General features: G+C 67.8%; 51 protein-coding genes (1 of these 51 running past the window's edge). 18 read left to right on the forward strand and 33 right to left on the reverse strand.

Translation table 11 applies throughout. From position 1 onward, the window contains the following. The first annotated feature begins 135 nt into the window (after nt 1-135). Entirely contained in the window at nt 136-699 is a 564-nt protein-coding gene (gene ahpC / locus GD429_RS33625; RefSeq protein ID WP_152863664.1) for an alkyl hydroperoxide reductase subunit C, read from the forward strand. Between the two features lie 119 nt (nt 700-818). Beyond that, a complete protein-coding gene (ahpF, locus tag GD429_RS33630) occupies nt 819-2,417 on the forward strand; it encodes an alkyl hydroperoxide reductase subunit F (protein WP_152863666.1) in 1,599 nt (532 codons plus the stop codon). A 126-nt stretch (nt 2,418-2,543) separates the two neighbouring features. On the opposite strand, the gene GD429_RS33635 is transcribed toward ahpF, so the two are convergent. Further along, the gene (locus GD429_RS33635) at nt 2,544-3,530 is read right to left on the reverse strand and encodes a LysR family transcriptional regulator (protein WP_415748969.1); all 987 of its coding nucleotides are present in this window, start codon (nt 3,528-3,530) and stop codon (nt 2,544-2,546) included. A 94-nt stretch (nt 3,531-3,624) separates the two neighbouring features. Between GD429_RS33635 and GD429_RS33640 the strand changes: the two genes are divergently transcribed. The 3 genes from GD429_RS33640 to GD429_RS33650 all read left to right on the forward strand — a co-directional run bounded on the left by GD429_RS33640 (nt 3,625) and on the right by GD429_RS33650 (nt 7,634). Then, the gene (locus GD429_RS33640; protein ID WP_152863668.1) at nt 3,625-5,061 is read left to right on the forward strand and encodes a YfcC family protein; all 1,437 of its coding nucleotides are present in this window, start codon (nt 3,625-3,627) and stop codon (nt 5,059-5,061) included. Between the two features lie 25 nt (nt 5,062-5,086). Next, the gene (locus tag GD429_RS33645; RefSeq protein WP_152863763.1) at nt 5,087-6,277 is read left to right on the forward strand and encodes a M20 aminoacylase family protein; all 1,191 of its coding nucleotides are present in this window, start codon (nt 5,087-5,089) and stop codon (nt 6,275-6,277) included. A gap of 124 nt (nt 6,278-6,401) precedes the next feature. Continuing rightward, nucleotides 6,402-7,634, forward strand: coding sequence for a lipase family protein (locus GD429_RS33650; protein ID WP_193727272.1), 1,233 nt, complete (start codon nt 6,402-6,404; stop codon nt 7,632-7,634). Between the two features lie 119 nt (nt 7,635-7,753). Here the strand turns inward: GD429_RS33650 and GD429_RS33655 are convergent, their stop codons facing one another. From GD429_RS33655 to GD429_RS33690, 8 genes are all read right to left on the reverse strand, one after another. Further along, nucleotides 7,754-8,584: an extensin gene (locus GD429_RS33655; RefSeq protein WP_152863670.1), complete on the reverse strand. Its 831-nt coding sequence runs from the start codon at nt 8,582-8,584 to the stop codon at nt 7,754-7,756. Nucleotides 8,585-8,746: 162 nt separating this feature from the next. Beyond that, nucleotides 8,747-9,301 (reverse strand): carboxymuconolactone decarboxylase family protein, encoded by a 555-nt coding sequence (locus tag GD429_RS33660; protein WP_152863672.1) that lies wholly within the window; start codon nt 9,299-9,301, stop codon nt 8,747-8,749. 35 nt (nt 9,302-9,336) lie between these two features. Continuing rightward, the gene (locus GD429_RS33665) at nt 9,337-10,671 is read right to left on the reverse strand and encodes an aspartate aminotransferase family protein (protein WP_152863674.1); all 1,335 of its coding nucleotides are present in this window, start codon (nt 10,669-10,671) and stop codon (nt 9,337-9,339) included. 15 nt (nt 10,672-10,686) lie between these two features. Further along, nucleotides 10,687-11,736 carry a C45 family autoproteolytic acyltransferase/hydolase gene (locus tag GD429_RS33670; RefSeq protein WP_152863676.1) on the reverse strand — a complete coding sequence of 350 codons (1,050 nt, stop codon included), beginning with the start codon at nt 11,734-11,736 and terminating at the stop codon, nt 10,687-10,689. 20 nt (nt 11,737-11,756) lie between these two features. Further along, nucleotides 11,757-12,485, reverse strand: coding sequence for a glutamine ABC transporter ATP-binding protein GlnQ (gene glnQ / locus GD429_RS33675; protein WP_193727273.1), 729 nt, complete (start codon nt 12,483-12,485; stop codon nt 11,757-11,759). Continuing rightward, on the reverse strand, nt 12,482-13,138 hold the full coding sequence (gene glnP, locus GD429_RS33680) for a glutamine ABC transporter permease GlnP (protein WP_089427778.1): 657 nt from the start codon (nt 13,136-13,138) through the stop codon (nt 12,482-12,484). The genes glnQ and glnP overlap by 4 nt, the downstream gene beginning before the upstream one ends. A gap of 66 nt (nt 13,139-13,204) precedes the next feature. Continuing rightward, a complete protein-coding gene (glnH, locus tag GD429_RS33685; protein WP_152863678.1) occupies nt 13,205-13,957 on the reverse strand; it encodes a glutamine ABC transporter substrate-binding protein GlnH in 753 nt (250 codons plus the stop codon). A 647-nt stretch (nt 13,958-14,604) separates the two neighbouring features. Further along, on the reverse strand, nt 14,605-18,144 hold the full coding sequence (locus GD429_RS33690) for an ATP-binding cassette domain-containing protein (protein ID WP_152863680.1): 3,540 nt from the start codon (nt 18,142-18,144) through the stop codon (nt 14,605-14,607). 119 nt (nt 18,145-18,263) lie between these two features. Between GD429_RS33690 and GD429_RS33695 the strand changes: the two genes are divergently transcribed. Continuing rightward, nucleotides 18,264-19,211 (forward strand): LysR family transcriptional regulator, encoded by a 948-nt coding sequence (locus GD429_RS33695; protein WP_152863682.1) that lies wholly within the window; start codon nt 18,264-18,266, stop codon nt 19,209-19,211. 30 nt (nt 19,212-19,241) lie between these two features. Here GD429_RS33695 and GD429_RS33700 read toward each other — a convergent pair whose 3' ends face one another. Further along, nucleotides 19,242-19,613 carry an MAPEG family protein gene (locus GD429_RS33700; protein WP_105392154.1) on the reverse strand — a complete coding sequence of 124 codons (372 nt, stop codon included), beginning with the start codon at nt 19,611-19,613 and terminating at the stop codon, nt 19,242-19,244. 303 nt (nt 19,614-19,916) lie between these two features. Between GD429_RS33700 and alr the strand changes: the two genes are divergently transcribed. Then, nucleotides 19,917-21,038 (forward strand): alanine racemase, encoded by a 1,122-nt coding sequence (gene alr, locus GD429_RS33710; protein ID WP_152863686.1) that lies wholly within the window; start codon nt 19,917-19,919, stop codon nt 21,036-21,038. A 165-nt stretch (nt 21,039-21,203) separates the two neighbouring features. Here the strand turns inward: alr and GD429_RS33715 are convergent, their stop codons facing one another. The 8 genes from GD429_RS33715 to GD429_RS33750 form a co-directional block, all read right to left on the reverse strand. Next, nucleotides 21,204-21,998, reverse strand: a complete 795-nt coding sequence (locus GD429_RS33715) for an enoyl-CoA hydratase (protein WP_152863688.1) — start codon at nt 21,996-21,998, stop codon at nt 21,204-21,206. 159 nt (nt 21,999-22,157) lie between these two features. Then, a complete protein-coding gene (locus tag GD429_RS33720; RefSeq protein ID WP_152863690.1) occupies nt 22,158-22,610 on the reverse strand; it encodes a DUF3592 domain-containing protein in 453 nt (150 codons plus the stop codon). A gap of 10 nt (nt 22,611-22,620) precedes the next feature. Beyond that, on the reverse strand, nt 22,621-23,205 hold the full coding sequence (locus tag GD429_RS33725) for a hypothetical protein (protein ID WP_152863692.1): 585 nt from the start codon (nt 23,203-23,205) through the stop codon (nt 22,621-22,623). 257 nt (nt 23,206-23,462) lie between these two features. Continuing rightward, on the reverse strand, nt 23,463-23,828 hold the full coding sequence (locus GD429_RS33730; RefSeq protein ID WP_006486240.1) for a response regulator: 366 nt from the start codon (nt 23,826-23,828) through the stop codon (nt 23,463-23,465). A 36-nt stretch (nt 23,829-23,864) separates the two neighbouring features. Then, complete coding sequence (locus tag GD429_RS33735) at nt 23,865-24,824, reverse strand: chemotaxis protein CheX (protein WP_152863694.1); 960 nt, start codon at nt 24,822-24,824, stop codon at nt 23,865-23,867. Between the two features lie 22 nt (nt 24,825-24,846). Further along, complete coding sequence (locus tag GD429_RS33740) at nt 24,847-25,419, reverse strand: hypothetical protein (protein WP_321575077.1); 573 nt, start codon at nt 25,417-25,419, stop codon at nt 24,847-24,849. Beyond that, nucleotides 25,416-26,144: a methyl-accepting chemotaxis protein gene (locus tag GD429_RS41700; RefSeq protein ID WP_152863771.1), complete on the reverse strand. Its 729-nt coding sequence runs from the start codon at nt 26,142-26,144 to the stop codon at nt 25,416-25,418. Before GD429_RS41700 ends, GD429_RS33740 begins: the two co-directional genes overlap by 4 nt. Before the next feature lie 22 nt (nt 26,145-26,166). Further along, a complete protein-coding gene (locus GD429_RS33750; RefSeq protein ID WP_152863696.1) occupies nt 26,167-28,551 on the reverse strand; it encodes an MCP four helix bundle domain-containing protein in 2,385 nt (794 codons plus the stop codon). A gap of 679 nt (nt 28,552-29,230) precedes the next feature. Between GD429_RS33750 and GD429_RS33760 the strand changes: the two genes are divergently transcribed. Next, nucleotides 29,231-29,914, forward strand: a complete 684-nt coding sequence (locus GD429_RS33760) for an alpha/beta hydrolase (protein WP_152863700.1) — start codon at nt 29,231-29,233, stop codon at nt 29,912-29,914. Nucleotides 29,915-29,966: 52 nt separating this feature from the next. Here the strand turns inward: GD429_RS33760 and GD429_RS33765 are convergent, their stop codons facing one another. Both GD429_RS33765 and aspA read right to left on the reverse strand, forming a co-directional pair. Next, nucleotides 29,967-31,472 (reverse strand): amino acid permease, encoded by a 1,506-nt coding sequence (locus GD429_RS33765; protein ID WP_152863702.1) that lies wholly within the window; start codon nt 31,470-31,472, stop codon nt 29,967-29,969. A gap of 103 nt (nt 31,473-31,575) precedes the next feature. After that, entirely contained in the window at nt 31,576-32,982 is a 1,407-nt protein-coding gene (gene aspA / locus GD429_RS33770) for an aspartate ammonia-lyase (RefSeq protein WP_152863704.1), read from the reverse strand. A 154-nt stretch (nt 32,983-33,136) separates the two neighbouring features. On the opposite strand from aspA, the gene GD429_RS33775 reads away from it, so the two are divergent. Beyond that, entirely contained in the window at nt 33,137-34,111 is a 975-nt protein-coding gene (locus GD429_RS33775; RefSeq protein ID WP_152863706.1) for a LysR family transcriptional regulator, read from the forward strand. 113 nt (nt 34,112-34,224) lie between these two features. Here the strand turns inward: GD429_RS33775 and GD429_RS33780 are convergent, their stop codons facing one another. The 6 genes from GD429_RS33780 to GD429_RS33800 all read right to left on the reverse strand — a co-directional run bounded on the left by GD429_RS33780 (nt 34,225) and on the right by GD429_RS33800 (nt 38,757). Next, a complete protein-coding gene (locus GD429_RS33780) occupies nt 34,225-35,289 on the reverse strand; it encodes an asparaginase (RefSeq protein WP_152863708.1) in 1,065 nt (354 codons plus the stop codon). 169 nt (nt 35,290-35,458) lie between these two features. Continuing rightward, on the reverse strand, nt 35,459-35,635 hold the full coding sequence (locus tag GD429_RS40760; RefSeq protein ID WP_193727274.1) for a hypothetical protein: 177 nt from the start codon (nt 35,633-35,635) through the stop codon (nt 35,459-35,461). An 8-nt stretch (nt 35,636-35,643) separates the two neighbouring features. Next, nucleotides 35,644-35,955, reverse strand: a complete 312-nt coding sequence (locus GD429_RS33785) for a hypothetical protein (RefSeq protein ID WP_152863710.1) — start codon at nt 35,953-35,955, stop codon at nt 35,644-35,646. A 123-nt stretch (nt 35,956-36,078) separates the two neighbouring features. Further along, nucleotides 36,079-37,101, reverse strand: coding sequence for a DUF2891 domain-containing protein (locus GD429_RS33790; RefSeq protein ID WP_152863712.1), 1,023 nt, complete (start codon nt 37,099-37,101; stop codon nt 36,079-36,081). 19 nt (nt 37,102-37,120) lie between these two features. Continuing rightward, on the reverse strand, nt 37,121-38,071 hold the full coding sequence (locus tag GD429_RS33795) for a DUF979 domain-containing protein (protein ID WP_152863714.1): 951 nt from the start codon (nt 38,069-38,071) through the stop codon (nt 37,121-37,123). Continuing rightward, the gene (locus tag GD429_RS33800) at nt 38,068-38,757 is read right to left on the reverse strand and encodes a DUF969 domain-containing protein (RefSeq protein ID WP_152863716.1); all 690 of its coding nucleotides are present in this window, start codon (nt 38,755-38,757) and stop codon (nt 38,068-38,070) included. Before GD429_RS33800 ends, GD429_RS33795 begins: the two co-directional genes overlap by 4 nt. A 344-nt stretch (nt 38,758-39,101) precedes the next feature. Here GD429_RS33800 and GD429_RS33805 point away from each other — a divergent pair, with 344 nt between their 5' ends. Then, a complete protein-coding gene (locus tag GD429_RS33805) occupies nt 39,102-39,326 on the forward strand; it encodes a hypothetical protein (protein WP_047901264.1) in 225 nt (74 codons plus the stop codon). Nucleotides 39,327-39,374: 48 nt separating this feature from the next. On the opposite strand, the gene GD429_RS33810 is transcribed toward GD429_RS33805, so the two are convergent. After that, a complete protein-coding gene (locus GD429_RS33810; protein ID WP_152863718.1) occupies nt 39,375-39,803 on the reverse strand; it encodes a hypothetical protein in 429 nt (142 codons plus the stop codon). A gap of 345 nt (nt 39,804-40,148) precedes the next feature. On the opposite strand from GD429_RS33810, the gene GD429_RS33815 reads away from it, so the two are divergent. Together GD429_RS33815 and GD429_RS33820 are read left to right on the forward strand one after the other, a co-directional pair. After that, nucleotides 40,149-41,153, forward strand: coding sequence for a chemotaxis response regulator protein-glutamate methylesterase (locus GD429_RS33815; RefSeq protein WP_321575082.1), 1,005 nt, complete (start codon nt 40,149-40,151; stop codon nt 41,151-41,153). Between the two features lie 58 nt (nt 41,154-41,211). Then, a complete protein-coding gene (locus GD429_RS33820) occupies nt 41,212-42,276 on the forward strand; it encodes a diguanylate cyclase (RefSeq protein WP_152863720.1) in 1,065 nt (354 codons plus the stop codon). 35 nt (nt 42,277-42,311) lie between these two features. Here GD429_RS33820 and GD429_RS33825 read toward each other — a convergent pair whose 3' ends face one another. Beyond that, nucleotides 42,312-44,561: a putative bifunctional diguanylate cyclase/phosphodiesterase gene (locus tag GD429_RS33825; protein WP_152863722.1), complete on the reverse strand. Its 2,250-nt coding sequence runs from the start codon at nt 44,559-44,561 to the stop codon at nt 42,312-42,314. Between the two features lie 740 nt (nt 44,562-45,301). Between GD429_RS33825 and GD429_RS33835 the strand changes: the two genes are divergently transcribed. Further along, complete coding sequence (locus tag GD429_RS33835) at nt 45,302-46,024, forward strand: haloacid dehalogenase type II (protein WP_152863725.1); 723 nt, start codon at nt 45,302-45,304, stop codon at nt 46,022-46,024. A gap of 67 nt (nt 46,025-46,091) precedes the next feature. Here GD429_RS33835 and GD429_RS33840 read toward each other — a convergent pair whose 3' ends face one another. After that, a complete protein-coding gene (locus GD429_RS33840) occupies nt 46,092-47,051 on the reverse strand; it encodes a LysR family transcriptional regulator (protein WP_152863727.1) in 960 nt (319 codons plus the stop codon). Nucleotides 47,052-47,208: 157 nt separating this feature from the next. On the opposite strand from GD429_RS33840, the gene GD429_RS33845 reads away from it, so the two are divergent. The 3 genes from GD429_RS33845 (at nt 47,209) to mmsB (ending at nt 51,225) form a co-directional block, all read left to right on the forward strand. Then, the gene (locus tag GD429_RS33845) at nt 47,209-48,528 is read left to right on the forward strand and encodes an MFS transporter (protein WP_152863729.1); all 1,320 of its coding nucleotides are present in this window, start codon (nt 47,209-47,211) and stop codon (nt 48,526-48,528) included. Nucleotides 48,529-48,643: 115 nt separating this feature from the next. Beyond that, nucleotides 48,644-50,170, forward strand: coding sequence for a CoA-acylating methylmalonate-semialdehyde dehydrogenase (locus tag GD429_RS33850; RefSeq protein ID WP_152863731.1), 1,527 nt, complete (start codon nt 48,644-48,646; stop codon nt 50,168-50,170). A gap of 164 nt (nt 50,171-50,334) precedes the next feature. Then, entirely contained in the window at nt 50,335-51,225 is an 891-nt protein-coding gene (gene mmsB / locus GD429_RS33855) for a 3-hydroxyisobutyrate dehydrogenase (RefSeq protein ID WP_152863733.1), read from the forward strand. A 132-nt stretch (nt 51,226-51,357) separates the two neighbouring features. Here the strand turns inward: mmsB and GD429_RS33860 are convergent, their stop codons facing one another. The 4 genes from GD429_RS33860 to GD429_RS33875 form a co-directional block, all read right to left on the reverse strand. Beyond that, the gene (locus GD429_RS33860; RefSeq protein WP_152863735.1) at nt 51,358-51,690 is read right to left on the reverse strand and encodes a hypothetical protein; all 333 of its coding nucleotides are present in this window, start codon (nt 51,688-51,690) and stop codon (nt 51,358-51,360) included. 224 nt (nt 51,691-51,914) lie between these two features. After that, nucleotides 51,915-54,341, reverse strand: coding sequence for a c-type cytochrome (locus GD429_RS33865; protein WP_152863737.1), 2,427 nt, complete (start codon nt 54,339-54,341; stop codon nt 51,915-51,917). Further along, nucleotides 54,331-54,834, reverse strand: a complete 504-nt coding sequence (locus tag GD429_RS33870) for a (2Fe-2S)-binding protein (protein WP_105392134.1) — start codon at nt 54,832-54,834, stop codon at nt 54,331-54,333. The genes GD429_RS33865 and GD429_RS33870 overlap by 11 nt, the downstream gene beginning before the upstream one ends. 171 nt (nt 54,835-55,005) lie before the next feature. Continuing rightward, nucleotides 55,006-56,163: an FAD-dependent monooxygenase gene (locus tag GD429_RS33875; RefSeq protein ID WP_152863739.1), complete on the reverse strand. Its 1,158-nt coding sequence runs from the start codon at nt 56,161-56,163 to the stop codon at nt 55,006-55,008. Nucleotides 56,164-56,461: 298 nt separating this feature from the next. Between GD429_RS33875 and GD429_RS33880 the strand changes: the two genes are divergently transcribed. Beyond that, complete coding sequence (locus GD429_RS33880; RefSeq protein ID WP_152863741.1) at nt 56,462-57,214, forward strand: Asp/Glu racemase; 753 nt, start codon at nt 56,462-56,464, stop codon at nt 57,212-57,214. A gap of 27 nt (nt 57,215-57,241) precedes the next feature. Further along, nucleotides 57,242-57,671, forward strand: partial view of an alpha/beta fold hydrolase gene (locus GD429_RS33885; protein WP_152863743.1) — the 5' portion only. Its footprint extends 401 nt past the window's final position; only the first 430 of its 831 coding nucleotides appear in the window; its start codon is at nt 57,242-57,244; its stop codon lies beyond the right edge, outside the window.

The raw sequence follows: 57,671 nt of genomic DNA on the forward strand, positions 1-57,671 counted from the left end.
ACCCCACCCAATCAAGGGCCGGAAGCAGATAGAAATTCCCGATGCCCTGGATTGAAACAAGCAATTTCCCAAAGTCAGGGTGAACCCGGATACTGGCAACACTCCACTCACCACTGAAGCAAAGGAAACCACCCCATGCCGATCATCAACACCCAAATCAAGCCGTTCAAGGCAACCGCATACCACAACGGCGATTTCGTGTCCGTGTCGGAAGAAAACCTGAAGGGCAAGTGGTCCGTCGTCGTGTTCTACCCGGCCGACTTCACGTTCGTCTGCCCGACCGAGCTGGGCGACCTCGCCGACCGCTACGCGGAATTCCAGAAGCTGGGTGTCGAAATCTACGGCGTGTCGACCGACACGCACTTCACGCACAAGGCATGGCACGACACGTCGGACACGATCGGCAAGATCAAGTACCCGATGATCGGCGACCCGACGCTCACACTGTCGCGCAACTTCGACGTGCTGATCGAGGAAGAAGGGATGGCGCTGCGCGGCACGTTCGTGATCAACCCGGAAGGCGAGATCAAGCTGTGCGAAATCCACGACAACGGCATCGGCCGCGACGCAGGCGAACTGCTGCGCAAGGTGCAGGCTGCGCAATACATCGCGGCGCACCCGGGTGAAGTGTGCCCGGCCAAGTGGACGCCGGGTGCGGAAACGCTGACCCCGTCGCTCGACCTGATCGGCAAGATCTGACGATCGCGCCGCGCGCCTCGCACGAGGCGTGCGACGGCGGGCCGCCGCATCGCGCGGCCCGCGCCCTCCTCCGGCACGACGTGCCCGACCATAATCATTAATACGGAATCCGAAACGCCATGCTCGACGCCAATCTCAAGAACCAACTGAAAGCGTACCTCGAAAAAATCACGCGCCCGATCGAACTCGTCGCCTCGCTCGACGACAGCGCGAAATCGCAGGAACTGCTGGCGCTGCTGAACGAGATTGCGTCGCTGACGGATCGCGTGACCGTGACCGAACGCCGCGACGACGCCGAGCGCAAGCCGTCGTTCTCGATCGGCGAGCCCGGCAAGCCGGCCGGCATCCGCTTCGCCGGCATCCCGATGGGCCATGAATTCACGTCGCTCGTGCTCGCGCTGCTGCAGACTGGCGGCCACCCGATCAAGCTCGACGACGACGTGATCGAACAGATCCGCGCGCTCGACGGCGACTACGCGTTCGAGACGTATTTCTCGCTGTCGTGCCAGAACTGCCCGGAAGTCGTGCAGGCGCTGAACGTGATGTCGCTGATCAACCCGCGCATCCGTCACGTCGCGATCGACGGCGCGCTGTTCCAGAATGAAGTCGAGTCGCGCCAGATCATGGCCGTGCCGACGATGTTCCTGAACGGCGCATCGTTCGGCCAGGGCCGCAGCAGCGTGAAGGAAATCCTCGCGAAGCTCGATACGGGTGCGAGCGAGCGTGCCGCGAAGTCGCTCGAGAACAAGCCGGTGTTCGATACGCTGATCGTCGGCGGCGGCCCGGCGGGCGCGGCCGCGGCAATCTACTCGGCGCGCAAGGGCATCGCGACGGGCGTCGTCGCCGAGCGTTTCGGCGGCCAGGTGCTCGACACGATGGCGATCGAGAACTTCGTGTCGGTGCAGGAAACCGAAGGGCCCAAGTTCGCGACCGCGCTCGAGCAGCACGTGAAGCAATACGACGTCGACATCATGGACGTGCAGCGCGCCGACGCGCTGATCCCGGGCGACGTGCACCAGATCCGCCTCGCGAACGGCGCGGTGCTGAAGGCGAAGACGATCGTTCTCGCCACCGGCGCGCGCTGGCGCGAAATCAACGTGCCGGGCGAGCGCGAATACCGCAATCGCGGTGTCGCGTACTGCCCGCACTGCGACGGCCCGCTGTTCAAGGGCAAGCGCGTCGCGGTGGTCGGCGGCGGCAACTCGGGCGTCGAGGCCGCGATCGACCTCGCCGGCATCGTGAAGGCAGTCACGTTGATCGAATACGGCGCGCAACTGCGCGCGGACGAAGTGCTGCAGCGCAAGCTGCGCAGCCTGCCGAACGTGACGATCGTCACGCAGGCGCAGACGACCGAGCTGACCGGCGACGGCAGCAAGCTGAACGGGCTCGTCTACAAGGATCTGCGCTCGGGCGAAACGCAGCGCATCGATCTCGAAGGCGTGTTCGTGCAGATCGGCCTCGTGCCGAACACCGAATGGCTGAAAGGCACGGTCGAACTGTCGAAGCACGGCGAGATCGTCGTCGATGCGCGCGGCGCGACGTCGGTGCCGGGCGTGTTCGCGGCCGGCGACGTGACGACGGTGCCGTTCAAGCAGATCGTGATCGCGGTCGGCGAAGGCGCGAAGGCATCGCTCGGCGCGTTCGACCACCTGATCCGGCAGGACGTGACGCCGGCGGCAGCCGCTCAGCCGCAGGCCGAAGAAGCGGTCGCCGCGTAACGCACCTCAGCACATCGTCACAACGGTTTGTCTCTCTTGGCCCCGCATGCCTTGGTCGGCGTGCGGGGTCCTTTTTTTAATCTTTGTCGATTTACGGCGGAACGCAGGTTAAAGCCGCCCCCCTCTTTACACGGTCGACATCAACCTGACGATTTCCCGCCGGAGATAGTTCGCGGCCGGACCGAGCCGCCGCCCGGCGCGAGTGACCACGTAGCGATCGAACGACCGCGCGATCGGATGATCGAGCGGGACCGCGACAACCTGCCCCGCCGCGATCCGCTCCTGGGCGGCCCCGCGCGTCATGAACGCAACGGCGAGATTCTGTGCCGCGATCACGACCGCCGTCGAGAACCTGTCGCAGCGGAACGCGGGCACGTACGTGCGTCCGATATCGGCGAGGATCGCATCGACATGGGCCTGCAGCCCGAACTCGGCGGGCATGAAGACCAGACGCTCGTCGGCAAGCGCTTCCATCTTCACCGATCTGAGCGACGCCATCGGATGATCGACCGAAAAGATCGCGCAGATGGGTTCACTCTGGAACAGCCGGGCGTTCAGTGTCGGATCCGTCGTCGCGCCGATCGATACGCAGATATCGACCTGATCCTCGCGGGTCATCGCAAGGAGTTGCGGCAGCGAGCCGGTGCGCAACTCCACGGTGATGCCCGGATACTTGTCCAGGAAAGGTTTCAGGACCATCGCGACCAGGCTCGCAACCGCTCCTTCGCCGGCCGCGATCGTGACCTGCCCCCGCTTGAGGCCGCGATACTCGTCGAGCTGCGCGCGAAACCGGCGGGCGTTGCGTTCGCAGTCGCGAAAGTAATCGACCGCCATCTGCCCTGCTTCCGTCAACTCCATTTTTCGGCCGCGACGCGTCACGAGTGACAGCCGAAGCTCACGCTCGGCAATGGCCACTTGCCGGCTGATCGTCGACACGTTCACGTCCAGGCCAAGCGCCGCCTGGCGCATCCCGCCGTACGTCGCGATCGCGACCAGGTACTGCAGCGTGCGCTCCGAAAGACTCCGTTCGACCGTATCCAATGCGGACTCCCGTGTTGCGTTCAATGCAACATTTTCGCAGCATCGGACGCAACTTTCCAGGCCGGTTTTCACCGATACTCCGCCCCGGAGCCGTGCAGCGCACACAGTCCGCGCCGGACCGAAAACAGGGTGGCTTACCACTCGACGACATCCACGGAGGAGCAACATGAACGACGTCAGCCGGCCGATCGACCGCGCGGAACAGCCGCGCCAGCCCGCCCGCGCACGCAACGCCAAGGAGCCGGTCAACCCCTATGTGCTGCTGTTCGTCATGTTGATGGCGGCCGCCCTCGCGACCTGGATCGTGCCGTCCGGCGAGTTTTCGCGAACGCTCAGCAACGGCATCAGCTTTGTCGTGCCGGGCAGCCTGAAACCGGTTGCGCAGCACGGCGTGACGCCGGGCGCGATGTTCGTCGCGCTGGCCAGCGGGATGACCACGTCCGCGCCGATCATCTTTCTGATCCTGTTCACCGGCGGCGCACTGGCCGTGCTCGAATCGACGGGCGCCGTTCGCGGCGCGCTCGCGTTGGTCGAACAGGGCGACCGCGCACGCGCGCACATCACCGTCGTCGTCATTTGCATCGTGTTTTCACTGCTCGGCACACTGGGCGTCGTGACGAATTCGGTCGTGGCGTTCGTCCCGCTCGGGTTGCTGCTCGCCGAATCGATGCAGCTACCGAAGGAAATCGGCGCCGGCGTGGTGTATCTGGGCACCTATGCCGGCTTCAACACGGGCATCCTCAATCCGGTGACGACCGGACTGTCGCAGCGCCTGGCCGGCCTGCCGATGTTTTCCGGCATGACGTTCCGCGTGTGCATCTATGTCGCGTTTCTGGCGGCCACCGTCATTTTTCTCGTCGTACGAATCCGCGCCTGTCGAATGAACGGCGCAACGATTTCCGACTCGACGACCCGGGCAGCCGACACGCTGCCGCCCTCGTCAGCGCGACGACTCGACACCCCGCAACTCACTGTCTTCGGCATCGTGTTCGCCTGTCTGGCGGTCTTCGTCTACGGTTCGTCGACGCGGCACTGGGCCGAGACCGAGATGATCGCGATGTTTCTCGTCATGGCGATTGCCGCCGGGATCGTGAGCGGCATGCGCGCGGGGGCGATCGCCGACACGTTCCTGCACGGATGCGGCGGGCTCGTGAAGGGCGCGCTCGTGGTGGGCATGGCACGGGCCATCTCGATCGTGCTCGCCGACGGCAGGATCCTGGACCCTATCGTCAACACGCTCGCCGGCATGCTGGCGCCGCTCGATGCCACGATGGCCGCGATCTGCATGTTCCTGAGCGCCGCGCTCATGCATGTCGGCATCTCGTCCGGGTCGGGCGAATCGGCGGTACTCGTCCCGATCTTCGCGCCGCTCGGCGACACGCTGCACCTGACCCGACAGGTCACGGTACAGGCCGTGCTGCTCGGCGAAGGCTTCATCAACTGCTTCAACCCGACTTCCGGTGTCCTGATGGCTGTCCTCGCAACGTCCGGCATTCCCTACTTCAAGTGGGTGCGCTTCGTCATGCCGCTGCTGCTTGCGTGGTTCGTCATCTGCGTCGTCGCAATTGCGACAGGCGTCGCCATGCATTGGGGCCCCTTCTAGTCAGCCGCTTCTTCCTGGATCGCACATGCTCTTACCCGACCTGAGTTCCGTCTCCGACCTGCAGCCGCTTGCCGACGACATGCGCAAGCTCCGATATACGCTGCATTGCTGCCCCGAGCTGGCGTTCGAGGAGGTGCAGACCGCCGAGATCGTCGCCACGTGCCTGAAGGAATACGGCTACACGGTCGCCACGGGCATCGCCGGCACCGGCGTGGTCGGCACGCTGCGACTCGGTTCGAGCGAACGCCGCATCGGGATCCGCGCCGACATGGACGCGCTGCCGATCGACGAACGCAATACGTTCGGTCACAAGAGCCTCCACCCGGGACGGATGCATGCGTGCGGCCATGACGGCCATACCGCGATGTTGCTCGGCGCGGCCCGACACCTCGCACAACGCGGGCGATTCGACGGCACCGTGCATCTGATCTTCCAGCCCGCCGAGGAGCGCGGCTTCGACAGCGGCGCCAAGCGCATGGTCGAGCAAGGGCTGTTCACGCGCTTTCCGTGCGACGCGGTGTTCGCGATACACAACCACCCGGGCGCACCGGCCGGCACGTTCATGTTCCGCAAGGGGCATTTCATGGCGGCGGGCGACCGTGTCTTCGTGAAGGTCATCGGCAAGGGCGGACACGCCGCGCGCCCGCATCTTGCCAACGACCCGATCGTCGCGGCAGGCAGCATCGTCATGGCCTTGCAGACCGTCGTGTCGCGCAACGTCGATCCGACGCAGTCGGCGGTGGTGACGATCGGCAAGATCGCCGGCGGATCGGCCCCGAACGTGATTCCGGGCGAAGTCGAGTTGAACATCAGCGTGCGATCGTTCGACGCGGATGTCCGCCGGATGCTGAAGGAAAGAATCACCGCGCTCGTGCACGCACAGGCCGACAGTTATGGCCTCCGCGCGGTCGTCGATTATGTGGAAGGCTACCCGGTGGTGACGAACTCCGATGCAGAAACCGCGCTCGCGATCGAAGTCGCGAAAGAGCTGGTTGGCGATGCGCGCGTGACCGAACAGATGGCGCCGTTGATGGGCAGCGAAGACTTTGCCTACATGCTGCAGGCCTGCCCCGGCGCGTTCCTGCGGATCGGCAATGGCCCGACCGAAGGCGGGAATACGCTGCATAGTGCGACCTACGACTTCAACGATGAGAACCTGGTCGTCGGTTCCGCATTCTGGGCCAGGCTGGTGGAACGTTATCTGCCCGTCGCCTGAGCGGCCGATGGCCGCCGTGCCGCATCGCTCGCACGGCGGCCCTTCGTCGACACGCCGTTTGCTCTGCTAACCGGATCGGGCGTAGGCTTCGTCGAAGCTGCCCGGAAACCAAGGAACACCGAACATGCTCGGCACGCCAATCAAACCGTTCGTCATGCTGGCCTTCGGCGCCGCCGTCTGCACGTGGGCACTTGCCGCCGAACCGCTCCCTGTCGGGCGGGACGCCGGCGTTCCGGCCTTCTATACGTGGACCGACACCGTTCCGGCAACGCCCGGACAATTGCTGCGCACCGAGCCGCTGACGCCGGAGCAGAGCCTCGCCGAAGCCGGCAAGAACATCCGGATGCTCTACACATCGACCGACGGCGTCGACGGCCACACGCCGATCGTCGTGTCCGGCGCCCTGTTTCTGCCGAAAGGGCCGCCGCCGCAAGGCGGCTGGCCGATGATGGCGTGGGCACACGGCACCGTCGGCAGTGCCAACGTGTGCGCGCCGTCGCTGGCGCGCCGCAGCGAACGCGACACGCGCTATCTGAACGAATGGCTCGCCCACGGCTACGCGATCGTCGCGACCGACTATCAGGGCCTCGGTGCGCCCGGCGTGCATCCCTATGGACTGACACGCCCGCTCGCGTACAACGTTCTCGACAGCATCCGCGCGGTGCAGCACGGCGGCTTCGACCTGACGTCCCGCGCCGTCGTGTTCGGGCAGTCGCAAGGCGCGCGCGCCGCATTCGCAACGGCCGTCTATGCGAAGTCCTATGCGCCCGAACTGGCTATCGCCGGCGTGGTGACAACCGGCACGCCCTATGCGGCCGTTCGCAACCGCGCGGCCGATGCCGAGCGGGCACACGCGCACAAGTCGGTCGTCCCGACCTTCGCGTACGACATGCTGCGCATCGGAACCGCTGCGTTGCTCGACCCCGCGTTCGTTCCCGCCGACTACCTGAACGACAACGCGATGCCGGCGTTCGAACTGAGCCGGCGCGAATGCCTGCATGCACTCGAAAGCAGGATCGTCGCGGACGGGCTCACGTACGACAGCAGCTTCAAGCGCTCGCCGAAACCGGCGTTCGAGGCGATCCAGCGTGAAGCCGCCTATCCGGCGCTGAAGTCGGACATTCCGATCTTCATCGGAACGGGCGGCAAGGATCGCGACGTGTTCGTGCCGGACCAGGTCGCCCTCGCCACCGACGCCTGCCGGGCCGGCGACCGGATCGAGTGGCATTTTTATCCGGCACTCGACCACTCCGGAACCGTCAACGGCTCGCTTCCCGATTCGACTCGATTTGTCGCACGAGCGTTTGCGGGCGAACACCTCGATGGAAATTGCGCGTCGTTACCGTCGAAACCTTGAACAGGTGCTGAAGCGCATGCGCTGATACGTTTAGCGAACGGCTCGTCGCACACCCCGCCCACCCCCGACGACTCGATCGCGACGCGCATCCGTCATTCGACAGACGCCCGCCGCCGACATCACTTCGCGGTCGCGGGCGGGCTGCCGGTCGACGAATTGAAACTGCTCGACTGCCTGACCAGTTGCTCGGTCATCGCCGCGGCAACCGGATTCGCGCCCGACGACGAACCGCCCTGCCGAGACGAACCGGCGCTTGCCTGCGTCGACGACATCGGCGGCGGCAGCGACGGATCGAGCTTCGCCGATTCCCTGACGAGCGCGGCCGTCTCCGGCGTTTCGGTTTTCGTTTCGGTTTTCGTTGCGGATTTCGGTGCGGCAGGCGTAGCGGCTGCATGGCGTTCGAGGCCGTCGCGCTTGCGCGGCGCGCGTTGCGTGACCTGCGCCGGCGCAGCCGGCTGAGCCGGTTGCGCCTGCTGTGCGGCCGGCGGGGTCGAATCCTGCGCATCGACCGTCACGACGTTCACCTTCGGCGGCGGTGCGCTCGGCTTCGCCACCGGCTGCGCTTTCTCGCTGACAACCGGAACGGCGGGGACAGATGCAGGTGCGGCGCTGACTCGCGCGGGTGCTGCCGGCGCGGGTGCAGGTGCAGGTGGTGGCGAAACAGCCACTTGTTTCTGCGCCGGTGTGGGTGGAGGCGACGGAACAGCCGCCTGTTTCTGCGCCGTATCGGCGTGGGCTGCCGTCGCGGCAGCCGGTGCCGGCGGCGCGATGGCGCCCTGCACCGCGTGATCGTTGTTCGCGGGCGCCGCAGCAACCGGCGCGGCCGAATCGCCGATGCCGGCGTCTTCGATCGCACGGTGGTCCGCGCGCAGCAGCATCACGTATGCAGTGCCGGCAGCGGCTACCAGGAGCCCTCCGGCGATCATCAAGGTCTTGCGGGTACTCGTCATGCTTGCTCACCGATCATATCGACGTGAACAAGCCATCATACGCGGCCATCGGCCGTTGATCCCGCATGAATACATTTGGTTGCATTGATGCCGGCGGCGCGATCGTCAGACGTATCGCGCCGCTGTTCCGGCACGATCAATGCACGGCCATTTGCACGGCGATTACTCCGGAAACGGCAAATCGGTTTGCCCGTCCGCACGCATGCCGAACGTGTTCAGCGTCATCGCGACGAGCGCGTAATAGCCGAGCAGCGCAACGAGATTCACGACGGTTTCGTGGCCGAAGCGCGCTTGCGCGCGCGCGAACGTCGCGTCGCTGATGCGCCGCGTGTCGTACAGCTCGCTGGCGAACGCATGGATCAGCGCATCGTCGTCCGACTCGAATGCAGGTTCGACGCCGCACTGGATCGCCTCTGCCGTTGCGGCAGGAACGCCCGCGTCGAGCGCGATCGGATGGTGGATGTGCCACTCGGCCTGCGAGCGCCAGCGCGCGGCCGTCACGAGAATCGCGAGCTCCGACAGCCGCAGCGGCAGGCCCGTGCGGTAGCGGCAGAACGCGCCGAGCTTCTGCGCGTGCTGGGCCAGCTCGGGGCTTGCGATCCAGCCGAGAAACGGCCCGTTCAGGTTGCCGCGCAGGCCGCTGAGTATGTCGGCCAGCACGGCCTTCTGTGCGTCGGTGGCCGATGCGGGATCGAACGGCGGCAGTCTGTCTGTCATGGTGATTCCGGTATGGGTTCAGTACATCGATGCCGTCACGCGCCGGCCGCGGCGAGCGCCGCGCCGATCGCGCCCGACAGCCGCTCGACGATCGCATCGATCTGCTGCGCGGTGCAAACGAACGGCGGTGCGATCAGGATGTGATCGCCGTGGATGCCGTCGATCGTCCCGCCCATCGGATACACCATCAAGCCGCGCTGCATCGCCTCGCGCTTAACCGCCGCGTGCAGCTTCAGCGCGGGATCGAACGTCGCCTTGCTGTCGCGATCGCGCACGAGCTCGACGCCGACGAACAGCCCGCGGCCGCGCACGTCGCCGACATGCGGATGCGCGCCGTAGTGCTCGCGCAGCGACGCACGCAACTGCTCGCCGCGCGCCTTCACATTGTCTAGCAGATTCTCTTCGGCAATCACGCGCTGCACTTCGAGCGCTGCTGCGCATGCGGTCGCGTGGCCGAGATACGTGTGGCCGTGCTGGAAGAAGCCCGACCCGTCGACGATCGTCCGGTAGATGCGGTCGCTGACGAGCGTCGCGCCGATCGGCTGGTAGCCCGCGCCGAGCCCTTTCGCGATCGTCAGCAGGTCGGGCGCGACGCCGTCTTCATCGCACGCGTACAGGTAGCCCGTGCGCCCCATCCCCGACATGATCTCGTCGAGAATCAGCAGGACACCGTACTTGTCGCACACCGCGCGTATCTTCTTCAGGTACGTGCGCACCGGCGGCACCGCGCCGGCCGTTGCGCCCACCACCGTTTCCGCAACGAACGCCGCGACGTTTTCCGCGCCGAGTTCAACGATCTTCTGCTCGAGCTCGTCCGCGAGGCGCTGCGCATACGCTTCGTCGGTTTCTCCCGCCTGCTGGTCGCGATACGCGTAGCACGGGCTCACGTGATGCGCTTCGATCAGCAACGGCAGGAACGGCTCGCGCCGCCACGCGTTGCCGCCGATCGCGAGCGCGCCGAGCGTGTTGCCGTGATAGCTCTGGCGCCGCGCGATGAAATGGCGGCGCTGCGGCTCGCCCTTCTCGACGAAATACTGGCGCGCGAGCTTCAGCGCGGCCTCGATCGCCTCGGAGCCGCCCGATACGAAATACACGTGTTCGAGGCCGGCCGGCGCGCCGTCGACGAGCCGGTCGGCCAGTTCCTCGGCCACGTCGGTCGTGAAGAACGACGTATGCGCGTACGGCAGTTGCTGCACCTGGCGCTTGATCGCGTCGATCACGCGCTGGTTGCTGTGGCCGAGACACGAGACGGCCGCGCCGCCGCATGCGTCGATATAGCGTTTGCCGGTCGAGTCGATGATCTCGATGCCGTCGCCTGCGACGGCGACGGGCAAGGTCGCGCGCGGAGCGCGATGAAAAACGGTCGTCATGCGTTGCCTCATGGATCAGGACGCGCCGTGCGCGCGCCCGGACGGCACGATGCGCGTCGCGAAGCGCTGCGTGCCGTGCTGGTGAATGGTGAAATCGATCGCTGCCGCGCCGATCGCGAACACCGCGGTTGCGAGCGTGTTCTCGTCGTCGGGGTCGGCCGGGTCGTCGCGGTAGATCGGCAGCCCTTCCGGCGCGCGATCGCCGAGCACGCGCAGCAGCGCGGCTTCGTCGATCGCGTCGATGCCGGGTGTCAGCGCGTCGACGCGCCGCTGGCGGTCGGCCGACGATTGCGTGACGATCTGTGCTTCCGCTTCGCAACCGGGATGCACGAGATGGTTCGCATGGCCCGCGAGCCGCGCGACGTCGATCGCCGAACAACGCGCGGCGCTCGCTTCGATGCTCAGCAGCCGCGCATCGCCGGTCGCGCCGAGCGTGTGATGAAAGCCGCTCGCGCGTGCATGCAGGCGCAGCACGTCGGCCGCCGCGTCGAGCGACGTCGCGTCGAGCACGGCGCGCGCGAGGATCATCCGCGGCACGCCCGGTGCCGGCGTGCGGATTCGCAGGTTGTTGATCGCCTGCGCGATGCCCGCGCGGTTCGCGGCAAACGTATGGCCCGGCAGCGAACCGGGGTAGTAGAAACTGATGAAGCCCGGCTTGCCTGCCGGCTGCACGTCGACGAGCAGGCAGCGCTCGCGCAGGAACGGGTCGCCGTCCTCGTTGTGCGCGATCCAGCGCGTGCCGTCCGCGCCGCGCGCGGCGAGCGTCGTGCAGCCGTCCGGCGCGTTGTGGATCAGCTCGCCGCGGCAGTTCCACAGAAAGATGTCCTCGGCCGGCCAGCCGATGCCCGCCGCGATCCCGTCCAGTTCCGCGACGAGATCGGGATATGCGGCCAGCGCGGCCTGCCGCAGCGTATCGACGAACGGATGGCCGCGCCAGCGGCGCACGGCCTGCCACGCGCTGCTCTGCTTCATGTACGCATCGAACACGGGACGGGCGAGTTCGCCGAGGCGCACGCCGATGTCGAACGGCGCGCCGGCGATGACGGGGGTAAGGGAAAGCGGCATGTCGAATGTTTCGGTTTCGTTCAGGACACGTGTTTCAGGAACTCCTTCAGGCGCGGCGTCGGCGGCCGGTCGATCAGGTCGACCGGATGGCCGTCCTCGGCGATGCCGCCCTGATCCATGAACAGCAGCCGCGTGCCGACCCGCTTCGCGAAGCCGATCTCGTGCGTGACGACGATCATCGTCATCCCTTCGGTAGCGAGATCCTGCATCACTTTCAGCACTTCGTGGCGCAATTCCGGATCGAGCGCCGACGTCGGCTCGTCGAACAGCATCAGCCGCGGCCGGATCGCGAGCGCGCGCGCGATCGCGACACGCTGCTGCTGGCCGCCCGACAGCTCGGACGGGTAATGATTCGCGCGCGATTCGAGGCCGACCTTGTCGAGCAGCGCCATCGCCTGGTCGCGTGCCTCGGCGCGCGATGCGCCGCGCACCTGGGTCGGCCCGAACATCACGTTTTCGAGCGCCGTCATTTGCGGAAACAGGTTGAACTGCTGGAACACCATGCCGGCTTCGAGCCGGATGTTGCGGATCGTCGTCGCGTTGCCGCGCACGCTCTGGCCGTCGACGAGCAGTTCGCCGCCGGTGATTTTCTCGAGCGCGTTGATACAGCGCAGCATCGTCGATTTTCCCGAGCCCGACGGGCCGATCACGACAACCACTTCGCCCGCGTCGATCTTCAGGTCGATACGCTTCAGCACCGGCACGTGGCCGAAGCGCTTCGACACGTTCTGGAATTCGATCATGCTCATAGAATGCGCATCCTCTTTTCGACGAGCCGCAGCGTCAGCGTCATCGCGCCGGTCAGCAGCAGGTAGATGACAGCCACCGCGCTCCAGATCTCGACCGCCTGGAAATTGCCCGCGATGATTTCCTGGCCCTTGCGCGTCAGTTCGCCGACGCCGATCACGATGAACAGCGACGTGTCCTTCAGGCTCACGATGCACTGGTTGCCGAGCGGCGGAATCAGCCGCCGGAACGCCAGCGGCCCGACCACCTTCAGCAGCACGCGCGGCATCGACAAGCCCATCGCGAGCCCCGCTTCCGTCAGCCCCTTCGGGATCGACAGCAGCGCGCCGCGCACCACTTCCGCGAGATACGCGCCGGAGTTCACCGTGATCGCGATGATCGCGGCCGTCAGGCCGTCGATGCGAATGTGCGCGAGCAACGGCAGCGCGAAATACAGGAACATCACCTGCACGACGATCGGCGTGCCGCGGATCAATTCAATGTAGACCTGTGCGAGCACGTTCATCGCCTTCGGTCCGTATGCGCGGAACATGCCCGCGACCATCCCGACGATGAAACCGCCCACCAGCCCGAAAAATGCGATGAACACCGTCAACCGGACCCCGTCCATCAGGTCCGGCAACGCCGCCCAGATCGCCGACCAATCGAAATTCACTTGTCGCTCCCCGTTCGAATCAAGACCGGCGCGGCCACACGGCCGCGCGCTGTTGCGGCGTCACGCTCACATCTTCGGCGGCTCGGCGCCGAACCACTTCTTGTAGATCTGCGCGTAACGACCATCGGCCTTGATCTTCACGAGCGACGCGTTGACCTGCGGCACGAGCGGGCTGCCCTTCGGGAAACCGATCCCGTACTTGTCGCCGCTGACCGGCTGGCCCGCGACCTTCACCTTGCCCTTGCCTTCGTTGTTCACGAAGAACAGCACGTTCGGCGTGTCGTGCATCGCCGCGTCGACACGGCCGGCTTCAAGCGCGAGGTAGGCCTGGTCGATGTTCGGGAACTGGCGGATCTCCTTCGGCTTCAGGTGCGCCTTGATCCAGTCGATCGTCGCGGTGCCCGTCTTCGCGGCGATCACCTTGCCGTTCAGGTCGTCGATCGACTTGATCGTCGTGTTGCCGGTCTGCACCATCGCCGCGAGGCCGCTGTCGTAGTACGGCGCGGAGAAGTCGATCGCCTTCTTGCGCTCCTCCTTGATCGTCATCCCCGACAGCGCGACATCGATGTTCTGCGTCTGCAGCGCCGGGATCAGGCCCGCGAAATCCATCGGCTGGATCGTGTATTTCCAGCCCTGGTCCTTCGCGATCTCGGCCCACAGGTCGAGATCGAAGCCGACGTACTTGTCGCCCTGCTTGAACTCGAACGGCATGAACGACGTATCGGTGCCGACGACGAGCGTCTTGGTATCCGCGTGAGCGAGGCTTGCGCCGAGCGCGGCAACGACCGCGACGGCTTTCAGGAAGGAACGGCGACTCATGGTTTCTCTCCGCATGATTGAGCGATGTAGCCGGCCAGCCGGCCGGCGGGAACGACGACATCAAGCAGCACCGCAACATGCGATGTCGAATTAGACATTAGTGCAACATGTGTTGTCAACGGCGATACTACGACAACAAAAAAGTGCGCAACGGGGAATTTCATCGAGACAAACCCGGGCCGCGCGGGCCGGATAGATCGGAGGAATGGGGAGATGGCCGGGCGGAGCGCACGGGCCGGGTCGCGCCGCGCGGGCGGATGGCGGAACGTGGAGAGAGGGATGGCCCGTGCCTGGTGCGGGCCGGCAGGCTTGCCGCCCCGAGCAACAAGTGCGGCGAGATGACGACAGAGCTACCGCGAGCGCGTTCGCCACGGCCCGCCCGCTCGTTCGTTCGTTCGTTCGTTCGTTCGTGCGTTCGTGCGTTCGTGCGTTCGTGCGTTCGTGCGTTCGTGCGTTCGTGCGTTCGTGCGTTCGTGCGTTCGTGCGTTCGTGCGTTCGTGCGTTCGTGCGGCGTGTCAGCAGCGATTCAACGCGGCGGCATGCCGGGGCGGCCGTGCCCGCGAAGCCGGCAACCGCCGGCGCGGCTCAACGAACGTTGCGAGATTCGCATGGAAACGCCGTCCGGCGGCACACCGATACAGCATCGATCACGCCGCCACCCCGCTCGCCTGATGCGACACGAGCCGTGCATACGCGCCCTGCCGCGCCAACAGTTCCGCATGACGCCCGGCCTCGATGACGCGGCCCTGCTCGATCACGAGGATCGTGTCGGCATTGCGCACGGTCGACAGCCGGTGCGCAATGATGATCGACGTCCGCTGCGTCATCAGGTCTTCCAGCGCCGTGCGGATCTGCTGCTCGCTGATCGTGTCCAGGTGGGACGTCGCCTCGTCGAGGATCAGCACCGGCGCATCCTTCAGGAACGCGCGCGCGATCGCGACGCGCTGGCGCTGGCCGCCCGACAGCTGCACGCCGCGCTCGCCGACGCGTGTCGCGAGCCCGTCCGGCAGCCGCGCGACGAAATCGCCGAGCGCCGCATGATCGATCGCACGCTGCACGTCCGCGTCGGACGCATCGCTCGCGGCGAGCCGGATGTTTGCTTCGAGCGTGTCGTTGAACAGGTAGGTATCCTGCGCAACCAGCGCGATGTGCTGCCGCAGGTCGTCGAGCCGCAAGTCGCGCAGGTCGATGCCGCCGAGCGTCACGCGGCCCTGCTGCGGATCCCAGAAGCGCAGCAGCAGGCTTGCGACGGTCGACTTGCCGGCGCCCGACGCGCCGACCAGCGCGACCGTGCTGCCGGGCGGCACCTCGAAGCTCACGCGGTCGATCGCGGGCACGCCGCGGCCCGGATACGTGAAGCAGGTTTCCTCGAAACGCACCGCCGGATTGCCGGGCATCGGCCGCGTGCCGTCCGTCACGGTCACGGGCTCCTTCTCGAGCGCACGCAACCGTCGCGTCGACGCGATCGTGTCGGCTAGCTGGCGCGCGACCTGGCCGATTTCGGCAACCGGCATGAACGCGGCCACCGCAACCAGCACCAGCAGCGGCAACGACTCGCGCGGAAACCATCCGCGCGCGCACAGCAGCGCACCGAGCGCGGCAACGGCCAGCCCGCCGAGCCCGCTCGCGATTTCCAGCGCGGCGCTTTGCGTCGACAGATCATCGAGCAGCTTCGCGCGCTGCTTCCGGTACGCATCGACCTCGGCCACGAATGCTTCGCGCCGGCGCGCGATCGCCTGGAACGCGGTCAGCTCCGCGAGCCCCTGGATCGTTTCGGTCAGGTGCGCGCCGAGCTGGCCGAGCGCTTCGCGCGCACCGGTGCCGAGCCGGTCGACGTCGCGGCGGGCCAGCACGGGCGCCAGCCCCGCCCACAGCAGGAACGGCAGCAGCACGAGCGCGAGCGGCCACGCGACCGACGCGAGCAGCACCAGCACGCCGGCCGGCACGAGCACCGCGACGAACGCGGGCGCCAGCGTATGCGCATAGAAATACTCGACCGTCTCCACGTCCTGCGTCGCGAGCGCGACGAGATCGCCGGAGCGGCGGCGCAACAGCCCGGCCGGCGCGAGGCGTTCGAGCGTCGCGAACAGCGCGATGCGCATTTCCGCAAGCAGCCGGTATGCCATGTCGTGCGCGAGCCACGATTCGAGCCAGTGCAGCACGGCCGCCACCGGCGCGATCACGAGCAGCGCCGCGACGAGCGACGTGCTCGCGTAACCGGCCGACACGGCGCCGACCACCAGCGCGCCGATCACGCCGACGCCGATGAACGCGAGCACGCGGCCGATCCCGAACAGCACGGTCAGCGCGACCTTGCCCTTCCACGGCCGCACGAAGCGCAGCAGCGTCCGCAACGTTTCCGGCCAGCCGATCGTCGCCGCGTCGTCGTTCAGCGGCCTTACCTGCGGGCCCGACGACGCACGCGCGGTGGCGACGGCTGTCGTCGTCGCGCCGATCGATTCGGCAACCGCTTCGAGTTGCGGCCCCATCAGCCGGCGATACGGGCCGTCGCGCGCGATCAGCGCCGCGTGCGTCCCCTCGTCGACCACCTGCCCCTGGTCGAGCACCAGGATGCGGTCGGCGCCGATCACGCTGGACAGCCGGTGCGCGAGCACGAGCGTCGTCCGTCCGCGCGTGAGCCGGTCGAGCGCCTGCTGGATCAGCGCTTCGTTTTCCGCGTCGACCGACGACAGCGCCTCGTCGAGCAGCAGGATCGGCGCATCGCGCAGCAGCGCGCGCGCAATCGCGATGCGCTGGCGCTGGCCGCCGGACAGCATGAGCCCGCGTTCGCCGATGCGCGTCGCGTAACCGTCGGGCAGCGCCGAGATGAAATCGTGCGCGTTGGCGGCGCGAGCGGCCGCGATCATGTCCGCATCGCTCGCGTCGGGGCGGCCGAGCCGCAGGTTGTCGGCGACGCTGCCGTCGAACAGCGTCGCATCCTGCGCGACGACCGCGATCATCTCGCGCACCTGGCCGGCGTCGAGCGCGCGCACGTCGTGGCCGCCGATGCGGATCGCGCCGCCCTGCGCATCGTGCTGCCGCAGCAGCAGGCGCACGATGGTCGACTTGCCCGCGCCGCTCGGGCCGACGATCGCCACCGTCTCGCCTGCGCGAACCGAGAAGCTCAGCGCCGCATGCGCATCCGCGCGACGCCCCGGATACGCGAAGCTGACGCGGTCGAACACGATCTCCGGCCGCAGGCCCGTCACGCGCGGCGCGTCGGCGGCCGGCGCATGGCTGCCCGCGTCGAGCAGCGCGTGGATCGCATTCGCCGCCGACTGGCCGATCATCCCCTGGTGCAGCACCGCGCGCAGGTCGCGCAGCGGCCGGAATATCTCGCTGCCGGCCATCAGCACGATCAGCAGCGCCTCGAGGCTCATGTCGCCGTGCCGCACGCGCCACGCGCCGACCGCGATCGCCGCGGCCGCGCCGAGGCCGGTGCCGAGATCGGTGAAGAGCCGCGTCAGCAGGCCGAGCGCGAGCACCCAGAACGTGCTGTCGGATAACGCGCGCGCCTTCGCGGCCAGCTTCGCGCCGAACGCGGTGCTCTGCCCGAACGCCTTCAGCGTCGGCAGGCCCTGCACCGCATCGAGAAACTCCTCGCCGAACGCCTTGAAGGCGGCCGAGCGTGCGAGCGCCGCGCGCCGGTCGGCGCGATGCACGAGCTGCGGCAGCGCGAGCGTGACGAGCGCCGCGACCAGCAGGATCGCGGCCGTCGGCACGTCCCACCACGCGAGCACCGCGAAGATCATCACCGGCGCGCACGCGGCGATCACGAGCTGCGGCAGGTAGACGCCGAAGAAGGTCTGCAGTTGCTCGACGCCGTCGACGACGGCCAGCATCACGCCGCCCGTGCGTTCGCCGCTGAACCATGCGGGCCCGAGTGCGGCGATCCGGTCGAACAGCCGCGCGCGCAACGTGGCTTGCACGCGGCCCGCCGTGTGCTGCGCGAGCACCGTGCGGCGATGGTCGAGCCACGCGCGCAGCAGCACGCAGGCCGCCGTTGCAACGACGGCTTCGGCGATGCTACGCACCGGCGCGCCGGAAAAGACCAGCGCCAGCACGCGGCCGAGAAACACGAAACGGAGGATGCCGACACTCATCGCGAGCAGCCCGAGCGCGACGGCCGCGGCCACCCGCCAGCGTAGTCCCGCCATCATTGCCCATAGTCGTCGGTCGAAATACATGAAGCCCTCCAGTCGGTGTTTGGTGCGGTTTTTCTTGACCGGATCGAGGCTACCCGCGCGGCCCGCGCGCGGCAAAAGATGATTTTTCAACGGGTGTTGAGTCAACTACAATACCCCGCATGTCGCACCTTCCTCCCCTCAGCGCACTGCGTGCTTTCGAGGCGGCTGTCCGCCTCGGCGGGTTCGCGCGCGCGGCGGCCGAGTTGAACGTATCGACCAGCGCGGTCAGCCATCAGATCCGCGCGCTCGAGGAATCGCTCGGCGCGCGGCTGCTCGAACGCAGCACGGGGCTCGGCGGCATCGGCCTCACGCCGGCCGGCGCACGCCTGCTGCCGGCCGTCAGCGACGCGCTGTCGCGCCTGACCGACGCCTGCGCCGAGATTCGCGGCACCGCGCAACGGCTCACCGTTTCCGCCAACGCGCCGTTTTCGTCGATGTGGCTCGCGCGCCGTCTCGCGGAATTCTCGTCGCTTCATCCCGAAACGCCGCTGCATGCCGTCGTGCTCGAAGATGAACCCGATTTCGCGCGCAGCGGCATCGATCTGGCGATCGTGCACGTGCCCGCGCACCGGCTGCGGGCCGACGACGACGTGCTGATGCGGGAGACCGTGTTTCCGGTATGCAGCCCCGAGCTGTATCCGTACGCGTCGGGGTATGTGTGCCGCTCGCGGCTGCTGCAGGAGATGCACGAAAACAGCCCCGAGATCGACTGGCGCAACTGGGCGTCGGAGTTCGGCTTGCCGGACGATTTCGAAACGAAGATCGTCCGCTACAGCAGCTTCAGCCAGGTGATCGGCGCGGCGGTCGGCGGCGCGGGCATCGCGCTCGGCCGCATGCCGCTCATCGAGCCCGAACTGCGCAGCGGGCGCCTGGTGCCGCTGGTGCCGGGCCTTCAGCGCGATGCGTCATGGCGCTTCGTGCTGCGCCGCCATCCTTCGACGCGGCACCGGCTGCTCGATCCGTTGATCGCGTTCCTGCGCCGCGAAGCGGATGCGCCGCCGTTCGTCGCCAAGATCGTTGCGCCCGCATCCAACGACAGTCATGCGCGGGGCGCGGGCGGCGCATAACACCGCCGGCACCGCCTGCTCACCGGCCGCTCACGGCGTGGCGAAGAACAGCGCGACGACGCACGCCATCCCGCCGAACCACACGAGCGAACGCAGCGACGCCCAGTTCAGCAGGTACATCAGCGTATAGACAACGCGGATCGCGACGAAACCCATCGCGAGCTGGTCGACGTGGTGCGCATTCGCGCCGTTGTGCCACGCGACCACCAGCGCGGCCGTGAACAGCGCAAGCGCTTCCCACGCGTTCTGGTGCGCGGCCTGCGCCCGTGCGCGCCAGCCTTCGAGTTTCGCCAGGTAGTCGCGCGGCGTACGGTTGTCGTAGCCCTTGCGCGCCTTGGCCAGGAACGTCAGCGGGAACGGCAACAGCGCCACGATGAACAGGCACAGCTGGGACGTCGTCATCAAAGTCTCCTCCTTTATGATTACATTATTCAATGACAAGATCGCCGAGAGCTTAGCATTGCGCCGCGCCGTTCGCGCACCGGTTTTCTAGACGGGAGACTCGGCTGCACGTGCCGCCGACGGCTGCGGCGAGCGTGGGTCCGCCACCAAAAATTCCACCAAATCATCGACAAATACGTTAATTAAAACTGGTCGAACACCAATAAGATAGCGCTCATCACTGGCTTGGTGCGTTACCGCGCCAGCCTTGCCGATCCGGGCGCGCCGCCGCGCGCCGAACGACATCCGACCCGAGCCATCGCCATGCCCCGTCCCATCGTCGCCCATATCCGCCCCGACGCCATCCGTCACAACCTCGACTTCATCCGCCGCACCGCCGCGTTATCGCGCGTGTGGGCCGTGATCAAGGCCAACGCATACGGCCACGGCATCGAGCGGATCTACCCGGGCCTCGCGGCCGCCGACGGTATCGGTCTGCTCGATCTCGACGAAGCCGTGCGCGTGCGCGAACTCGGCTGGGACAAGCCCGTGCTGCTGCTCGAAGGGATCTTCGTGCCGGCCGACGTCGAGCTGGCCGATCGCCACCGGCTGACGGTGGCCGTGCACTGCGACGAGCAGCTCGACCTGCTGATCGCGGCGAAGCCGCAGCAGCCGATCGACATCCAGCTCAAGATGAATTCCGGGATGAACCGGCTCGGCTACCGGCCCGCCGCGTTCCGCGCTGCGTGGGAGCGCGCGGCGAGCGCACCGTCGATCGGCAGGATCACGCTGATGATGCATTTCGCGAACGCCGACGAAGGCGAGGTGGACTGGCAGCTCGATCAGTTCGACGCGACCACGGCCGGGATTCCGGGCGAGCGCTCGGTGTCGAATTCGGCGGCCGTGCTGTGGCATCCGCGCGCGCACCGCGACTGGGTGCGGCCCGGCACGATCCTGTACGGCGCGTCGCCGACCGGTGCGGCGCGGCATATCGCCGACACGCCGCTGATGGCCGCGATGACGCTGACGAGCAAGATCATCGGCGTGCAGACGCTGTCGCCGGAAGAAACCGTCGGCTACGGCCGCCGCTTCACGGCCGACCGGCCGATGCGGATCGGCGTCGTCGCGTGCGGCTACGCGGACGGCTATCCGCGCCACGCGCCGACCGGCACGCCGATCGCGGTGGACGGCGTGATGACGCGCATCGTCGGCCGCGTGTCGATGGACATGCTGACCGTCGACCTGACGCCGTGCCCGAACGCGGGCATCGGGTCGAGCGTCGAGCTGTGGGGCGACCAGGTGAAGGTGGATGATGTCGCGGAAGCCAGCGGCACGATCGGCTACGAGCTGATGTGCGCACTCGCGCGCCGCGTGCCGGTCGTGATCGTGCCGCCCGGCGCATCGACCGCGCAGCCGGCGCTGCGGACCGGGAGCTACGGGCGCTGATCGACGTCGATGCTGCGGCGCACTACCGCGCCGCCGCGCCTGCCGCTTCACTTGCGGGCCGCCTCGGCGGCCCGTTTGCGTTCCGGCCGACGGGAAACCCGAGCCGGAGAATACGCGTTTGTTACAGCCCTTCCGCTCCGCTCGACCTGCCTATCCGGCGGTGTACTACGAACGCCACGTCGGCTTCCGCTTCTCGAGGAACGCGTCGATCCCTTCGCCCGCATCCTCTTCCATCATGTTGCGGGCCATCACGTCGCCCGCATACGCATACGCTTCGTCGAGCGGCAACTCGCGCTGGCGGTAGAACATCTGCTTGCCGTACCGCACCGCGGCCGGGCTCTTCGCGACGATCTCAGCGACCTTGCGCGCGACGGCCGCATCGAGCGCGTCCTCGGGCACGGCCTCGTTGACGAGCCCCCACGCGGCGGCCGTCGCCGCATCGACGAAGCGCCCGGTCACGAGCATGTCGAACGCGCGCTTCGCCGTGATGTTGCGGCTCAGCGCGACGGCCGGCGTCGAACAGAACAGCCCGACGTTGATGCCCGACACCGCGAAACGCGCGGTATCCGCCGCGATCGCCAGATCGCACGCGGCGACGAGCTGGCAGCCGGCCGCCGTCGCGATGCCCTGCACGCGTGCGATCACCGGCACCGGCAACGCCCGCATCGCGAGCATCACTCGGCTGCACTGCGCGAACAGCGAGCGGTAGTAGTCGAGTTCCGGCTTGCCGCGCATCTGCCGCAGGTCGTGGCCCGCGCAGAACGCCTTGCCTTGCGCGGCCAGCACGACGCAGCGCACGTGCGGATCGGCCGCCAGCGCACCGAACGCGTCGTGCAGGCTCGCGAGCATCGCTTCGGACAACGCGTTGAACTGCTGCGGCCGGTTCAGCCGCAGCGTGACGACGCCGTCGCGCACGTCGCGCAACAGGATCGGCTCGGCAGTTTCTTGATCGGGTTCCATGATGTTTCGCTCGACGGGGTTCGGCGGGATTCGCGGCGGCACGAACGGGCAGCGATGACGCACGCGCGTTCGCGGCATGTCGATGAAATGGTCCTCCACATTCCGCGCGGCGTCCAGTCCAGTCGCGTGGCACCGGCGCCGGCGCCGGCGCTCAAGCGCTCAAGCGCGCGTGCGCCCGCTGCGCCATGCGCGCACGCCCGACCAAAGGTGCCCGATACCGGCCAGGAAAAAGACGGCACCCATGACACCAAAGGTCAGCACGTCGCCCCAGATCGCGCCGAACGTATTCATTCGCGCGGTCATCGCGGGCGCCTCCGGCGCGTAGCGCACCTCGACCGTCGCGCCGTCCTTCACGCTGACGTCGCCGCCCTGCGGGTATTCGACATGCTCGCCCGCAAGCGTCGTGAACGCGATCTCCGGATGATGCGGGCCCGCGTTCAGCCTCACGACGTGGCCCGGCACGACGACCGACGTCCGCAGGAACTCGCGCGTCGATTGCGCATACATGACGACGCCGATCAGCATGCACGTGCCCACCACGGCAAGGAAGACGCCCTTCACGATCAGCATCTCCATGTGCTGCGCGGCCGCACGCGCCGATTCGGGCGCCATTTCGCCAGCCCTACGGGCGTGACTGATGGAACGACACGTCGATCTTCGACGGTGTCTTGCAGCGGTACATCACGCCGTGCCCCGCTTCGTCGGTCACACCTTCGTACGGGCCGTTGCAGCCCGTGACCCTGTAAGCCGCGAACGGGATGCGCCGGCCGTCCGTCGGCCGGACCAGCACCGGAATACGTGCGGTCGGGCCGACGCCGATCATGCTGACGAGCACCATGCGCGAAGCATCGATCGGCGCGGCGGAGCGCACAAACGCCGTGCGCCCCTTCTCGTCGGTCGTGCCTTCGACTTCAAGTTCCTTGGTGTTCTGGGCCGCGCTCGTGTAAAGCGCAAATGCATAGCGCGTATTCGGCAGCGCCCGTTTCGTCGCGGGATCGTGCAGCACGAAATAGCAACCGTTGGCTCCCCCTCCGGCCGACACCTGCCCGTCGGCTTGCGCACGATTGCAGCTGTACGACGAACCGCTGTCGGCGGCGGCCTGCTGTCCGGCCTGCGGCCCGGTGCTTGCGCATCCGCCCATCAGCGCGGCCACCAGCGCCACGCATGCGCCGCGCGCGGGCGCTGCCCGATCGATTTCGATTTTCATTGGAATCCCGTTCCCGATTGTTACGGATGCCGGGCGTGATGCGCATGACGCGCACGCACGCCGCCCTCGGCATCCGGCAGGATACGGATATCGCCGTGCGCTGTAAATTGCGCGCGCTATTCGCCACCATCAAGCGCTGCCCGCCGCGCGTGATCGTCTGCCGCAGCCTGATGTGCGCGACGGCGCAGCAGCCGTGCAACCCGGGCCGCAGCGTTGAACGCGGTACCGGTATCGGACCCGCTCCAGCCCAATGCGCGTCAGCCCGCGAGCTTCTTCAGCGCATCGAGCACCGCGTCGCCCTTGAACGGCTTCACGATCCAGCCCTTCACGCCGGCCGCCTTGCCGCGCTCCTTCATCGCCGGGCTGCTTTCGGTCGTCAGCATCACGACGTTGACGGCAGTGTTCGCCAGTTCGCCGCGGATCTTCTCGACCATGGTCAGGCCGTCCATGTTCGGCATGTTCACGTCGCTGATCACGAGGCGCACGCCGGGCGTCGCCTTGAGCTTCGCGAGCCCGTCCTTGCCGTCGACGGCCGTCGCGACGTCGAGCCCGTGATTGCGCAGGAAGCCCGCGACCTCGTCGCGCACCGTACCCGAATCGTCGACCACCAGAATCTTTGCCATGTCGTATTCCCCTTCCTTTCTTTCGGACTTCAACATTCAAAACAGTTCGAGTTCACCCGATTCGACCATCGGCCCCACGTCCTGCACCGATTCGCGGAAATCCTCCGGCGACCAGCTCAGGCTGAACACGAAACGCTGGTCGAGACAGACGGAGCGCCCGGATGCCGGGTCGGTCATCCGGTACTTGAAGCAAAGCTGCGGACAGTCGCCGCCGAACGAGATGAACTTCTGCTTGTGATTGACGACGAGCGGCACCTGAACCGGATGGCGCGCCAGCGCCTCGGCGTCGCCGAGATAGCGGTTCTTGAACGCGCCCCAAACGAGATTGGTGAGCTCGCCGAGCACGCTGTTCACGTCGCGGAAATCCGGCGCACGGCCGCTGTCGCGCGTGCCGCCGATCATGTCGAGCAGCGGCTGCTCGCTCGTCTGCAGCAGCATGTAGCCGCGGCACCACGCGCTTTCGAGCGCGATCAGGCTGAACACCTCGCCGAAGATGATCTGGTCGCGGACGATGCACGGCGTTTCGTGCTCGATCGTCATACCCGGGAACAGGCTGTCGATGCGCGCCTCGGTAATCTCCGAGATGCCGCGCACGAGCGCGTTCGGGTAGTCGCGGCCGAACAGGTATTCGTCGATCGCGCGCTTGAGCGGCGTCATGTCGTCCGCGACGTAGGCCGCGCATGCCACCCGCGCGAGCGCGTCGGGCAGCCCATCGCGCGACGCGAGCGATTCGCGGCGCAGGATGATCGGCAGCTCGGGCCGCAGCGCATCGATCTGCGTCGCGATGATCGCGCTCTCGACCGGCGAGCCGCCGTAATCTTCGGCGAGCAGGATCGCGCCGAGATCGATGTTCGAGCGCAGCACCTTCAGCAATCGGCTGCGCCGCACGGTCAGGCCGACCAGGTTGTGCTCGTCGCAGAAACGCTTGATCGCATCGGCGTGCGTGCGGCTGTCGTCGAGCACGAGCACCTTGCTGACGGGTTGGTCTTCGGTCATCCCAAGGGTTCCTAATGGTCGATCAGAACAGTTCGAGCTCGCCGCCGGTATCCACCGCAGCCGTTTCCGGCACATGGAAATCGACCGGCGCGTTCGCGCATACGCACAGCGTCGCGCCGACCCGCACGTCGCCGTCGAGCGTCAGGTCGTACGCGGCCACGTAATCGGGTGCGAGCGCGGGCAGGCAGTCGATGCTCGCACCGCTCAGCAGGGAAGGCGTCGACATTCCCAGATCGGGAAACGGCGCGGTCAGCGCCTGGTTGATCGCGCCGCAGCACAGGTTCGCGACTTCCATGAACGCTTCGGGCAGCGGCCGCTGCCCGTTCGTGCCCGCCGTCGCGCCGGCGAAATGGCCGCGCGTCGCATCGTCGTCGCTGAAGCGCAGCGCGAGCAGCAGGCGGAAATGCAGCGCCGATATCGTCAGAACCACGACGTACTCGGGCACCTTCGGTTTCGATCGCGAAGTCGCGCGCGCAGGATCGTGCGCATCGCCGGCCGACGGCCGGATGTCGCACGCGCCGCCGGACGCGAGCCGCGTGCGCGCCGCATCGAGGAAGATTCGCTCGAAGCCGGCTTTTGCCTGAGCGCTGATCACGCCGCCTCTCCGTCGATCCGCGCGTGCAGTTGCCCGGCCAGCGTCTCGACCGTCGCGAGCGCGGCCGTGATCATCTTGCCGCCGGCCTGGATGTCCTGGAACGTCGCGGCCGTCACGAGATCGTTGCGGTTCAGGCTGTCGCGATAGCTGTTCGACAGTTGCTGCGAGCGTGCGGCCAGCCCGCGCACCTCGCTCGCGACGATCGAGAAGCCGCGCCCGGCCGTGCCCGCACGCGCCGCCTCGATCGATGCGTTCAGCGACACGATCGACACGTGCGCGACGATCGCCGACAGCTCCTGGTTCTTCGCGCGCATGTCCTGGTTCTGCGTGGTCAGCGAGATCATCTGCTCGTGCCAGCGCTCGAACGTGCCGGCGAGCCCGCGCAGGCGCGCGGCTTCGTCGGCGATCTTCATCGCATGCTGCGCGAGCGCGGCGCGGTCCGCCGACAGCGCCTGCAGCGCGTCGCGCTGCGTGCCGGCCGCGGACGCCTCGCGCGCCAGCGCATCCTCGAGCTGCGCCTCGCGTTGCGCCGATGCGTCGGCGGCTTCGGCATGTGACGACGCCGCTTCCGCCGCCCTCGCGGCGACCGCGTCGAGCGCGCCGCGCAACGCGTTCACGTCACGCTCCATCGCCGCGACGAGCCGCTTGCGCATCACGCGAAACACGACCGCCGCCGCCACCGCGACGACGAAGCCGCCCGCCAGCGCGGCGGCAATCTGGATCATCCACGCCTGCACGATCACGCCATCACTCCGCTGTGCCGACGTCCACGATGCGCGCGCGCTCGTGCGTGGCGCCGTGACCGGCACCGTCCGCCGCGAAACGCGCCGGCAGCGATACGATCGTCTCGAACGTGCGATACGGCGCGCCGACGCGATCGTCGGTGAAGCGCAGCGCGATGTCGCCGCCGTCGCGCTTCAGGAAGTTGCGCACCGCGTCCATGCCGACGCCGCGGCCCGACACGTCGGTTACCGCGTGCGCTGTAGAGAAGCCCGGCCGGAAGATCAGCTCGGCCACATCTTCGTCGGTGAGCGCCGCTTCGTTGTCCGCATCGATCCAGCCGCGCTCGCGCGCGATGCGGCGAATCCGGTCGAGCGCGAGGCCGCGACCATCGTCGCTCAACACGAACCACAACTCGCCGCCGCCCACGCCGACCGCGATGTCGATCGTGCCGGACGCCGCCTTGCCGGCCGCGCGCCGTTCTTCGGACGATTCGATCCCGTGGTCGATCGAATTGCGCAGCAGGTGCATGAACACGTTCTTCAGCGTCGCGCCGATCTCGCTGCGCACGCGATGGCCGTGGCTGTCGATATGCACGACGGGCGCCGGCTTGCCGAGTTCGGCCGCGAGCGACGGCAGCGACTCGATCACGCCGCCGAGCGCGTCGCCGATGCCCTGCGTGCCGAGCTGGCTCAGCATGCGGCGCACGGCATCGCGTGCCGCCTGCCAGTCGTTCGCGTTCGCCGGATCGGCGCCGTCGAGCACACGCAGGCTCTCGCTGATGTGCGCGCGTTCGACCATCAGGAAGTCGGCGCCGCCCTGCGCCGGTTCGCCGCTGCGGCCGAGCGTGACCGCGTTGATCGTCGCATAGCGGTCGACGGCCTCGCGCACGCGGGCCAGGTCGTCCATCAGCGCATCGCGGTTCCACTCGGGGCCGCCGTCCGCGCGGCGCAGCGTTTCGTATGCCTGCTCCGCTTCGTGGACGATGTTCGTCAGGTGCTGCAGGCTGTACGTGCGCGCATTGCCCTTGATCGTATGCATGTTGCGGAACAGCGCCGCGACGATCGAGTGATCGGCGCGCTCGTGCTGGCGGATCATCCGCTCGTTCTCGCTGAGGAAGCCGTTCGCGCTGTGCACGAAGTCGTGGAACTTGTCCTGGCTGATCGACAGGATCTCGCCGATCATCTCGAGGCGGCGCTGCTGCTCGCCGGCCTGCGCGGTCAGCTCGCGAATCTCGGTTACGTCGCGCACGCACAGCATCAGACGCACGACCGTATCGGTCTCATCGGTGATCGCCGACCAGCTCAGGTCGAGCCATTTCTCGCGGCCGTCCGGCATCCGCTTCGCGACTTCGTTGACGAGCAGGTGCGCATTGAATTCGAAGTTCATGCTGTCTTCGCCGAGGCATGCGTGCACGGCCGCATCGACCTGCGAGCGCGCGTCGGCGCCGATCGCCGAATCGTCGAACACGAGCGCCATCAGGTCGCGGCCGGCGATGTCGTTCGTCTCGAAGATGGTTTCGAGGTACGCCGAATACTCCGCATGCACGACACCGCCTTCGACGACGGTCAGGATCCCTTGCTGCATGTTCTGCAGCATCGCCTGGATGTCGGCCGTTTTCTGCTTGAGCTGCGCGGCGTTCTCCTGGATCTTCTCGATCATTCCGTTGAACGCGACGATCGAATGGCCGATCTCGTCCATCCGGCCCACCGGCACGCGGCGCGTGAAATCCTGGCTCGTCGCGATCTCGCTCATCATCGTCTGCATCCCGATCAGCGGGCGCGTGATCTGGCGATACAGCACGAAGCCGAGCGCGGTCAGCAGCACGATCACCGTGCCCGCGACGCCCGCGATCGCGGTTGCCGTCGTCGCGAGCATCCCGTTCAGCGCGCTGATCGCGTCGTCCTTCTGGCGGTTCTTCTCGACGCGCAGCGTGTCGACGATGCTTTCGAGTTCATCGCGATACTGCGCGACGTTCGCGAACAGGTAGGCCTGCGCCATCTCGACCTTGCCGTCGGCCTTCATCTTGACGGTGTCGTCGATCGCCGCGAAGTAGTTCGCGGCGCTGTCCTTCGCCTGCGTGACGAGGCCTTCCTGCGCGCGGCCGACCGCCGATTTCGCCTGCCCGTCGAGTGCGGTGCGCAGCGCGGCCTGCTTCGCCTTCAGCTCGTCGCGCGCCTGCGCGGCGGTATTCGCGTCGGGCGCGTAGACGAGCGTCATCGTCGCGATCTGGATGTTCTTCACATCGGCGACGAGATCGGCCGACGCGAGCGCGCTCGGCACGATTCCCTGGGTGACCTGGCGCACCTCGGACGCGCTCTTGCGCGTCTGGTACACGGCATAGATGCCGATCGCGGACAGCGCGAAGAACGTCAGGACGACTAGCAGCGTAATACGATGACGGATGGTCATGAGTACAGCTCCCCGCAGCGATCCGGCTTCGATCGCCCTTTGGTCTATTGAAAGAATATGAGCGGCGAATTATCGGGGATGGTGTATGACTGTCCGATGACCGTTAATCAATCGATCATTGAGAAAATTGGAATGATTAATTGCGGCGGGAAAAACCTAAAGTTTTTCGCAGTCTTGCCGTTAACGTCCGGGCTCCAGCACCCGTGCCGATGCTGGCTTTGCCGAATCGGCGGGGTAGCGGATATTCATTGTTTTATTCGCCCACGGCAATCCGAACCTATTGAATATCGGTAAAACGTTTGCGCATTATCGACGAACCGGTTTGTTCCGGAATTTTTTTATAATCGATGCGTCGTTCGGTGAGCGGATTCGTCGATGCGCAAGCGCGACCCCCTCCCCTCGGCAGATCCGAACCTGCATTGCATACCGTTCAGCTTTCGCGGGGCACGGCGAGCCGGTCTTCGACTTGCAGCCCCGGGGCGCGCTCGATCGGCCTGTCGCCAGCGGATATTTCGGCCTGTGGTCCGCGCCATGCTTCGCGATATCGGCAATCTGTCCCTCGATATGAACCGCGACCGTATTCATTCCCCTCAGGAAATAATCAATCGCCAACCGGCGATTCACCTCTCCGGCCGCACGCTCTAGACTGTCGTATCGTTTCCCTTTCCGGACCCACGCGATGACCGACGTCCTGCCGCTGACCACCGACCCCGATTCGGGCCTCCAGTACCGGCTGCGCCCGGCCGCCGGCCGCCCCGCCGCCCGCCTGTTGCTGCTGCATGGCGTCGGCGGCAACGAAACCAACCTGCTGAACGTGGCCGATCTGATCGATCCGCGCATCGAGATCGCGTTCGCGCGCGGCCCGCTCACGTTCGGGCCCAATCAGCACGCGTGGTTTCCGGTGCGCTTCGGCCCGAACGGCCCCGAAATCGATGCGGCCCGCGCGGACGCCAGCCGCGTGCAACTGATCACGCTGCTGCGCGCCTTGCGCGCGCAGGACGGCGCGGGCGCCGCGTTGCCGACCGTAATCGCCGGCTTCAGCCAGGGCGGCATCATGAGCGCGAGCGTCGGCCTCACGTCGCCGGCCGACGTCGCCGGGTTCGCCGTGCTGTGCGGCCGCATCCTGCCGGAAATCGATCCGCTGATCGCGCCGCGCGATGCGCTTCGCCCGTTGCATGCACTGATCGTGCACGGCCGCTTCGACGACAAGCTGCCCGTCGCATGGGCCGACACCGCCGATGCAAGACTCACGGCGCTCGGCGTCGCGCACGACACGCGGCTTTACGCGGCCGGCCACGAACTGACCGCGGAGATGGCCGCCGATTTCGGCCGATGGGTCGGCGAACGCACCGGGTTGAACTGACCGCACCGGCGAAGCCGGCCCGCGAACGTGCCGGCGCCCCCGGCACGTACCGTCACGCGTTCTGCGCAGGATCCGCGACGGCGCGCACGGCCGCGGGCGCCGCAACCATCCGCTCACGCTCGGCACCGCGCTTCGCAAGCTTCCAGCCGATCACCAACGCGAGCACGACAACCGGAATCGTCGCGACGGTCCACGTGCCGCCCGGGTAGTCGAACGCCATCAGCACCAGCACGCCGACGAGGAATGCGAGCGTGAGCCACGACGTGAACGGCGCGCCGGGCATCCGGAACGACACGGCCTTCAGCTCGCCGCGATTGACCGCGCGGCGGAACAGGATCTGGCTCATCACGATGAAGCCCCATGTCGTGATGATTCCGAGCGACGCCATGTTCAGCACGATCTCGAACGCCTGGGCCGGCACGATGTAGTTCAGCGGCACGCCGATCGCATTGATCGCGACCGTGATCAGGATCCCGCCGTACGGCACGCCGCGCGCATTCATCCGCGACACGAAGCGCGGCGCCGACCCGCCCATCGCGAGCGAGCGCAGCACGCGCCCGGTCGAATAGAGGCCCGAATTCAGGCTCGACAGCGCGGCGGTCAGCACCACGACGTTCATCACCGTGCCGACGTACGGCACGCCGAGCTTGCCGAAGAACGTCACGAACGGGCTTTCGTGCGAGCTGTATGCGGTCCACGGCAGCAGCAGCGTCAACAGCACGACCGAACCGACGTAGAACAGCGCGATACGCCACATCACGCCGTTGATGGCCTTCGGCAGCACCTTGCGCGCATCGGCGGTCTCGCCCGCCGCAACACCGACGAGCTCGATGCTCGCATACGCGAACACGACACCCTGCACGATCAGCACGGCCGGCAGGATGCCGTGCGGAAAGATCCCGCCGTGATCCGCGACGAGGTGAAGCCCCGGCATCTGGCCGGCAACGGGATGGCCGCTCGCGAGGAACACGGCGCCGACCGCGAGGAACACCGCGAGCGTGCCGACCTTGACGAGCGAGAACCAGAACTCCATCTCGCCGAACACCTTCACGCCGATCATGTTCATCACCGACACGATCCCGAGCGCGCCGAGCGCGAACACCCATTGCGGCACGTCCGTGAACGCGGCCCAGTACTTCATGTAGATCGCGACCGCGGTGATGTCGACGATGCCGGTCGTCGCCCAGTTCAGGTAGTACATCCAGCCCGCGACGAACGACGCGCGCTCGCCCATGAACTCCCGCGCATACGACACGAAGCTGCCGCTGGTCGGCCGGTGCATCACGAGCTCGCCGAGCGCGCGCATGATCAGGAACGCGAACACGCCGCAGACGAGATACACAAGCGCCAGTGCGGGCCCCGCGCTTTGCAGGCGGCCGCCCGCGCCGAGAAAGAGGCCGGTGCCGATCGCACCGCCCATCGCGATCATCTGCACGTGCCGCGGCTTCAAATGCTTCGCATAACCGGCTTCGTGCGACGCGAACATCGCGTCGGGATCGGCGTGACGGGAATCCGCGCCGCCGGCCGTATCGGCCGGCCGCTCGCTGGTGTGTTTCATCGTGAGTCTCCGTGTATTGATGTGTCGCGCCCCGCTCCGGGGCGCTTTTCGAACGGCCGCGCGCGTGCCGCCGGCGGCATGCGCCGGCGCCGCGCGGCCGGTGTCAAAGCACGCGCGGCCGGATCAGTGCTTCGGGCTGCAGCGCGTCGTCCAGTTGCGCGTCGGTCATCAGTTCGCGCTCCAGCACGACCTCGCGGATCGACTTGCCGGTCGCGTGCGCTTCGGCGGCCACGGCGGTCGCGCGCTTGTAGCCGATGTACGGGTTCAGCGCGGTCGCGAGCGCGACCGAGCGCTCCATCGTTTCGCGCAGCCGCTCGGGATTCGCGGTGATCCCGCTCACGCACCGCTCCGCGAGCGTCGTGCACGCGGCCGTCAGGTGGCTGAAGCTGCGGAACAGCGCGCTGGCGATCACCGGCTCGAATGCGTTGAGCTGAAGCTGTCCGGCCTCGGCGGCGAAGGTCACGGTCAGGTCGTTGCCGAACACCTCGAACGCAACCTGGTTGACGACTTCCGGGATCACCGGATTCACCTTGCCGGGCATGATCGACGAGCCGGCCTGCACGGGCGGCAGGTTGATCTCGCCGAACCCCGCGCGCGGGCCGCTCGACAGCAGCCGCAGGTCGTTGCAGATCTTCGACAGCTTCACGGCGATCCGCTTGAGCACGCCCGAGACCTGCACGAACGCGCCGCAATCCTGCGTCGCCTCGATCAGGTTCGGCGCGGTGCTCAGGTCGAGCCCGGTGATGCGCCGCAGCGCCGCCAGCGCCTTCTCCGCGTACTCCGGATGCGCGGTGATCCCCGTGCCGATCGCGGTCGCGCCGAGATTGATCTCGCGAATCAGCCAGCCGGCTTCCTGCAGCCGCGCGATGTCTTCGGTCAGCATCACCGCGTACGTCGAGAATTCCTGGCCGAGCGTCATCGGCACCGCGTCCTGCAACTGCGTGCGGCCGAGCTTCAGCAGGCCCGCGAACGCGTCGGCCTTCTCCGCGAACGCATCGCGCAGCCGCGCCATCGCTTCGAGCAGATGCTCGACCGCGAAGCACGTCGCGATCCGGATCACGGTCGGATAAACGTCGTTGGTGCTCTGCGCGAGATTGACGTGCTCGTTCGGATGCAGGTATTCGTACTGCCCGCGCGCATGCCCCATGATTTCGAGCGCGCGGTTGCAGATCACCTCGTTCGCGTTCATGTTGGTCGACGTGCCGGCCCCGCCCTGGATGACGTCGACGACGAACTGGTCGTGCAGGCGCCCTTCGCGGATCTCGACGCACGCGGCGGCGATCGCATCGCGATACGGTCGCGGAAGCAGCCCGAGCTCGCAGTTGGCGTCGGCCGCGGCTTCCTTCACGGCCGACAGCGCCATCACGAGGTACGGCAGCGTCGCGATGCTGCGGCCGGTAATGTCGAAATTCTCTTTCGCGCGCAGCGTATGAACGCCGTAGTAGGCATCATCCGGAATGCTTCGCTTACCTAAAAGATCCGCTTCGACGCGGAAGCCGTTTTCTGCCATCGTGCCCTCCTGAATGTCTCGTGCCGCTGTCTCGTGCCGCTCGTCGTGCGCCGCTTCCCGACGCGACGGGTTCGCATTCTATGCCTTTGCAAAAACAAGCTCGCCTATGTATTATCGAAAGCGGTTTTGCGTGGGACGCAACAGCGAGAATCGAATGAAAAAAGGCATGAGGGAGACAGGCATCGATCACCTCGGCGCGATGCGCGCGTTCGTGAGGGTGGTCGAAACAGGGAGTTTTTCGGCGGTCGCGAAGGAGATGCACGTGTCGACGTCGACCGTCGCGCGCAAGGTGACGGCGATCGAGGACGCGCTCGGCGTCGCGCTGCTGCACCGTTCGACGCACAGCGTGACGCTGACCGAGGCCGGCCACATCTACCTGGAGCGCGCGGTCACGCTGATCTCCGATCTCGACGACACGCTGCGCGTGGTCGCCGAGCTGAATGCGCAGCCGAGCGGCCCGCTGAAGCTCACCGCACCGGTCGCGTTCGGCCGCCGCCACCTCGCGCCGCTGGTCGCGCCGTTTCTCGCGCGCTATCCGACGATCCAGCTCGACGTGCGGCTCACCGACAACCACAACGACCTCGTGGCCGGCGGCTTCGATCTCGACATTCACGAGGGCGAGAACTACCTGGACAACCTGGTCGTTCACCGGCTGTCGCGCAACGACAGCATCCTGTGCGCGACGCCCGGCTATCTCGATCGCTGCGGGCGCCCGTCGACGCCGGACGACCTGAAGCACCACAACTGCCTGCGCTACGTGCACCCGGAAGGCGATCCGCGCTGGGAGCTCGTGCAGGGCGACGCGCGGCACAGCGTGCTGCCGGCCGGCAATCTCGTCACCGACCATTCGGAGCTGCTGCTCGAAGCGACCTGCGCGGGGCTCGGCATCGCGGAGTTCGAGATCTGGCTGGTGCGCGACCTGCTCGCGAGCGGGCAACTCGAAGCCGTGCTGCCGCGCTACCGGCTGCAGAACCGGCTGACGGGCGAATTCATCTACATCGCGTATCTGGCGAACCGGCGCAGCTCGGCGAAGCTGCGCGTGCTGAAGGACTTTCTCGCGGAACATCTCGCGCAGATCGGCGAGCTGTCGGACGTCGAGCTGGCGAAGATTCGCGGCGCTCGCGGGTAGCGCGCGTGTCCGCGTTCGCGCTTGTGTTCGCGTTCGTGTCGATCAGCTAGCGGGCGGGCGCCGATGTGCGCGGCCCGGATCACGGGCCGGCGGCATCTGCGCTGTGACGACGCTCAGGCTGGCTGCAATTCGAACGGGAACGTGGCGTGCCCGATCTCGACGCCCTGCGTATTGAGCATCCGCGGCCGGTGGAAGCCGGCCAGTTGCGCGCACTGCGCGGCCGTGCCGATCTGCAGCCGCTCGAGCAGTTCGCTGACGACCATGTAGAGCACGTCGAGATTGCCGTCCTCGATCTTCACCGAGATGCCGAGCGCACCGTCGGCGCCGAGCCGCCGCGTGTTCTCCGATGCACGCACGCCGAGCCCGTAGCACGCATCGGCGCCGAGCTTGCCGACCACCTGCCCGTCGAACGCATTCATCAGCACCGTGCAATAGCGCCCGTCGCCGGCGACCAGCTCCGGATGCGCCGTCATCGCACGATGAATGCGCGCCAGCGCACGAACGCGACCGGTAATCTCGCCGCCGCCCGCTTCCACCTTGTCCGCGCCGTCGGCCAGCGATGCGTAGAGACGCGCCAGCCGATCCAGCGAAAACGCCGGCGTCGGCAGGTTGCACCCGTCGATCGCCCAGTCGACTTGGTCGTCGCGCAAGCCGCACGCATCGGCCACGACATGCTTCACGCGCACCTGCATCGGATGGTCGGGCAGATGGTAATCGGCCATCGCGGCGCCGATCGCCTGCGCGCCGGCCAGCATCCCGACGTGCTTGCCCGAACAGTTGCTGCACACGCCGGTCGGCGTGTAGTCGCGCTTGATCCACGACCGGTACACCTCATCGGACAACGGCGGATGGCCGCCGCAACGCAAATCCGATTCGTGTGCGGCGACCTTGGCAAGCATCGCCCGCGTGCGTTCGATGTGCCGGTCCTCACTGCTGTGCGACGCGCACATCAGCGCGATGTCCGCGTCGTCGAAGCCGAACCGCTCGGGCGCGCCCGTCTCGATCACCGACAGCGCCTGGGCCGGCTTGGCCGCCGAGCGCGCCAGCGTCATCCGGAACGGATCGCCGAACCGGGCGAGCAACCGGCCGCTTGCATCCACCACCGCCACATGAGCGACGTGCGTGTTCTCGATCGCATTGCCGCGGTACGTGACGACCGCTGCGCGTTGGGTGTCCATCGTGTCCTGTCTCCTTGCTCGGGGCCTGGTTGCCGGGGCCCGTCCAACCGGTACGGAAGTGTATCGAGTCACCGCCGCCGCGAACCGGTCGGGCAATGGAAAGCGGTGTTGCATGCGACGCAAAGGCAGCGGTGCGGCCCATGGAAACCTGACCGAATCAGCACAAAAATCATGCTCGTCGCTTCCTGACGCCCTCCTTGTAGTCGAGCCCCGAATCCTTCACGCCGCCGGACGGCGTCGGTTGGCCGACCGGCAGCCGTGCACCGCGCGCGATCGCACCGTTCACCTGCTGCTCGCGGCAATTTGCGGCCGCTTCGTCGATCACGGTGCTGTACGTCGAACGCACTCACGCACTCACGCGAGGTGGTAGCGCAGCCAGAAGGTTTCGCGGCATGCGTTGTCGAACGTCAGCCGCGACGGGCTGACCGGCTGCGCATCGGGATGGCGCAGCACGTCGTAATCGATCCAGCATTCGGCACACAGCAGGTCCGACGGCGCGCGGTCCTGCTCGACCGAGCGGCGCACGATCGCGCCGTTGTCGAAGCGGTATTCGGTTTCGTCGCGCACGACCTCGACATCGTCGTCGGTCCAGCGGTCGTGCGACACGATCGACACGGGGCCGGCGAGCCCGTGGATCGCGGCGACGTAGGAAATGAGCTTGTGCATGAAGAGACGGCGAACTGGCGGATGGCCGCTTCGCGCGATGAATGCGGCGCGAAGCGGACCGAGCGGCGAGTATAGCCGCGCAGGAATGACCTTGCCGCCGGCGGGGTTTCGCTCGCTCGCGCGCTACGCTTCCAGCGCAAGCAACGCGAACGTCGCGAGCCAGTGCTCGCCCATGTAGTCGCCGGCCACGTGCGCGAGCGCGCTCGCGAGATGCCGGCCGGCCGCGTCGAGCAGCTTCGCGCGCCGCGCGTCGCCTTCCGGCAGCGCGCCGGCGAGCGCACGCTGGCACCACGCGCGGCTCAGGTTCAGCCCGTCGAGGTGCGCGATCTTGCCGTCGCTGCGGTCGCTGACCGTCGCCGGCTCGAACAGCGTCGCCGGCTCGCCGCGCGCGAGATCGGGCAAAAAGCGCGCGAACCAGCCGTCGAATTCGGCCGCCGGCAGCACGCGCCGCATCAGCTCGGCCTCCATCAGCGCGGGCGACAGGAATTCGTCGCCCGACGGCTCCCACGCCTGGCACGCGACGTCGTTCAGGTGCCAGCGCTTCGCGGTGTCGACGATCAGCGCCGCGAGCCCGTCGCGCTGCGTGTCGCGCGCGAAGTCGAGCGCGACACGCAGCGCGAACGCGGTGTTGAAGTGCGTGCCGACGCGCAGCGGATAAGTCGCTTTCGGCAGGAAGGTCTCGAAGCGCGACACGAACAGGTCGGTGAGCGGCGCCATCGTTTTCGCCCAGCGCGCGGCCTGCGGCAGCGCACCCTTCAGCGCGAGCCGCTCGAGCTGCGCGGACAGCGCGAGCAGCCACGCCCAGCCGTACGGCCGTTCGAAGCCGCTGTTGTGCGGCAGCGCGAGATACGCGCGCTCGCCGGCGACGTTCGCGTCGGTGAAGTGCGCGTCGACGATCGCGACGATGCGCTCGGCCTCCGGCAGCGCCGGATAACGTTCGAGCACGCGCAGCACGAGCCAGTAGCCGTGCACGCACGAGTGCCAGTCGTAGCTGCCGTAGAAGATCGGGTGCAGCGCGCGCGGCCCCTGCACGTCGTGCGGGCCTTCGAGCGAATGCGTGAGCTTGTTCGGATATTCGCGGGTCAGGTGCGCGAGCGCGAGCGACGCGAATTTCGATGCGAGTTCGGGCGTGAGTCGGTCGGTCATTGGAATCTCGTCCATCGAGTCAGAAGCGGAATGCGAATGCATACATCAGCAGCGTGTTCACGGCCAGCAACAGCACGGCCGTCGGCCACTGCGCCTTGATCACGCCGTTCTTGTCCTTCAGTTCGAGCAGCGCCGCCGGCACGATGTTGAAGTTCGCGGCCATCGGCGTCATCAGCGTACCGCAGAAGCCGCTCAGCATCCCGATCGCGCCGACGATCGCCGGGTTGCCGTGGAACTGGTGGACGATCAGCGGCAGGCCGATGCCGGCCGTCATCACCGGGAACGCGGCGAAGCCGTTGCCCATGATCATCGTGAACAGCGCCATGCCGACCGTGTAGGCCGCGACGACCGCGAACGGCGAATCGATCGGCACCCAGTCCTTCACGAGCCCCGACACCACGCCGCCGACACCGGCGACCGCGAACAGCGCGCCGAGCGCCGCGAGCATCTGCGGCAGGATCGCGGCCCAGCCGACCGCGTCCATCGTGTGGCGCGCTTCCTTCAGCGCATGCACGGGCGAATCGCGCAGCATCGCGAGCGCGACGACGAACGCGACGATCGTGCCGAGCACGAGCGAGATCAACGTCACGCTCTTCGGGTCGACGAACGGCACGAGCTTCAGCGCGAACGTGCCGACCAGCGTGACGACCGGGATCAGCAGCGCGGGCAGGAACAGCCGGTTGCCGAAGCGCTGCGCGAGGGTTTCGCGCCGCGCGGCCGCCGCCTCGCCGGCTTCGACCGATTTGCCGCGGCCGAGCTTGCCCGAGCCGGCGATCACCGCGAGCGCGATCGCGAGGCAGCCCGTCACGAAATGCGGCAGCAGCGCGCCGAACAGGAACGTGACCGCATAGATCGCCCAGAACGCGAAATTGACGACGCGGCGCGGATTCGTGCGGTCCGTCAGGTTGAAACATGCGAACGCGGCGAACATCAGCCCCGCCAGCGTGTACAGCGATTCGAGGCCGATCATCGCGCGCCCTCCCGCGCCAGCAAGCCGAAGCCGCGCGCGAGCCGGCGGTCGAGCAGCGCGAGGCGCGTGCAGTGGATCAGCAGCGCGGCGATCGCGGTCGGGATCGCCCACACCGACAGGTGCAGCGGCTCGATGGCGATCCCGTTCTGCTCGAGAAAGCCCTTGATCAGCAGGATCGACTGGATCGCGATGAAGATGTCCTCGCCGAAGAACACGGCGACGTTGTCGACGCCCGACGCGTGCGCGCGGATCTGCTGGCGGACCGACTCGGGCAGCTCGCCATACCGGTTGACGGCGGCGGCTTCGGCCATCGGCGCGATCAGCGGCCGCACCATCTGCGCATGGCCGCCGAGCGACGTGAGGCCGAGCGCGGCCGTCGCCTGGCGCAGCACGAAGTACAGCATCAGCACGCGGCCCGTGGTCGCCGCCTGCACGCGCGAGATCATCCGCTTCGCCTGCTCCTTGAGCCCGTTGCGCTCGAGCAGCGCGATCACCGGCAGCGTCAGCCAGATGAGGCCCATGTAGCGGTTTTCGGTGAAAGCCTTGCCGAACGCGCTGACGATGTCGACGAGATTCAGCCCGCCCGCCAGCCCCGTCGCGAGCCCCGCGATCGTGACCACCAGCAGCGCATTGAAGCGCAGCGCGAAACCGATCACGACGATCGGCACCCCAATCAGCACCAGCATTGCTCCTCCTTGTGTTGGACGCGCGGCGCCTTCGCGACGCGCCGCCTGCCCGGTTTGGACCGGGCTCGGACCGCAAAATCTAACACGAGACTTTATCGATAAAAAGTCGACGATTTGCCGATTCGGGTAAACGTTGAAGCGTGCGGACACCGTGCGCGGGCCGTGTGCCGGCGGCATTTCATCGGAGGAATCGACCACCGGTCGGCCGGCGCGGCGCGCTCGTCGCGACGCGCGCCTGCCTGCATTCGCACGGCCGGCGGCCGGCGGCACGGGCCGCCGCGCGTGGCGGAGCCTCGGTGCGCCGACTACACTGGAAAGCATCGGCAACGTACGGGAGAGCCGCCATGATTGACGTATTCCAGACCATCGGCAGCCGCGCGTTCTCCGCTCATCTGGCGAAGGACGGGATGGTGACGCTGATGGAACAACGCCATGAAGTCGACCGCGTGACGCTCGCGACCGCCTATGCCGCGCTCGTCGAGGAGGCCGAGCAGGAAGCCGACCTGCTCGACGCGACGGTCGAAGGCATGATGCGCGCGCTGATCCAGGGGTACGCGCGCAGCCATTGACCGCGCGGCCGCGCATCCGGTGCCCGGCGGGTGCCCGGTTGCGGCCCGCTATGCGGCCGGCGTGCCGGCGCCCATGCCGAACCACCGGCCCGCGCGCAATTGCCCGTGGTCGGCCCGCGTGAAGATCCTCAACAGGTTCGATACGGCGCCGTTGCTGCCCCGGTCGAGCTGTGTCAGGAACGCTTCGACCTCGTCGCGGCCGGCAAACAGGATCGTGCTGAAGTAGCGTTCGCGCTCGGCGTCGGACAGGTTCGTCGCGCGCAACTGGTACGGATGATGAAGCGCCGCGAACAGGAAGTAGTAGCGCTCGGCGTCGTCGCGCAGCACGCGCACCGCGTCGGGCTCGACCGGAAATTCGCGGTGGAACGACGCGTGACCGCTCTCGATGTCGATCCGGTACAGCAAGCGGCCGTCGCGTTCGATCACGACCGGCGCGTACCGGTCGCGGCTGACGAGCGTGGTGTCGGGCGCAGCCATCCGATTCTCCTCGTTCTTGTTGTCGGAGCCGGCACGGTAACATGCGCGCTTCGGCGGCCTGCCGTGGCGAGATCGCGTGGCCCCGGCATGCACGAGTGCGCCGGCCCGGTTCCGTTACCGGCCGAAAACGCCGCATCGTCATGGCGGAAACGCACTGAAACGGCGCAACGCGCAAATTTTTCGATTGCCGCCGCCCGCGCCGCATGACAGCATTCGGGGCGTCGACAACCAAGAAGAATGCCGTGCCGCCCGGCCGCAGATGCCGCCCGTCGGCGCCGAACAGGCAGCCCCTTCCATGAACCCGGCCTACCTCCAACACTACGAACCGACCGGAGAATTCCGCTTGTGAACATCGGCATCGTCAACGACCTCCCGCTTGCCGTCGAGGCGATGCGCCGTGCGATCTCGCATCGACCCGAGCACCGCGTGCTGTGGGTCGCGACCGACGGCGCGCAGGCCGTCGAACTGTGCGCCGCGCAGCCGCCCGACGTCGTGCTGATGGACCTGATCATGCCGAAATTCGACGGGATCGAAGCGACGCGGCGGATCATGCGGTCCGAACAACCGTGCGCGATCCTGATCGTGACGAGCTGCATCGGCGCAAATGCGTGGCGCGTGTTCGAGGCGATGGGCGCCGGCGCGCTCGACGCGGTCGACACGCCGCGGCTCGGCGATGGCGCGGCCGGCGATACGACCAAATTACTGCTTGCGAAGATCGACCAGATCGGCCGACTGCTCGATGCGCCCGGCGGCACGCGCGGTGCCGGCATGGCCACCCGCGCCGACGGCGGCCCGCTGGTCGCGATCGGCGCATCGGCCGGCGGCCCCGGCGCGCTCGCGTCGATCCTCGGCGGCCTGCCGGCCGATTTCAGCGCGCCGATCGTGATCGTGCAGCACGTCGACCGCGCGTTCGCCGAAGGCATGGCGCAATGGCTCGACGGCCAGACGCCGCTCGCCGTGCGCGTGGCGCGCGAAGGCGACCGCCCGCAGCCGGGCGTCGCGCTGCTCGCCGCGACCGACGATCACCTGCGCATCACGCGCGCCGGCACGCTCGAATACACGCGCGAGCCGGCCGCCACGCCGTATCGCCCGTCGGTCGACGTGTTCTTCAACAGCCTGACCGAGCACTGGCCCGGCCGCGTGATCGGCGTGCTGCTCACCGGGATGGGACGCGACGGCGCGATCGGCCTGAAGGCGCTGCGGATGAAGGGCTACCATACGATCGCGCAGGACGAGGCGACGAGCGCCGTGTACGGCATGCCGAAGGCGGCCGCGACGCTCGGCGCGGCGCGCGCGATCCTGCCGCTCGGCCGCATTGCGGGCGAACTGGCGGCGCTCGCGCGGATCTGATCCCGACGATGAACACGCGCAACACCCATGCCTGCCCTTGCAACAACCCGCATCGATCATGACTAGCGACCTGACCCGCCCGCCGGGCGGCCCGCATACGCCGCCCGCCGACGTGCCGGCAATGGTGTTGCTGGTCGACGACCAGACGATCGTCGCCGAAGCCGTGCGACGCGCGCTCGTCGACGAGGAAGGCATCGACTTCCACTACTGCCCGCGCTCGGACGACGCGATGGCCACCGCGATCGAGACGCGGCCGACCGTGATCCTGCAGGACCTCGTGATGCCCGGCACCGACGGGCTGAGCCTCGTGAAGACGTACCGCGCGAATCCGGCGACGCGCGACGTGCCGATCATCGTGCTGTCGACGCAGGAAGAGCCCGTGATCAAGAGCGCCGCGTTCGCGGCCGGCGCGAACGACTACCTCGTGAAGCTGCCCGACCGCATCGAGCTCGTCGCGCGCATCCGCTACCACTCGCGCTCGTACGTGAACCTGCTGCAGCGCGACGAGGCCTATCGTGCGCTGCGGCAATCGCAGCAGCAACTGCTCGAGGCCAATCTCGAACTGCGGCGCCTCACGCACTCGGACGGGCTGACCGGGCTGTCCAACCGGCGCTATCTCGACGAATACCTGGCCGCCGAATGGCGGCGCGGCACGCGCGAGCGCAACGAGCTGTCGCTGCTGATGATCGACGTCGACAATTTCAAGCTGTACAACGACACGTACGGGCACGTGTCGGGCGACAGCGTGCTCAAGCAGATCGCGTCGACCATCGAGCGCTGTCTCGGGCAGTCCGGCGATCTCGCCGCGCGCTTCGGCGGCGAGGAATTCGCGGTCGTGATGCCGGCCTCGTCGCCGGGCGCCGCGCGGCTGCTCGGCGAGAAGATCCGTCTTGCGGTCGAGGCGCTGCGGCTGCGGCACGCGCATTCGTCGACGGGCAACACCGTGACGATCAGCATCGGCGGCGCGAGCATCGTGCCGGCGCCCGGCCTGCCGACGACCGTGCTGATCGAGGCCGCCGACCGTGCGCTGTACCGTGCGAAGCACGAAGGCAAGAACCGCGTCGAGATCGACGCGACGCCGCCGCCCGGCGCCGGCGGGTTCGGCGCGCCGCGCGACGACTAGGGTTCGTTACTGGCGCAAACAGGCCCCGGCCGTGCTCACGCGGCGCCGAGCCGGCGCGCGTAGTCGTTCGCGTCGAGCGGCCGGCTGAACAGGTAGCCCTGCTGCATGTCGCAGCCGATCTGCTGCAGGAACCACGACTGCGCCTGCGTCTCGACACCTTCGGCCGTGACCTTCATCCCGAGCGAATGCGCCATCGCGACCACCGCCTGCGTGATCGCGACCGAGTCGTGATGATCGGGCACGCCCGACACGAACGAACGGTCGACCTTCAGGTTGTGCAGCGGAAAGCGCTTCAGGTACGCGAGCGACGAATAACCGGTGCCGAAATCGTCGACGGAGATCCGCACCTTCATGTCCGTGAGCGCTTCGAGCATCGGCAGCACGGTGTCGGTGTCGTTCATCAGCAGTCCTTCGGTGATCTCGAGTTCGAGCGCGGACGGATCGAGCCGCGTTTGCGCGAGACAGCGGCCGACCGATTCGACGAGCCCTTCGTGGAACTGCCGCGGCGACAGGTTGACGGCCACCATCAGGTCGGGCGCGATCGTGCGGCGCCATTCGGCCGCCTGCCGGCACGCGGTTTCGAGCACCCACTGGCCGATCGAGACGATCAGCCCCGTATCTTCGGCGACCGGAATGAATTCCGTCGGCGACATCGGCCCGAGTTCGGGGCTCGTCCAGCGCAGCAGCGCCTCGGCGCCGACCGTGCGGCCGGTGCGCGCATCGACGACGGGCTGATACGCGAGCCGCAGCATGTCCGACGTGAGCGCGCGCCGCAGTGACTGCTCGACCGCGAAGCGGCGCTGCAGCCGCAGGTTGAGCTGCGCGGTGAAGAACGTGAAGTGGTTGCGGCCGTGCTGCTTCGCGTCGTACATCGCCGAATCGGCGTTGCGCATCAGCGTGACGGCGTCGTCGCCGTCGCGCGGCGCGACGCTGATTCCGATCGACACGCCGAGCCAGTACTCGTTGTTCGCGATCGCGAACGGCTTCGCGATCGCGTCGATCACCTCGCGCGCGAGCACCGCGAGGCGGTCGGGATCGTCGCAGTCCTCGACGAGGATCACGAATTCGTCGCCGCCGACGCGCGTCAACGCATGCCGGCCGCCCGCGCAGGCCGCGAGCCGCGCCGCGACGCTGCGCAGCAACGCATCGCCGGCGTCGTGACCGGCCGTGTCGTTGACTTTCTTGAAGCCGACGAGATCGATGAACAGGATCGCGACGCGCGCGGGCCCGTCCGTCGCATCGTGCCCGTCGAACAGCTCGCGCATGCGGTCGCCGAGCCAGCGGCGGTTGTAGAGGCCCGTCAGCGCATCGCGCGTCGCCAGGTAGCGCAACTGCTGCTGCGCTTCGCGCACCGGACCGATGTCGTTGAACGACACGAGCACCGAGTCGGCCTGCGTCTCGCCCGGCTTCACGATCGGCACCGCGTTGCCGCGCACCCAGATGATGTCGCCATCCGCCAGGCTGAAGCCGACCGTGTAGTCGAGCAGCGGCGTGGCCGTCTCGAGCGCGAGCCGGCTCGGCCATTCTTCCGGCGCGATCGGCGTGCCGTCCTCGCGCAGCTTGCGCAGGATCACCGTCGACAGCCGGCGGCCGACGAGGTCGCCCTGCACGTGCATCATCCGGTTCGCGCTCGGGTTGCTCGCGACCACGACGCCGTCGCGCGACACGACGAGGATCCCTTCGTTCAGGCTGTTGACGACGAGCCGGTGATGTTCCTCGCTGCGCGCGAGCTGCCGCACCATCCGGTCCTGGTGAACCGCGAGGCCGACGCTGTTGCCGATGTCGCGCAACAGCGCGGTTTCCTCGTCGCTCGGCCGGCGCGGCGTGCGGTGATAGACGGCGAACGCGCCCAGCACGGCGCCCGCGTCGTCGAGGAACGGCACCGACCAGCACGCGCGCAGGCCCAGCGGCAACGCGACGGAACGGTAGTCGGCCCACAGCGGATCGGTTTCGATGTCCTCGACGGCAACCATCCGGCGCTCGTACATCGCCGTGCCGCACGAGCCCGCGGCGGGCCCGATCGATGCGCCGTCGATTGCGGCGCTGTACTGTGCGGGCAACGACGGCGCCGCGCCGACACGCACGTGCACGCCGTCCGTATCGAGCAGCAGGATCGTGCACGATGCGCCGTCGCCGAGCAAAGTCTCGGCACGCCGGCAGACCTCGATCAACAGTTCCGGCAGCGGCGTGTTGCGCGTGATCAGCCTCAGCACGCTCTGCTCGGACGCGAGCACTTCCGCCGCGAGGCCGAGGCTGTAACGAGAACTTTGCGGTTCGGTATTCAAGTTGAATCCTGCCGTCCGTCCGATCGGGTCTGATGCGCCCGATTCGTTATCGATCCTTCGTGCCGTTTTTCGCTCCGGGTTTACGCCGATGCCCGGTGCGCCCCGTGTGCGCGCCGAACCATCGCGCACCGAAACATATTTAACACCAATCCGTGAGACCCCGCGCATCCGCACGCATCAGGGCTTACGCGCGGTTGATGCGTCGCTTGCGGCCGACCGTCAGCCTTCCGAAAGGTTTGCGCGCCGCGCGACGGCCTCGGGCGCGTTTGCGCGCGCCGCACGCATCCGTCGAAAGCGATTCGTCGAATTGTTGCGGCGCACTACCTCGATCTCTTTCAATCGTCCGTGCCGGGTTGCGTGTGCGTCACGGCCTTCCGCGCATCGAGCGCGGCCGCGACCGGCCCGCTCACGAGCGCCGCATACGGCGCACCGACCGTGTCGGGTATGTCGACAGTTTCAGCGGCAGTTGGCCGACGTGCTCGCCCGCCCGTGCGGCAGGGTCGAACGCGCAGGCCGACTGTTCGGCGACCGCGGGGCTGGTCCGCCACGACACCGATTCGGGCTCGCAGCGGCGCGCCCCCACGCTGCCTCTTGCATCCGTTCCGGCGGCCTCGGGACAACATCGCGGCCCGGCCAAGCCGCGTTTTCGTATCCGTGATTCAATGTCGATCGAACCGGCGTCGCGCATTCCGGCGGCACGGCGATGTGTGTCCTCATCGAACGACCTTCACTGGATCACCATGACGAACCCCACCGAAATCAAGGCGCTCGTTTTCGATGTCTTCGGAACGATCGTCGACTGGAGAAGCGGCGTCGCACGCGGTGCCGCGACCTTTCTGGAGCGCCACGCGCCGGCGCTCGATCCGTTCGAGTTCGCCGATGCGTGGCGAGCCGAATACTCGCCGTCGATGGAAGAGATCCGCAGCGGGCGCCGCCGCTACGTGCGGCTCGACGTGCTGCATCGCGAGAACCTCGTGCGCACGCTCGACCGCTACGGGATCGTCGACGTGCCCGACGCGGATATCGATGCGCTCAACCTCGCGTGGCACAGCCTCGACCCGTGGCCCGACGCCGTCGCCGCGCTGCATCGGCTGAAGCGGCGCTTCATCATCGCGCCGCTGTCGAACGGCAACATCCGGCTGATGGTCGACGTCGCGAAACGCGCGGGGCTGCCGTGGGACGCGATCCTCGGCGCGGAAGTCGTCCGCGCGTACAAACCGTCGCCGCAGGTGTACAGCGACACGGTCGAGATTCTCGGCGTCGCGCCGGCCGAGCTATGCCTGGTCGCGGCGCACAACGGCGATCTCGCCGCCGCGCGCCGGCTCGGGCTGTCGACCGCGTTCGTGCTGCGGCCGACCGAACATGGCCCCGGCCAGACGACCGACCTGGAAGCCGACGATGCGTGGGACTTCGACGTCAGGGACCTGAACGAACTCGCGGATCGGTTCGGCTGCCCGGGTTGAACGCCGGCTGCGCGGTTTGCCCCTTCGCCACGAGCGCCGCGCGAATCGCTGCCTCTTCCGTCACCGGCTATCCCGGCTCGCCGACGAATTTCAACGTCCCCGACTCCCCCATCAGCAATTCCCGGTTCGCATCCGCCGCCGCGCGCAGGTAATCCCACAGCGCGGTCACACGCCGCAGCTTGCGCAGATCCTCGCGGCAGGTCAGCCAGAAGCACCGCGTGACGACCACGTCGTCCGGCAGCACCGACACCAGCGCCGGCTGCGCGGCCGCCATGAAGCACGGCAGGATCGCGAGCCCGCCGCCCTGCAGCGCCGCGAAATATTGCGCGATCACGCTCGTCGTGCGCAGCCCGGCCGTCGCGCCCGGCACCGCGCGGTCCAGGTACAGCAGCTCGTTGCTGAATGCGAGATCGTCGACATAGCTGATGAACGCGTGCCGCGCGAGATCGTCGGTGCACATGATCGGCGCATGGTTCGCGAGATAGTCGCGCGTCGCGTAGAGCCGCAACTGGTAGTCGCACAGCTTCGTGACCACGTAAGGCCCGCGCTCGGGCCGCTCGAGCGTGATCGCCAGGTCGGCCTCGCGCTTCGGCAGGTTGACGAAATGCGGGACCGGCAGCAGGTCGACCGTCACATGCGGATGCGCTGCGCGAAACTGCGCGAGCTGCGGCGCCAGGAAAAAGCAGCCGAACCCCTCGGTCGACCCGATCCGCACGTGGCCCGACAGCGCCTCGCCGGTGTTCGCGACCTGGTCGCACGCGGATTGCACGGTCGTCTCCATCGCGTCCGCATACGCGACGAGCCGCTGCCCTTCGGCCGTCAGCGCGAAGCCGCCGGAGCGCGACTTGTCGAACAGCAGCGTGCCCATCGCGGCCTCGAGCGCGCGAACGCGCCGCGCGACGGTCGTGTAGTCGACCCCGAGCCGCTTCGCGGCGCCGCTCGCGCGCTGCGTGCGCGCGACTTCGAGGAAAAAGCGCAGGTCGTCCCAGTTCAGGTTGCCGGAAACCGGCTCGGTGGCATGTCGCATCGGCGGGGAAAAAGGGGCTGGAGTCTCCGGGCCGGCCGTCGATATGCATAAATGCACATCCAACCGGTTTCTTTATCGGTACATCATGAATCTGCGCATAACTATACTCGACCGTGACCTGCGGACCATGAGCCGCGGCAACCACCACGGAGACACCATGCAGACCCGATCCACCCTCGATGAGCATGCGACAGTCGCGACGCCGGCCCCCGAGCGCACCGCGAAGCACTACCTGCTGGCCGGCTGGGCCAGCATGGCCGGCACGACGATCGAGTGGTACGACTTCTTCCTCTACGGCACGGCCGCCGCGCTCGTGTTCAACCGCATCTTCTTCCCGTCGCTGGACCCCGTGGTCGGCACGCTCGCCGCGTTCGGCACGTTCGCGGTCGGCTTCATCGGCCGGCCGATGGGTGGCATCGTGTTCGGCCACTTCGGCGACCGGATCGGCCGCAAGTCGATGCTGATGATCACGCTGCTGCTGATGGGCGTGCCGAGCATGATCATCGGGCTGATCCCGTCGTACGACAGCATCGGCTACTGGGCGGCCGCGCTGCTGATCGCGATGCGCTTCCTGCAGGGGATGGCCGTCGGCGGCGAATGGGGCGGCGCGGTGCTGATGGCCGTCGAGCATGCGCCGAAGGGCCGCAAGGGGCTGTTCGGCAGCCTGCCGCAGACGGGCGTCGGGCTCGGCCTGATCCTGTCGTCGCTCGCGATGGCCGCGGTGGCCGCGCTGCCGGAAGCGGACATGCTGTCGTGGGGCTGGCGCGTGCCGTTCCTCGCGAGCATCGCGCTCGTCGGCCTCGGCTGGTTCATCCGCGCAAAGGTGCCCGAGTCGCCCGACTTCGAGAAGATGCGGCGCCAGGGCAAGGCCGAGAAGTCGCCGGTGACGGCCGCGCTGCGCCGCCATCCGCGCGAGGTGCTGACTATCGTCGGCGCACGCGCCGCCGAGAACACGTGGTTCTACATGGTGGTCACGTTCGCGCTCGCCTACGCGACGCAGCAGCTTCATCTGCCGAAGGCCGAGATGCTGCACGCGATCACCGCGGGCGCCGTGCTGTCGCTGGTCACGATGCCGCTGTGCGGCCACCTGAGCGACCGCATCGGCCAGCGCCGGATGTTCGCGATCGGCCTCGTGCTGATGTGTGCGTTCGCCGCGCCGTTCTTCATGATGCTCGGCACGCAGCAGACGTCGTACGCATGGTGGGCGATCGTGCTCGGCCTCGGCGTCGTGTTCCCGATCCTCTATGCGCCGGAATCGCTGCTGTTCGCGCAGCAGTTTCCGGCGGAAATTCGCTACAGCGGCATCTCGCTGTCGGTGCAGCTCGCCGGCGTGATCGGCGGCGGCTTCGCGCCGATGATCGCGACGTCGCTGCTCAAGGCCGGCGGCGGCCAGCCGCATTACGTGATCGCGTATCTCGTCGGCTTCGGCGTGTTCGCGCTCGTGTGTACCGCACTGATGCGGCCGCCGCGCACCTGAGCACGCCGCCGGTATCCGTCCGAACCCGGTTCGTCCTGCTATCCGCCGCGCCTGCACGTGCGGCGGATACAGGCTGCCTTTTCATTGCAACACCGCTTCCTTCCCGGAGATTTCCATGAACGCCGCAGTTCCCCAGACCACCCTCGCCCTGCCCACCGCCAAGCTGCTGATCGACGGCGCGTTCGTCGAATCGCAAAGCGCCGAATGGGGCGACATCGTCAACCCCGCGACGCAGGAAACGATCGGCCGCGTGCCGTATGCGACGCTCGACGAGGTCGACGCCGCGATCGCGTCCGCGCAGCGCGCCTTCCTGACCTGGAAGACGACGCCGATCGGCGCGCGGCTGCGCATCATGCTGAAGTTCCAGGATCTCGTGCGCCGCAATCTCGAACGGATCGCGCACACGCTGACGGCCGAGCAAGGCAAGACGCTGCCCGACGCGCAGGGCGACATCTTCCGCGGCCTCGAAGTGGTCGAGCACGCGTGCTCGATCGGCACGCTGCAGCAAGGCGAATTCGCGGAGAACGTCGCGGGCGGCGTCGATACCTACACGCTGCGCCAGCCGATCGGCGTGTGCGCGGGCATCACGCCGTTCAACTTCCCCGGGATGATCCCGCTGTGGATGTTCCCGATGGCGATCGTGTGCGGCAACACGTTCGTGCTGAAGCCGTCGGAGCAGGACCCGCTGTCGACGATGCAGCTCGTCGAACTCGCGATCGAGGCCGGCGTACCCAAAGGTGTCCTGAACGTCGTGCACGGCGGCAAGACGGTGGTCGACCGCCTGTGCACGCATCCGGACATCAAGGCGATCTCGTTCGTCGGCTCGACGCGCGTCGGCACGCACGTGTACAACCTCGGCAGCCAGCACGGCAAGCGCGTGCAGTCGATGATGGGCGCGAAGAACCATGCGGTCGTGCTGCCCGATGCGCATCGCGAGCAGACGATCAACGCGCTCGTCGGCGCGGGCTTCGGCGCGGCCGGCCAGCGCTGCATGGCGACGTCGGTCGTCGTGCTCGTCGGCCAGGCGCGCGACTGGCTGCCCGAACTCGTCGAGAAGGCGAAGCTCTTGAAGGTGAATGCGGGCGCGGAAGCCGGCACCGACGTCGGCCCGGTCGTGTCGAAGACCGCGAAGGAACGCATCCTGTCGCTGATCGACGAAGGCGTGAAGGCCGGCGCGAAGCTCGAACTCGACGGCCGCAACGTGACGGTGCCCGGCTACGAGCGCGGCAACTTCGTCGGCCCGACGATCTTCTCGGGCGTGACGACCGACATGTCGATCTATACGGAAGAAATCTTCGGGCCGGTGGTGGTCGTGCTCGAAGCCGACACGCTCGACGAAGCGATCGCGCTCGTCAACCGCAACCCGATGGGCAACGGCGTCGGGCTGTTCACGCAGAGCGGCGCGGCCGCGCGCAAGTTCCAGAGCGAGATCGACATCGGCCAGGTCGGCATCAACATCCCGATTCCGGTGCCGGTGCCCTACTTCAGCTTCACCGGCTCGCGCGGCTCGAAGCTCGGCGACCTCGGCCCGTACGGCAAGCAAGTCGTGCAGTTCTACACGCAGACGAAGACGGTCACCGCGCGCTGGTTCGACGACGATGCAACGGCCGGCGGCGTGAACACGACGATCGCGCTGCGCTGATAGATATGCATGCGGCCGGACTAAGCGCTAAAGCGCCAAGTCCGGTCGGCCGCAAAGCATGGGACCGGATTAAGCGCTGAAGCACCAAGTCCGGTCGACCGCGAAGCATGGGACCGGACTAAGCGCTGAAGCGCCAAGTCCGGTCGACACACAGGAGACTGCACTTGGAAATCGCATTCATCGGGCTCGGCAACATGGGCGGCCCCATGACCGCCAACCTGCTCAAGGCCGGCCACGCGCTGACGGTGTTCGACCTCGACGCGAACGCGGTGAACGCCGCGGTGCGCGCGGGCGCGACGGCGGCCGGCTCGCCGCGCGACGCGGCCGCGCGCGGGGCGGTCGTGATCACGATGCTGCCGGCCGCGCAGCACGTGCGCGCCGTCTACCTCGGCGACGACGGCGTGCTGGCCGGCGCGCGCGCCGGCGCAACGCTGATCGACTGCAGCACGATCGACCCCGGCACCGTGCGCGCGGTAGCGGAAGCCGCCGCGCAGCGCGACTTCCCGCTCGCGGACGCGCCCGTGTCGGGCGGCACCGGCGGCGCGCAGGCCGGCACGCTGACCTTCATGGTCGGCGCGGACGCCGCGCTGTTCGAGCGCATCCGCCCCGTGCTGCTCGACATGGGCAAGAACGTCGTGCATTGCGGCGGCACGGGCACCGGGCAGATCGCGAAGATCTGCAACAACCTGCTGCTCGGGATCTCGATGATGGGCGTATCGGAAGCAATGGCGCTCGGCGCCGCGCTCGGCATCGAGCCGGCCGTGCTGGCCGGCATCATCAACACGTCGACCGGCCGCTGCTGGAGCTCGGACACGTACAACCCGTATCCGGGCGTGAGCGACACGGCGCCGGCCGCGCGCGCTTATGCGGGCGGTTTCGCTGCGAACCTGATGCTGAAGGATCTCGGGCTCGCGACCGAAGCCGCACGAAGCGCGCATCAGCCGGTGTGGATGGGCGCGCTCGCGCAGCAGCTTTATCAGTCGATGAGCCAGCAGGGGCTCGGCGCGCTCGACTTTTCCGCGTGCGTGAAGCTGTACGAGGCGCAGCCGGCGTAGCCGACGCGGCAAGCACCGGACGTGCGCCGACCCGCGATGCGCTTGCGCGTATCGCGGGTCGGCTTGCATACGGGGGAACAGAAACGCAAGTGCCGCTTCCGGCGGCGGTCGCGCGGTAACACCGCGCGTCGTTCAACCGCGCGGGTTCGATGCCGTCTCGAAGGTCGGATGGCACTCGAACGCGAGTTCGGAGCGTGCATCGACGCGGCGACCGCCGGTCAGCGATTCCTGCTTCAGGCTCGCGCGCATCCCGCGCTGCGTGCAGTAGTTGGTGGCTTCGTTGACGGCCTTCTCATGGGCGTCGGCCCACGTCGTCGACACGCCGACCGTGCGCGTCGTCACGGTGAATACGTTCGGGTTCGACGTCGCGGTCACGTCGGAAGCGGTTGAACACGCGGCGAGCAAGCATGCGGCAGCCGCGACGGTCAACCATCGCAGGGTTCGAAAAGAAACTGACATGGACATGAGGGCAGGCACACGTCGGCCCGACGTGCATTGAACAACATAGGCGACAGTATGCCTGCCCGATCGCCGGAGATCATGCCCTTTTCAGTGAACACATTGTTTCGAATGGTTAAACGATGGCCGATGCAGGCAAGATTTACAGCCCGGCGCCGTGCCCGTTTTCATCGCGCAAGTAGTTTTGCCCGGCCGATGCGTCGTTTCGCGCCCTCACGCTCGTGTGCCGGTCAATGCACGCGCTCCTGCCTGATCCTCGCCGATGCTTCGGCCAGGTTGCGCCACGCCGGCTGCCCCGGCGCATAGCGCGCGCGAATGTACGCGGCGAGTTCGGCCATCTGCCGATCGTCGAACGCGTCGCCGAAGCCCGGCATGTAACCGAGCCGGTCGGTGGCCGGCTGGTCGATCCCGTGATGCAGCACGCGCAGCAGGTTGTCCGGCGCCGCCTGGCTGACGCTCGTGTTGAGCCCCATCAGCGGGCGCACGCCGAAATGCCCGACGCCGCCCGATTCCGCGTGACAGACCGCGCACGCCGCGTCGAATGCACGGCGGCCGCTCTCGAGGCCGAGCGTCGCGACGGTTTCGGTGCCGCGCGCCTGCCGGGCAGCCGCATCGGCGGCCACCGCGGCGTCGACAGGTGGCGACAACGACGCAAGGTAGTGCGCGATCGCCCGTACGTCCGGCTCGGGCAGCGACGCAAGCCCCGCGACGACGGGCGCCATCGGCCCGGCCGCGACGCCGTGCTGCGCGGAGAAACCCGTACGCAGGTAGTCGAACAACGCGCCTTCGGTCCACGGCACCGGTGCGGCCGGCGACGCGACGAGCGGCGGCGCGACCCATCCTTCCGCTTCGCCGCCCGACAGATACGCGAAGCCGCCCTTCTCCGCGCCCAGCGCGTTGCGCGGCGTGTGGCACGCGCCGCAGTGCCCGGCGCCGTCGACCAGATACTTGCCGCGATTCCACATCGCGGAGCGTGCCGGGTCCGGCGCGAACGGTCGCGCGTCGTGAAACAGCCAGTTCCAGCCGGCGACGAGGCGTCGCCGGTCGAGCGGGAACGGCAGCTTCGTCTTCGGCGGCACATGCTTCACCGGCGGCTGCGACATCAGGTACGCATAAAGCGCGAGCAGGTCCGGCTCGCTCAGCTTCGCGAACGCCGTGTACGGGAACGCCGGATACAGATGCGTGCCGTCGCGCGAGATGCCTTCGCGCATCGCGCGCGCGAACGCCGGATACGACCACGTGCCGATGCCGGTTTCCGGATCGGGCGTGAGGTTCGTCGTGTAGATCGTGCCGAACGGCGTATCGAGCGCGAGCCCGCCCGCGTTGGTCGCGCCGCCGGGCGCGGTGTGGCACACCGCGCAATCACCGGCGATCGCGACCTGGCGGCCGCGTTCGAGCATCGCCGCGCTCCACATTGCGCCGTCCGCGCCGCCGGGTGCGACAGGCGCGATCGGCGCGGGCCCCGGCAGGATCGCGCACGCGAGCCCGATCAGCCCGCCGACCACGCCGCCCGCGCCGCCGCCGGCCAGCCAGCGGCGCCAGCGCGAAACGCGGCGCGGTGCGACATGCGGCCCGTCGCCGAAATCGACCGGCGCCGGTTGCGCGAGGGCCGCGCGAATGCGCTCGGCATCGAACGGCGGCGCACGAAAACGCACGCCCGTCGCGTCGTACAGCGCGTTCGCGATCGCCGCCGCGGCAGGTGCCGCCGCCTGCTCGATCCGGCGCGCATCGTGCGCGGACAGTTCGCCGTGCGCGCCGTTCGCGCGATGCGCCGCGTCGTCGGAAGCAACCAGTTCATGCGCGATCGCGTCCGGCTGCGCGCCGGCATCGCTCTCGTCATGCGCGGGCCGCGCGGACAACCGCGCGCCCATCACGCGCGAAATCGCCGCCTCGACCTGCCACGCGGGCAAACCGGCCATCGACACGTCACCCGGTTTGCCGGCACCCTGCCCGGCCACGACGCGCCGCACCGCGACGTCGCCCGTCGCGCGGTCGACCTCGAGATCGACGACCCAAGCAGACCAGCGCGTGTCGCCGTCAAGGGCGGCATCTGCTGCCGGTGGTTCGCCGCCGGACGGTGCCGCAAGCGCGCCGGCGCCATCGAATGCGAAGCCGCGACCGCTGACACGCGAACGTGCGCTCGCGTCGGCCGCGACCGGTGCGCCCCATGCGGCGCGTTCGCTGACCATCCGGATAATCTCGCGCGGCCCCGCATCCCGCGCTGCATCGAGATGCTGCAGGCGCAACGCGACCGGGTCGCGCCGCAACGCGCCCGCGAGTTCGTCGACGAAGGATTCGCGGGCGAACACGTGTGCGTGACCGGGAATCGCGCGGCCGGCGTCGGCCAGTTCGATCGACGTCTGCGCGTGGCGGTAGACGAACGGCGATGCGAGGCCGGAATCCTTACCCTCGATCGTCGAACCGCGAAGATCGTCCGTTATCACGCTAGCTGCCTGCGCGCGATAGCGCCAGTTCGTCATCCGCCCGTCGCGCGCGGTCCGCGTTTCGATATCGAACGATGCGTGCGTGCGCATATCGCCGATCGGCCATTCGTAGCGTGCGTGATGCGTATTCGGTACGTCGGCGGTGCCTTCGTCGCGCGGCTCGTGCGTCGCCACGCGCTCCTGCTCGACCGGCGGGCTCAGGTCATGCTTCATCGCCGTCCCGCAGATAGCGCGCGGCACGATGCACGGCCCGGATGATCTCCAGGTGCGTGCCGCAGCGGCACAGGTTGAAACGCAGCGCATCGCGGATCGCCGCGTCGTCCGGCGCGGGGTTGCGGTCGAGCAGCGCCTTCGTGCTCATGATCATCCCGTTCAGGCAATAACCGCATTGCGCGGCCTGCTCGTCGATGAACGCGCGCTGGATCGGATGCGGCGCATCGCGCGACCCGAGCCCTTCCAGCGTCGTGACGTCGCGCCCGCTCGCGGCCGCGGCCGGCACGACGCACGAACGCGTCGCCTGCCCGTCGACGAGCACCGTGCACGCGCCGCACTGCCCGAGCCCGCAGCCGTATTTCGGGCCGTTGAGCGCGCAGTCGTTGCGCAGGACCAGCAGCAGCGGCGCGTCGGGCGCGGCCTCGTCGAAGGTGTGCGGCGTGCCGTTCACGCGAAACGCCAGCGGCCGCGACGGAGAAGCGGGATGGGACATGAATGGATCCGAAATGCGGCGTGCGGTTCGAGGGCCGGCCGGCGGCGGGCACTGCCGCCGGCCGGCACCCGCCGCCGCGCGCATGACATATAACACGCCGAAAAACACGCGGACCGGCGCATCGATCCCCGCGACGGCGAAGCGCCGGCCGGCGCGGGAATCGCGTGCGCGTCAGGCCGCGGCCGCCACGTTGTTGCGCGACGGCGAGACGAGCGGCACGTCGAACACGTCGTAGCCGAACACCCACGACGGATCCTCGTTCGTGCGCAGCCACGTGTTGTTGTGCGACACGAGCTGCACCTTCGACGCGCGCGCCGCGCGATTCGCCTCGTACAGCGCGAACGCGCCCGCGTAGTCGCCGATGCCGACTTCGTCGAGACAGCGCGCGAGCATCGCCGCATCCTCGATGGCCATCGCCGCGCCCTGCGCCATGTGCGGCTTCATCGGATGGCATGCGTCGCCGAGCAGCACGAGCCGGCCACGGCTCCACAGCGGCAGCGGATCGCGTTCGAGCAGCGGCCACTTGGTGATCGACGGCGACACGTCGATCAGGTGCTGGATATCGGCATGGAAACCCGCGAATGCGTCGCGCATCTCGTCGCGGCTGCTGTCGACCATCGACACACCTTCGGGCCATTCGGCCTGCGGCACGCCGGTCACGTAGTAATACTCATCACGCTTCTCGGTCACGTAATAGACCATCATGTGGCGATCCTCCGACCACCACTTCACGCACATGTCGTACGGCTTGTTGCCGAGCAGCGATGCCGGGAACACCGCGCGGTGCGCGACATAACCCGTGTAGCGCGGCGGTTCCGCGCCGAGCAGGTGCTCGCGGATCCGCGAATTCACGCCGTCCGCGCCGATCACGATGTCGGCCGTCTCGACGCTGCCGTCGGCGAACGTCAGCCGCACCGCGTCACCGGTGTCCTCCACTGCCGCGAGCCGCTTGCCGAAACGGATCGTGCCGGGCGTCACCGCCTGCGTCATCAATGCGTGGAAGTCGCCGCGATGCACGGTCAGGTAGCTCGCGCCGTAGGTCTTGCGCGCGTAATCGCCGAGCGGGATCTGCGCGAGCACGTCGGCCGTCTGCCAGTCGCGGCTGTACCAGAAATCCGGATGCGAACCCATCGTGTTCAGCGCGTCCTCGCAGCCGATGCGCCGCATGATCTTCATCACGTTCGGGCCGAGATGGATGCCCGCGCCGAGGCGCGAGAACGCCGGCGCCTGCTCGTACAGCGCGACGTCGTAGCCGCCGCGCTGAAGCAGCGCCGCGGCGGCCGTGCCGCCGAGACCGGCGCCGATGATTGCGATACGGGGTGTGCTCATGCGGATCTCCTGATCGTGGGCCCGTTGCCGAACGCGGCGCGAGAACGGGCGGATTGAATGGCGTTTATGTAGCGTACACACTCAATTTATTCAGGACAAGCGGATTATTGTTCGTTTCACTCCCATTCGGGAAAACACCAATAATTCCTCCAAACTCCATACACGCAAACGATCTTCGTGCGATGGACATCATTTTGATCCATTGCCATTTTCAAATGTACACACTAGACTTTGCTCGAAATCCGGCGATCCCGCGCCAGCGTGCCGCCTCACCCTTACCGACACGGAGCCTCCCGTCATGAGCAAGACCTACCGCATCGGCCAGATCGTGCCGAGTTCCAACACGACGATGGAAACCGAGATTCCCGCGATGCTGCGGTTGCGCGAAACGATCCGCCCCGAGCGCTTCACGTATCACTCGAGCCGGATGCGGATGAAGAAGGTCGTCAAGGAGGAACTGGCGGCGATGGATGCCGAATCCGACCGCTGCGCGCTCGAACTGAGCGACGCGCGCGTCGACGTGCTCGGCTATGCGTGCCTGGTCGCGATCATGGCGATGGGGCACGGCTACCACCGCGTGTCGCAGGCGCGACTGACCAAGCACACCGCCGACAACGGCGCGCAGGCGCCCGTGCTGACGAGCGCCGGTGCGCTCGTCGACGCGCTGAAGGTGATCGGCGCGAAGCGCATCGTCGTCGTCGCGCCGTATATGAAGCCGCTCACCGAGCTCGTGGTCGACTACATCCGCAACGAAGGCTTCGACGTGCTCGGCTACCGCGCGCTGGAAATTCCCGACAACCTCGACGTCGGCCGCCACGATCCGGCACGCCTGCCCGACATCGTGAAGACACTGCCGTACCAGGACGCCGACGCGATCGTGCTGTCCGCGTGCGTGCAGATGCCGTCGCTGCCGGCCGTCGCGAAGGTCGAGGCGATGACGGGCAAGCCGGTGATCACGGCCGCGATCGCAACCACCTACGCGATGCTGCGCGAGCTCGACCTCGAGCCGGTCGTGCCCGGCGCCGGCGCGCTGCTGTCCGGCGCGTACTGAACGCCGCCCTTCCGACGGAGTCCATTCATGCCCTCGACTTTCCTGTATGGCGCGAACATCCGCGCGAACGGCATCCGCCAGCACTACCTGCGCTACGGCGGCGCGACCGGCGCGCGCGCATCGCGCCCTGCGATCGTGCTGATTCCCGGCATCACGAGCCCCGCGATCACGTGGGGCTTCGTCGGTGAAACCTTCGGCGCGGCGTTCGACACCTATGTGCTCGACGTGCGCGGCCGCGGGTTGTCGGAAGCATCGCCGTCGCTCGACTACAGCCTCGATGCACAGGCCGACGACGTCGCGGCGCTCGTCGCCGCGCTCGGCCTGCCGCGCACCAGCCTCGTCGGCCATTCGATGGGCGCGCGGATCGCCGCGCGCGCGGCGCGGCGCGGCATCCGCGGGCTCGCATCGGTCGTGCTCGTCGATCCACCCGTGTCGGGCCCGAACCGCCGCGACTATC

Source organism: Burkholderia sp. BE17 (assembly GCF_009362305.1).
Taxonomy (GTDB): Bacteria; Pseudomonadota; Gammaproteobacteria; order Burkholderiales; family Burkholderiaceae; genus Burkholderia; species Burkholderia pyrrocinia_C.

Bases quoted from the DNA above. Each gene is read 5' to 3' on its own strand.
- ahpC (WP_152863664.1), top strand. From the start codon at position 136: ATGCCGATCATCAACACCCAAATCAAGCCGTTCAAGGCAACCGCATAC.
- ahpF (WP_152863666.1), top strand. From the start codon at position 819: ATGCTCGACGCCAATCTCAAGAACCAACTGAAAGCGTACCTCGAAAAA.
- GD429_RS33640 (WP_152863668.1), top strand. From the start codon at position 3,625: ATGAACGACGTCAGCCGGCCGATCGACCGCGCGGAACAGCCGCGCCAG.
- GD429_RS33645 (WP_152863763.1), top strand. From the start codon at position 5,087: ATGCTCTTACCCGACCTGAGTTCCGTCTCCGACCTGCAGCCGCTTGCC.
- GD429_RS33650 (WP_193727272.1), top strand. From the start codon at position 6,402: ATGCTCGGCACGCCAATCAAACCGTTCGTCATGCTGGCCTTCGGCGCC.
- GD429_RS33655 (WP_152863670.1), bottom strand. From the start codon at position 8,584: ATGACGAGTACCCGCAAGACCTTGATGATCGCCGGAGGGCTCCTGGTA.
- GD429_RS33660 (WP_152863672.1), bottom strand. From the start codon at position 9,301: ATGACAGACAGACTGCCGCCGTTCGATCCCGCATCGGCCACCGACGCA.
- GD429_RS33665 (WP_152863674.1), bottom strand. From the start codon at position 10,671: ATGACGACCGTTTTTCATCGCGCTCCGCGCGCGACCTTGCCCGTCGCC.
- GD429_RS33670 (WP_152863676.1), bottom strand. From the start codon at position 11,736: ATGCCGCTTTCCCTTACCCCCGTCATCGCCGGCGCGCCGTTCGACATC.
- glnQ (WP_193727273.1), bottom strand. From the start codon at position 12,485: ATGAGCATGATCGAATTCCAGAACGTGTCGAAGCGCTTCGGCCACGTG.
- glnH (WP_152863678.1), bottom strand. From the start codon at position 13,957: ATGAGTCGCCGTTCCTTCCTGAAAGCCGTCGCGGTCGTTGCCGCGCTC.
- GD429_RS33690 (WP_152863680.1), bottom strand. From the start codon at position 18,144: ATGTATTTCGACCGACGACTATGGGCAATGATGGCGGGACTACGCTGG.
- GD429_RS33695 (WP_152863682.1), top strand. From the start codon at position 18,264: ATGTCGCACCTTCCTCCCCTCAGCGCACTGCGTGCTTTCGAGGCGGCT.
- GD429_RS33700 (WP_105392154.1), bottom strand. From the start codon at position 19,613: ATGACGACGTCCCAGCTGTGCCTGTTCATCGTGGCGCTGTTGCCGTTC.
- alr (WP_152863686.1), top strand. From the start codon at position 19,917: ATGCCCCGTCCCATCGTCGCCCATATCCGCCCCGACGCCATCCGTCAC.
- GD429_RS33715 (WP_152863688.1), bottom strand. From the start codon at position 21,998: ATGGAACCCGATCAAGAAACTGCCGAGCCGATCCTGTTGCGCGACGTG.
- GD429_RS33720 (WP_152863690.1), bottom strand. From the start codon at position 22,610: ATGGCGCCCGAATCGGCGCGTGCGGCCGCGCAGCACATGGAGATGCTG.
- GD429_RS33725 (WP_152863692.1), bottom strand. From the start codon at position 23,205: ATGAAAATCGAAATCGATCGGGCAGCGCCCGCGCGCGGCGCATGCGTG.
- GD429_RS33730 (WP_006486240.1), bottom strand. From the start codon at position 23,828: ATGGCAAAGATTCTGGTGGTCGACGATTCGGGTACGGTGCGCGACGAG.
- GD429_RS33735 (WP_152863694.1), bottom strand. From the start codon at position 24,824: ATGACCGAAGACCAACCCGTCAGCAAGGTGCTCGTGCTCGACGACAGC.
- GD429_RS41700 (WP_152863771.1), bottom strand. From the start codon at position 26,144: ATGATCCAGATTGCCGCCGCGCTGGCGGGCGGCTTCGTCGTCGCGGTG.
- GD429_RS33750 (WP_152863696.1), bottom strand. From the start codon at position 28,551: ATGACCATCCGTCATCGTATTACGCTGCTAGTCGTCCTGACGTTCTTC.
- GD429_RS33760 (WP_152863700.1), top strand. From the start codon at position 29,231: ATGACCGACGTCCTGCCGCTGACCACCGACCCCGATTCGGGCCTCCAG.
- GD429_RS33765 (WP_152863702.1), bottom strand. From the start codon at position 31,472: ATGAAACACACCAGCGAGCGGCCGGCCGATACGGCCGGCGGCGCGGAT.
- aspA (WP_152863704.1), bottom strand. From the start codon at position 32,982: ATGGCAGAAAACGGCTTCCGCGTCGAAGCGGATCTTTTAGGTAAGCGA.
- GD429_RS33775 (WP_152863706.1), top strand. From the start codon at position 33,137: ATGAAAAAAGGCATGAGGGAGACAGGCATCGATCACCTCGGCGCGATG.
- GD429_RS33780 (WP_152863708.1), bottom strand. From the start codon at position 35,289: ATGGACACCCAACGCGCAGCGGTCGTCACGTACCGCGGCAATGCGATC.
- GD429_RS33785 (WP_152863710.1), bottom strand. From the start codon at position 35,955: ATGCACAAGCTCATTTCCTACGTCGCCGCGATCCACGGGCTCGCCGGC.
- GD429_RS33790 (WP_152863712.1), bottom strand. From the start codon at position 37,101: ATGACCGACCGACTCACGCCCGAACTCGCATCGAAATTCGCGTCGCTC.
- GD429_RS33795 (WP_152863714.1), bottom strand. From the start codon at position 38,071: ATGATCGGCCTCGAATCGCTGTACACGCTGGCGGGGCTGATGTTCGCC.
- GD429_RS33800 (WP_152863716.1), bottom strand. From the start codon at position 38,757: ATGCTGGTGCTGATTGGGGTGCCGATCGTCGTGATCGGTTTCGCGCTG.
- GD429_RS33805 (WP_047901264.1), top strand. From the start codon at position 39,102: ATGATTGACGTATTCCAGACCATCGGCAGCCGCGCGTTCTCCGCTCAT.
- GD429_RS33810 (WP_152863718.1), bottom strand. From the start codon at position 39,803: ATGGCTGCGCCCGACACCACGCTCGTCAGCCGCGACCGGTACGCGCCG.
- GD429_RS33820 (WP_152863720.1), top strand. From the start codon at position 41,212: ATGACTAGCGACCTGACCCGCCCGCCGGGCGGCCCGCATACGCCGCCC.
- GD429_RS33835 (WP_152863725.1), top strand. From the start codon at position 45,302: ATGACGAACCCCACCGAAATCAAGGCGCTCGTTTTCGATGTCTTCGGA.
- GD429_RS33840 (WP_152863727.1), bottom strand. From the start codon at position 47,051: ATGCGACATGCCACCGAGCCGGTTTCCGGCAACCTGAACTGGGACGAC.
- GD429_RS33845 (WP_152863729.1), top strand. From the start codon at position 47,209: ATGCAGACCCGATCCACCCTCGATGAGCATGCGACAGTCGCGACGCCG.
- GD429_RS33850 (WP_152863731.1), top strand. From the start codon at position 48,644: ATGAACGCCGCAGTTCCCCAGACCACCCTCGCCCTGCCCACCGCCAAG.
- GD429_RS33860 (WP_152863735.1), bottom strand. From the start codon at position 51,690: ATGTCCATGTCAGTTTCTTTTCGAACCCTGCGATGGTTGACCGTCGCG.
- GD429_RS33865 (WP_152863737.1), bottom strand. From the start codon at position 54,341: ATGAAGCATGACCTGAGCCCGCCGGTCGAGCAGGAGCGCGTGGCGACG.
- GD429_RS33870 (WP_105392134.1), bottom strand. From the start codon at position 54,834: ATGTCCCATCCCGCTTCTCCGTCGCGGCCGCTGGCGTTTCGCGTGAAC.
- GD429_RS33875 (WP_152863739.1), bottom strand. From the start codon at position 56,163: ATGAGCACACCCCGTATCGCAATCATCGGCGCCGGTCTCGGCGGCACG.
- GD429_RS33880 (WP_152863741.1), top strand. From the start codon at position 56,462: ATGAGCAAGACCTACCGCATCGGCCAGATCGTGCCGAGTTCCAACACG.